Annotated in this window: 60 protein-coding genes and 1 pseudogene (2 of these 61 only partly in view); 34 read left to right on the top strand and 27 right to left on the bottom strand. The window is 60.9% G+C overall.

Annotated features, from left to right (window positions below):
* On the bottom strand, positions 1-915 hold the 5' portion of the coding sequence (locus THALAR_RS13165) for an MATE family efflux transporter (RefSeq protein ID WP_021102071.1). Its footprint begins 447 nt before the window's first position; only the first 915 of its 1362 coding nucleotides appear in the window; the start codon lies at positions 913-915; its stop codon lies off the left edge, out of view.
* 100 nt (positions 916-1015) lie between these two features.
* Between THALAR_RS13165 and gndA the strand changes: the two genes are divergently transcribed.
* Positions 1016-2422 carry an NADP-dependent phosphogluconate dehydrogenase gene (gene gndA, locus THALAR_RS13160; protein WP_021102070.1) on the top strand — a complete coding sequence of 469 codons (1407 nt, stop codon included), beginning with the start codon at positions 1016-1018 and terminating at the stop codon, positions 2420-2422.
* Here gndA and THALAR_RS13155 read toward each other — a convergent pair.
* The gene (locus tag THALAR_RS13155; RefSeq protein ID WP_021102069.1) at positions 2419-2991 is read right to left on the bottom strand and encodes a DNA-3-methyladenine glycosylase I; all 573 of its coding nucleotides are present in this window, start codon (positions 2989-2991) and stop codon (positions 2419-2421) included. The genes gndA and THALAR_RS13155 overlap by 4 nt on opposite strands.
* A 137-nt stretch (positions 2992-3128) precedes the next feature.
* Between THALAR_RS13155 and THALAR_RS13150 the strand changes: the two genes are divergently transcribed.
* The 4 genes from THALAR_RS13150 (at position 3129) to yddG (ending at position 7087) form a co-directional block, all read left to right on the top strand.
* Entirely contained in the window at positions 3129-3956 is an 828-nt protein-coding gene (locus THALAR_RS13150; protein ID WP_040818757.1) for an EAL domain-containing protein, read from the top strand.
* Between the two features lie 160 nt (positions 3957-4116).
* The gene (locus THALAR_RS13145) at positions 4117-5292 is read left to right on the top strand and encodes an acetyl-CoA C-acetyltransferase (RefSeq protein WP_021102067.1); all 1176 of its coding nucleotides are present in this window, start codon (positions 4117-4119) and stop codon (positions 5290-5292) included.
* Positions 5293-5379: 87 nt separating this feature from the next.
* Positions 5380-6105: an acetoacetyl-CoA reductase gene (phbB, locus tag THALAR_RS13140; RefSeq protein WP_021102066.1), complete on the top strand. Its 726-nt coding sequence runs from the start codon at positions 5380-5382 to the stop codon at positions 6103-6105.
* A 112-nt stretch (positions 6106-6217) separates the two neighbouring features.
* Positions 6218-7087 (top strand): aromatic amino acid exporter YddG, encoded by an 870-nt coding sequence (gene yddG / locus THALAR_RS13135; protein ID WP_040818753.1) that lies wholly within the window; start codon positions 6218-6220, stop codon positions 7085-7087.
* Here yddG and THALAR_RS18160 read toward each other — a convergent pair.
* The 3 genes from THALAR_RS18160 to THALAR_RS13125 form a co-directional block, all read right to left on the bottom strand.
* Entirely contained in the window at positions 7080-7244 is a 165-nt protein-coding gene (locus tag THALAR_RS18160) for a YdcH family protein (protein ID WP_021102064.1), read from the bottom strand. The two genes, yddG and THALAR_RS18160, sit on opposite strands and share 8 nt — an antisense overlap.
* A gap of 93 nt (positions 7245-7337) precedes the next feature.
* On the bottom strand, positions 7338-8087 hold the full coding sequence (locus tag THALAR_RS13130) for a tRNA1(Val) (adenine(37)-N6)-methyltransferase (RefSeq protein ID WP_021102063.1): 750 nt from the start codon (positions 8085-8087) through the stop codon (positions 7338-7340).
* 6 nt (positions 8088-8093) lie between these two features.
* Positions 8094-8309, bottom strand: coding sequence for a putative signal transducing protein (locus tag THALAR_RS13125; RefSeq protein WP_040818745.1), 216 nt, complete (start codon positions 8307-8309; stop codon positions 8094-8096).
* A 57-nt stretch (positions 8310-8366) separates the two neighbouring features.
* Here THALAR_RS13125 and THALAR_RS13120 point away from each other — a divergent pair, with 57 nt between their 5' ends.
* Positions 8367-9368, top strand: a complete 1002-nt coding sequence (locus tag THALAR_RS13120) for a polyprenyl synthetase family protein (RefSeq protein WP_021102061.1) — start codon at positions 8367-8369, stop codon at positions 9366-9368.
* Here THALAR_RS13120 and THALAR_RS13115 read toward each other — a convergent pair.
* From THALAR_RS13115 to THALAR_RS13100, 4 genes are all read right to left on the bottom strand, one after another.
* Positions 9361-10221: a 4-(cytidine 5'-diphospho)-2-C-methyl-D-erythritol kinase gene (locus tag THALAR_RS13115; protein WP_040818742.1), complete on the bottom strand. Its 861-nt coding sequence runs from the start codon at positions 10219-10221 to the stop codon at positions 9361-9363. The two genes, THALAR_RS13120 and THALAR_RS13115, sit on opposite strands and share 8 nt — an antisense overlap.
* Entirely contained in the window at positions 10221-11927 is a 1707-nt protein-coding gene (locus tag THALAR_RS13110) for a tetratricopeptide repeat protein (protein WP_021102059.1), read from the bottom strand. The genes THALAR_RS13115 and THALAR_RS13110 overlap by 1 nt, the downstream gene beginning before the upstream one ends.
* Positions 11928-12043: 116 nt before the next feature.
* Entirely contained in the window at positions 12044-13690 is a 1647-nt protein-coding gene (locus THALAR_RS13105; RefSeq protein WP_021102058.1) for an electron transfer flavoprotein-ubiquinone oxidoreductase, read from the bottom strand.
* 66 nt (positions 13691-13756) lie between these two features.
* Positions 13757-14725, bottom strand: coding sequence for a phosphatase PAP2 family protein (locus tag THALAR_RS13100; RefSeq protein ID WP_169788544.1), 969 nt, complete (start codon positions 14723-14725; stop codon positions 13757-13759).
* Between the two features lie 151 nt (positions 14726-14876).
* Here THALAR_RS13100 and THALAR_RS13095 point away from each other — a divergent pair, with 151 nt between their 5' ends.
* From THALAR_RS13095 to THALAR_RS13085, 3 genes are read left to right on the top strand one after another with little or no spacing between them, the layout of a single operon-like run.
* Positions 14877-15194, top strand: a complete 318-nt coding sequence (locus THALAR_RS13095) for a DUF2834 domain-containing protein (protein WP_021102056.1) — start codon at positions 14877-14879, stop codon at positions 15192-15194.
* Positions 15194-16459, top strand: a complete 1266-nt coding sequence (lysA, locus tag THALAR_RS13090; RefSeq protein WP_021102055.1) for a diaminopimelate decarboxylase — start codon at positions 15194-15196, stop codon at positions 16457-16459. Before THALAR_RS13095 ends, lysA begins: the two co-directional genes overlap by 1 nt.
* 33 nt (positions 16460-16492) lie before the next feature.
* Positions 16493-19078, top strand: a complete 2586-nt coding sequence (locus tag THALAR_RS13085) for a TIGR02302 family protein (protein ID WP_021102054.1) — start codon at positions 16493-16495, stop codon at positions 19076-19078.
* Here the strand turns inward: THALAR_RS13085 and THALAR_RS13080 are convergent.
* The gene (locus THALAR_RS13080; protein WP_021102053.1) at positions 19075-19911 is read right to left on the bottom strand and encodes a zinc-ribbon domain-containing protein; all 837 of its coding nucleotides are present in this window, start codon (positions 19909-19911) and stop codon (positions 19075-19077) included. The two genes, THALAR_RS13085 and THALAR_RS13080, sit on opposite strands and share 4 nt — an antisense overlap.
* Before the next feature lie 158 nt (positions 19912-20069).
* Between THALAR_RS13080 and THALAR_RS13075 the strand changes: the two genes are divergently transcribed.
* From THALAR_RS13075 to THALAR_RS13060, 4 genes and pseudogenes are all read left to right on the top strand, one after another.
* The gene (locus tag THALAR_RS13075) at positions 20070-20747 is read left to right on the top strand and encodes a cell division ATP-binding protein FtsE (RefSeq protein WP_040819240.1); all 678 of its coding nucleotides are present in this window, start codon (positions 20070-20072) and stop codon (positions 20745-20747) included.
* 35 nt (positions 20748-20782) lie between these two features.
* On the top strand, positions 20783-21667 hold the full coding sequence (locus THALAR_RS13070; RefSeq protein ID WP_040819238.1) for a cell division protein FtsX: 885 nt from the start codon (positions 20783-20785) through the stop codon (positions 21665-21667).
* Positions 21668-21669: 2 nt separating this feature from the next.
* Positions 21670-22407, top strand: a complete 738-nt coding sequence (locus tag THALAR_RS13065; RefSeq protein ID WP_021102050.1) for a lysophospholipid acyltransferase family protein — start codon at positions 21670-21672, stop codon at positions 22405-22407.
* Positions 22407-22571: pseudogene (locus tag THALAR_RS13060) on the top strand (pyridoxamine 5'-phosphate oxidase family protein); the annotation flags it as partial. The gene THALAR_RS13065 and the pseudogene THALAR_RS13060, both read left to right, overlap by 1 nt.
* 53 nt (positions 22572-22624) lie before the next feature.
* On the opposite strand, the gene THALAR_RS13055 reads toward THALAR_RS13060, so the two are convergent.
* Positions 22625-23587, bottom strand: coding sequence for an acetyl-CoA carboxylase carboxyltransferase subunit alpha (locus THALAR_RS13055; protein ID WP_021102048.1), 963 nt, complete (start codon positions 23585-23587; stop codon positions 22625-22627).
* 118 nt (positions 23588-23705) lie between these two features.
* On the opposite strand from THALAR_RS13055, the gene THALAR_RS13050 reads away from it, so the two are divergent.
* Positions 23706-24542 (top strand): AraC family transcriptional regulator, encoded by an 837-nt coding sequence (locus THALAR_RS13050; RefSeq protein WP_021102047.1) that lies wholly within the window; start codon positions 23706-23708, stop codon positions 24540-24542.
* A 40-nt stretch (positions 24543-24582) separates the two neighbouring features.
* Here the strand turns inward: THALAR_RS13050 and THALAR_RS13045 are convergent, their stop codons facing one another.
* Complete coding sequence (locus THALAR_RS13045) at positions 24583-25539, bottom strand: L-malyl-CoA/beta-methylmalyl-CoA lyase (protein ID WP_021102046.1); 957 nt, start codon at positions 25537-25539, stop codon at positions 24583-24585.
* A 147-nt stretch (positions 25540-25686) separates the two neighbouring features.
* On the bottom strand, positions 25687-26289 hold the full coding sequence (locus THALAR_RS13040) for an arylesterase (RefSeq protein ID WP_245622436.1): 603 nt from the start codon (positions 26287-26289) through the stop codon (positions 25687-25689).
* A gap of 79 nt (positions 26290-26368) precedes the next feature.
* On the opposite strand from THALAR_RS13040, the gene THALAR_RS13035 reads away from it, so the two are divergent.
* The 3 genes from THALAR_RS13035 to THALAR_RS13025 are packed head-to-tail and all read left to right on the top strand — an operon-like array spanning position 26369 to position 30514.
* Positions 26369-27064 carry an ABC transporter ATP-binding protein gene (locus THALAR_RS13035; RefSeq protein WP_021102044.1) on the top strand — a complete coding sequence of 232 codons (696 nt, stop codon included), beginning with the start codon at positions 26369-26371 and terminating at the stop codon, positions 27062-27064.
* Positions 27061-29568, top strand: coding sequence for an ABC transporter permease (locus tag THALAR_RS13030; protein WP_021102043.1), 2508 nt, complete (start codon positions 27061-27063; stop codon positions 29566-29568). The genes THALAR_RS13035 and THALAR_RS13030 overlap by 4 nt, the downstream gene beginning before the upstream one ends.
* 58 nt (positions 29569-29626) lie before the next feature.
* On the top strand, positions 29627-30514 hold the full coding sequence (locus THALAR_RS13025) for a sugar kinase (RefSeq protein ID WP_083483477.1): 888 nt from the start codon (positions 29627-29629) through the stop codon (positions 30512-30514).
* Here THALAR_RS13025 and fmt read toward each other — a convergent pair.
* Genes fmt through def (THALAR_RS13005) form a run of 4 tightly spaced genes read right to left on the bottom strand, consistent with a single transcriptional unit; the run spans position 30511 to position 32906 of the window.
* On the bottom strand, positions 30511-31419 hold the full coding sequence (gene fmt, locus THALAR_RS13020) for a methionyl-tRNA formyltransferase (protein ID WP_021102041.1): 909 nt from the start codon (positions 31417-31419) through the stop codon (positions 30511-30513). The two genes, THALAR_RS13025 and fmt, sit on opposite strands and share 4 nt — an antisense overlap.
* Before the next feature lie 22 nt (positions 31420-31441).
* Positions 31442-31936: a peptide deformylase gene (def, locus tag THALAR_RS13015; protein ID WP_021102040.1), complete on the bottom strand. Its 495-nt coding sequence runs from the start codon at positions 31934-31936 to the stop codon at positions 31442-31444.
* The gene (def, locus tag THALAR_RS13010; RefSeq protein WP_021102039.1) at positions 31933-32388 is read right to left on the bottom strand and encodes a peptide deformylase; all 456 of its coding nucleotides are present in this window, start codon (positions 32386-32388) and stop codon (positions 31933-31935) included. Before def (THALAR_RS13010) ends, def (THALAR_RS13015) begins: the two co-directional genes overlap by 4 nt.
* A complete protein-coding gene (gene def, locus THALAR_RS13005; RefSeq protein ID WP_021102038.1) occupies positions 32385-32906 on the bottom strand; it encodes a peptide deformylase in 522 nt (173 codons plus the stop codon). Before def (THALAR_RS13005) ends, def (THALAR_RS13010) begins: the two co-directional genes overlap by 4 nt.
* Before the next feature lie 176 nt (positions 32907-33082).
* Between def (THALAR_RS13005) and THALAR_RS13000 the strand changes: the two genes are divergently transcribed.
* The gene (locus THALAR_RS13000) at positions 33083-34252 is read left to right on the top strand and encodes a MalY/PatB family protein (RefSeq protein WP_021102036.1); all 1170 of its coding nucleotides are present in this window, start codon (positions 33083-33085) and stop codon (positions 34250-34252) included.
* Here the strand turns inward: THALAR_RS13000 and THALAR_RS12995 are convergent, their stop codons facing one another.
* The 7 genes from THALAR_RS12995 to ispH all read right to left on the bottom strand — a co-directional run bounded on the left by THALAR_RS12995 (position 34253) and on the right by ispH (position 39100).
* Positions 34253-34873: a trimeric intracellular cation channel family protein gene (locus tag THALAR_RS12995; RefSeq protein WP_021102035.1), complete on the bottom strand. Its 621-nt coding sequence runs from the start codon at positions 34871-34873 to the stop codon at positions 34253-34255.
* Complete coding sequence (rnhA, locus tag THALAR_RS12990) at positions 34870-35319, bottom strand: ribonuclease HI (protein WP_021102034.1); 450 nt, start codon at positions 35317-35319, stop codon at positions 34870-34872. Before rnhA ends, THALAR_RS12995 begins: the two co-directional genes overlap by 4 nt.
* On the bottom strand, positions 35312-35902 hold the full coding sequence (locus THALAR_RS12985; protein ID WP_021102033.1) for a class I SAM-dependent methyltransferase: 591 nt from the start codon (positions 35900-35902) through the stop codon (positions 35312-35314). The genes rnhA and THALAR_RS12985 overlap by 8 nt, the downstream gene beginning before the upstream one ends.
* Entirely contained in the window at positions 35899-36336 is a 438-nt protein-coding gene (locus THALAR_RS12980; protein ID WP_021102032.1) for a DUF3429 domain-containing protein, read from the bottom strand. Before THALAR_RS12980 ends, THALAR_RS12985 begins: the two co-directional genes overlap by 4 nt.
* Entirely contained in the window at positions 36333-36947 is a 615-nt protein-coding gene (locus THALAR_RS12975) for a LysE family translocator (protein WP_021102031.1), read from the bottom strand. Before THALAR_RS12975 ends, THALAR_RS12980 begins: the two co-directional genes overlap by 4 nt.
* 41 nt (positions 36948-36988) lie before the next feature.
* A complete protein-coding gene (locus tag THALAR_RS12970) occupies positions 36989-37837 on the bottom strand; it encodes a LysR family transcriptional regulator (RefSeq protein ID WP_021102030.1) in 849 nt (282 codons plus the stop codon).
* Positions 37838-38149: 312 nt separating this feature from the next.
* Positions 38150-39100, bottom strand: coding sequence for a 4-hydroxy-3-methylbut-2-enyl diphosphate reductase (gene ispH / locus THALAR_RS12965; RefSeq protein WP_021102029.1), 951 nt, complete (start codon positions 39098-39100; stop codon positions 38150-38152).
* A 146-nt stretch (positions 39101-39246) separates the two neighbouring features.
* Between ispH and THALAR_RS12960 the strand changes: the two genes are divergently transcribed.
* The 3 genes from THALAR_RS12960 to THALAR_RS12950 all read left to right on the top strand — a co-directional run bounded on the left by THALAR_RS12960 (position 39247) and on the right by THALAR_RS12950 (position 41324).
* On the top strand, positions 39247-39678 hold the full coding sequence (locus THALAR_RS12960) for a c-type cytochrome (protein WP_040818738.1): 432 nt from the start codon (positions 39247-39249) through the stop codon (positions 39676-39678).
* Between the two features lie 77 nt (positions 39679-39755).
* A complete protein-coding gene (locus THALAR_RS12955; protein WP_021102027.1) occupies positions 39756-40793 on the top strand; it encodes a glycosyltransferase in 1038 nt (345 codons plus the stop codon).
* A gap of 72 nt (positions 40794-40865) precedes the next feature.
* Positions 40866-41324 (top strand): GNAT family N-acetyltransferase, encoded by a 459-nt coding sequence (locus tag THALAR_RS12950; protein ID WP_021102026.1) that lies wholly within the window; start codon positions 40866-40868, stop codon positions 41322-41324.
* A 38-nt stretch (positions 41325-41362) separates the two neighbouring features.
* Here the strand turns inward: THALAR_RS12950 and THALAR_RS12945 are convergent, their stop codons facing one another.
* Positions 41363-41941, bottom strand: a complete 579-nt coding sequence (locus THALAR_RS12945; RefSeq protein ID WP_021102025.1) for a LabA-like NYN domain-containing protein — start codon at positions 41939-41941, stop codon at positions 41363-41365.
* A gap of 94 nt (positions 41942-42035) precedes the next feature.
* On the opposite strand from THALAR_RS12945, the gene folK reads away from it, so the two are divergent.
* The 12 genes from folK to recO all read left to right on the top strand — a co-directional run bounded on the left by folK (position 42036) and on the right by recO (position 51103).
* The gene (gene folK / locus THALAR_RS12940) at positions 42036-42623 is read left to right on the top strand and encodes a 2-amino-4-hydroxy-6-hydroxymethyldihydropteridine diphosphokinase (protein ID WP_051153760.1); all 588 of its coding nucleotides are present in this window, start codon (positions 42036-42038) and stop codon (positions 42621-42623) included.
* A gap of 91 nt (positions 42624-42714) precedes the next feature.
* Complete coding sequence (gene rpoZ / locus THALAR_RS12935) at positions 42715-43068, top strand: DNA-directed RNA polymerase subunit omega (RefSeq protein WP_021102023.1); 354 nt, start codon at positions 42715-42717, stop codon at positions 43066-43068.
* A 32-nt stretch (positions 43069-43100) separates the two neighbouring features.
* Complete coding sequence (locus tag THALAR_RS12930; protein WP_021102022.1) at positions 43101-45227, top strand: RelA/SpoT family protein; 2127 nt, start codon at positions 43101-43103, stop codon at positions 45225-45227.
* Between the two features lie 44 nt (positions 45228-45271).
* Positions 45272-45919, top strand: a complete 648-nt coding sequence (locus THALAR_RS12925; RefSeq protein WP_021102021.1) for a DUF2062 domain-containing protein — start codon at positions 45272-45274, stop codon at positions 45917-45919.
* Between the two features lie 66 nt (positions 45920-45985).
* On the top strand, positions 45986-46729 hold the full coding sequence (locus THALAR_RS12920) for a pyridoxine 5'-phosphate synthase (protein ID WP_021102020.1): 744 nt from the start codon (positions 45986-45988) through the stop codon (positions 46727-46729).
* 1 nt (position 46730) lies between these two features.
* Positions 46731-47174, top strand: a complete 444-nt coding sequence (locus THALAR_RS12915; RefSeq protein ID WP_021102019.1) for a hypothetical protein — start codon at positions 46731-46733, stop codon at positions 47172-47174.
* Entirely contained in the window at positions 47174-47587 is a 414-nt protein-coding gene (gene acpS, locus THALAR_RS12910; protein WP_021102018.1) for a holo-ACP synthase, read from the top strand. Before THALAR_RS12915 ends, acpS begins: the two co-directional genes overlap by 1 nt.
* Before the next feature lie 55 nt (positions 47588-47642).
* Positions 47643-48434 carry a signal peptidase I gene (lepB, locus tag THALAR_RS12905; RefSeq protein WP_021102017.1) on the top strand — a complete coding sequence of 264 codons (792 nt, stop codon included), beginning with the start codon at positions 47643-47645 and terminating at the stop codon, positions 48432-48434.
* A 7-nt stretch (positions 48435-48441) separates the two neighbouring features.
* Complete coding sequence (gene rnc / locus THALAR_RS12900; RefSeq protein WP_021102016.1) at positions 48442-49122, top strand: ribonuclease III; 681 nt, start codon at positions 48442-48444, stop codon at positions 49120-49122.
* A complete protein-coding gene (gene era / locus THALAR_RS12895; protein ID WP_021102015.1) occupies positions 49119-50033 on the top strand; it encodes a GTPase Era in 915 nt (304 codons plus the stop codon). Before rnc ends, era begins: the two co-directional genes overlap by 4 nt.
* Positions 50026-50358 (top strand): DUF1491 family protein, encoded by a 333-nt coding sequence (locus THALAR_RS12890; protein WP_021102014.1) that lies wholly within the window; start codon positions 50026-50028, stop codon positions 50356-50358. Before era ends, THALAR_RS12890 begins: the two co-directional genes overlap by 8 nt.
* Positions 50359-50371: 13 nt before the next feature.
* On the top strand, positions 50372-51103 hold the full coding sequence (gene recO / locus THALAR_RS12885) for a DNA repair protein RecO (RefSeq protein ID WP_021102013.1): 732 nt from the start codon (positions 50372-50374) through the stop codon (positions 51101-51103).
* On the opposite strand, the gene THALAR_RS12880 is transcribed toward recO, so the two are convergent.
* Together THALAR_RS12880 and THALAR_RS12875 are read right to left on the bottom strand one after the other, a co-directional pair.
* The gene (locus THALAR_RS12880; RefSeq protein ID WP_021102012.1) at positions 51087-51473 is read right to left on the bottom strand and encodes an META domain-containing protein; all 387 of its coding nucleotides are present in this window, start codon (positions 51471-51473) and stop codon (positions 51087-51089) included. The two genes, recO and THALAR_RS12880, sit on opposite strands and share 17 nt — an antisense overlap.
* Positions 51470-53161: an acyl-CoA dehydrogenase family protein gene (locus THALAR_RS12875; protein WP_021102011.1), complete on the bottom strand. Its 1692-nt coding sequence runs from the start codon at positions 53159-53161 to the stop codon at positions 51470-51472. Before THALAR_RS12875 ends, THALAR_RS12880 begins: the two co-directional genes overlap by 4 nt.
* A 148-nt stretch (positions 53162-53309) precedes the next feature.
* Here THALAR_RS12875 and THALAR_RS12870 point away from each other — a divergent pair, with 148 nt between their 5' ends.
* Positions 53310-53373, top strand: the 5' portion of a protein-coding gene (locus tag THALAR_RS12870; RefSeq protein ID WP_021102009.1) for a sulfite exporter TauE/SafE family protein. It continues 704 nt past the right edge of the window; the window shows 64 of its 768 coding nt (coding positions 1-64); it begins with the start codon at positions 53310-53312; the stop codon falls past the right edge of the window.

The following is a 53373-nucleotide window of genomic DNA, read 5'->3' as shown; positions in this document are numbered from 1 at the left end:
GTTTTGCGCAGCAATCGGCAGCAGCGCGCCGGTCATGCCAAGAACGGGCAGCAGCAGGATTTGCTCCACCCGCAGCGCCACGCCGTAAGCCGCAATCGCTTCGGGGCCGAAGCCTTTCAGGGCAAACTGAACTACAAATCCCGAGACGAACATCACCATCATCGCCGTTGTCGTCGGCAGCATCTGCGCAGTTATTTCTGCGTAGCTCGCCAAGTTGGGCTTGAGCCACGTCAGGTTGAAGTCCTCCATAATCCGTCGCCCCATGACCTGATAGAGTATCCAGACCATCACGCCCGTCTGGCTTATGATCGTCGCAAGGGCGATCCCATTCAGGCCCATGCCCGGAAGCAAGCCGGGGATGCCGTAGATCAGCAGCGGGTTCAGGCCAACGTTGGCGAGGAAGGCCACCATCATCGCCCGTTGCATCGACACAGTGTCACCATGCGCCTGCAATATGCCGTTCGCGCCGTAGGCCAGCAGGAACGCGGGCAGGGCAAAGATCAGCCAGTAAAAGTAGTTGGTGGCCGCGTCTCGATACGCGCCCGGCTCGGACACCAGCGCGATCAGGCTCGGCCCCGCAAACATCGCACCCGCCATCAGTAGAACCACAGCGGCAAGGCCAAAGCTGATCCCTTGGGATGCCAGTTTGCTGGCGGCTGCGTCATCCTTCTTTCCACGAGCGTTGCCTACAAGCGCGCTCATGGCTGCCCCGAGGCCGAAACCCACCGACATCATGATGAAGAACGCTTGAAAGCCGATGGCCAAGCCGGCCTGTGCCTGCGTCGAAATCTGACCGGCGAAGTAGACATCGACCACGTTGTAGAGTGTGCTGAATAACATCCCAAGCGCGGCTGGTACCGCTAGAGTTCTAAAATGACTCGAGATCAGACCTTCGGTCAGGTCGATGTCGCGCATGAAAGCTCCTTTCAAGCGCGACCCGGGCAAGACAGGCATGGGTTTGACGCGTTGGGCCGATAGCGATAACAGATGAAGCCAGAGCGGGGAGGACAATGCAATGTCGAAATCTGAAATCGGCCTGATCGGCCTTGGTACGATGGGGGCGATGCTGTCGCTCAACATCGCGGAGAAAGGATTTGCGATCTCGGTGTTCAACCGGACGTCCTCTCGCACGCAAAAGTTCCATGAAGAGGCCGGAGACCTCGCCGAACGCATAACGCCCTGCAAGACGCTGGAAGACCTCGTGGCGTCCATTGCGGAGCCTCGGGCGATCATCTTGATGGTGCCCGCAGGCGCACCTGTCGACGAGCAAATCGCGGCTTTGCGACCCCTGCTGGGCAAGGATGATCTTATCATCGACGCGGGCAACGCTAACTTTCGGGACACCGAAGCGCGCGCAGCGCAGGCCGAAGCCGACGGCGTGCCGTTCCTTGGCATCGGTGTGTCCGGTGGGGAGGAAGGCGCACGTCATGGCCCGTCTATCATGGGCGGCGGGCGCAAGGACGCATGGGACCGCGTCGCCCATATCCTGACCGCAATCGCCGCCGACTACGAGGGCACGCCTTGCGCGACATGGATGGGTGAAGGCGGGGCGGGCCATTTCGTCAAGGCGGTTCACAACGGCATCGAATATGCCGACATGCAGATGATTGCGGAAATCTATGGCATTATGCGCGACGGGCAGGGGGCATCGGCCAGTGATTGCGCGGCCGCTTTCGAGGCTTGGAATGACGGCCCGTTGCAGTCCTACCTGATCGAGATTTCAGGAAAGGTAGCGGCCGCGACTGACGATCAAACCGGCAAGCCGGTGCTGGACATCATTCAGGATCGTGCCGGTCAAAAAGGCACTGGGCGTTGGACGGTGATTGAGGCTCAGCACCTCGGGGCGCCGGTTCCAGTCATCGAGGCGGCAGTCGCTGCGCGAAATCTGTCCGCATTGAAGGCCGAGCGGGAGCGTGGCGAAGCACTGTTTGGGGCGTCCCCAGTCGCGTTACCGGATGGTGCACTCAGCCGAGACGATCTCGAACAGGCTCTGATCGCAGGCAAGATCATGTGCTATGCGCAGGGCTTCCAACTGCTCAACGCTGCAAGCGCAGAGTTTGGCTGGGGTCTGCCAATGCCGGAAATCGCGCGGGTCTGGCGCGAGGGCTGCATCATCAGGTCGACCATGCTCAATGACATGGCGGAGGCGCTGACCGCCGCGCCGCAGGACAATCTGATGTTCTCCCCGTTCTTCGCCGGACTAATCGAAGCCAACGCGCCTGCCTTGCGCAAGGTCGTGGCTACCGCTGTCTCTCACGGATTGCAGAGTCCGGCGCTGGCGGCGGGCTTGAGCTATTTCGACGCCATGCGCACAGGGCGATCCACCGCCAACATGATTCAAGCGCAGCGTGACTTCTTTGGCGCGCATAGTTTTCAGCGCGTTGACAAGGACGGTGCACATCACGGCCCTTGGGGCCTCTAGCGGGCCAGCTTTTTCACCTCCATATGGCGCGGGCACGTGACCAAGTGATCGTTAACCAACCCGCAGGCTTGAGCGAACGCGTAGACGATTGTAGGGCCGCAAAAGCGGAAGCCCTCCTTCTTCAAGTCTTTTGATATTTGCGTGCTAAGCGGAGTGAAGCCCGGCACTTCTTCCAGTGTACGGAATTCGTTTTGTAGCGGCGTGCCGTCGAAATACTTCCACAGGAACGTATCGAACCCTTCTCGCTGCTCTATTTTCTGCCACGCACGCGCATTCCCGATGGTCGCCTCTATCTTGCCGCGGTGGCGCACGATGCCTGCGTCTTTTAGTAATCGCGATATCTCGGGCTCGCCCCAACTGGCGATAACGTTTGGATCGAACCCTTCGAAAGCGTGCCGGAAGGCGTCGCGCTTTTTCAGGATGGTGATCCAGCTGAGCCCTGCCTGAAACCCGTCCAAGATCAGCTTTTCCCACAAGGCGCGGCTGTCATATTCCGGAACGCCCCACTCTGTGTCGTGATAATTGACGTAAATTTCTTCAGACCCGCACCAGCTACATCTGTCGTTCATCACATTTCCTCCTGAATTCAGCGGTTTAACCTATTGATACTTAATTTACTTCAATTGGAACAAAATTGGAGCATTAACCCGCGTTTAAGCGCGGAACCCCTAGTTATTGGATATCAAATCGCAAAGTAGAATAGCCAATGCCATCCCACTTGAACGCAGAAGATAGCCCGCTGAGCGCCGCAATATCCCAACGGGACCTGCACGTGCTGGACATGGTGCGCGCAGCGCTTCGTAACAAGCAGGTATTGCTTGCCTACCAGCCTGTGGTGCAATCTGGCCATACGACCCGCGTGGCGTTCTGCGAAGGGCTCATTCGCGTCCTGGATGAAACCGGCCGCGTTATTCCGGCGAAAGATTTTATCAGCACCATTGAGGCGCGGGACGAAGGGCGGGTTGTTGATTGTCTGGCGATCGAACTTGGTCTCGCCAGCTTGGCCAAAGAGCCGGGGCTGAGGCTGTCGATCAACATGTCACCGCGCTCGATTGGCCACCCGAATTGGGAAACAGCACTTGAACGGGGGCTGTTTCGGGACCCAACCATCGCGGAGCGGCTGATCATCGAGATCACCGAATCTTCGGCGCTGCTTATGCCGGATCTGGTCTCAGATTTCATGACACGCATGCAGCGACGCGGAATATCCTTCGCCTTGGACGATTTCGGCGCAGGCTATACGGCATTCAGGCATTTCAAGGACTTCTATTTCGACCTGGTCAAGATCGACACGAGCTTTGCCCGCAACATTCATGAAGACGCCGACAATCAGGTTTTGATGCAGGCCTTGGTCTCTATCGCTCGCCAATTTGATATGTTCACTGTGGCGGAAGGTGTCGAGCGCCCTCAGGAAGCGAGATACCTTGCCGAGAACGGTTTGGATTGCTTGCAGGGTTATTTGTTTGGTGTTCCGACTGTAGCGGCCCCGTGGCAAACCCAAGCGTGGGAACCGACGCGTTTTCAAGCTGGCTGAGGTCGTTCGGCGAAGCTAGGTCTTGTAGAAAATCGAAATGTGCGACACGCTATGCCTTTGTGTACCCTACGTAAGCCAGATATAGGCTTCACATACACGGCCGGAAATTGCCCGGTGACCTGGCAAACAGAGTTGCGCTGGCCGCAAGAAAGGAATGTCCATGACCAATGTCGTAATAGCATCCGCTGCCCGAACCGCAGTCGGAAGTTTTCTTGGCTCTTTTGCCAACACTCCCGCCCATGATCTTGGCACTGCCGTAATCGAAGCTGTGGTCGAACGCGCAGGCGTCGACAAAGCAGAGGTTTCCGAAACTATACTGGGTCAGGTGCTGACCGCCGGACAGGGCCAAAACCCCGCGCGGCAAGCTCACATCAATGCGGGTCTTCCGAAGGAAGCGTCTGCTTGGAGCATCAATCAGGTGTGCGGGTCCGGCCTTCGTGCCGTCGCATTGGGTGCCCAACACATCATGCTCGGAGACGCGTCTATCGTGATCGCGGGCGGTCAGGAAAACATGTCCATGAGCCCTCATGTCGCAAATTTGCGCCAAGGCCAGAAAATGGGCGACATGCAGTATATCGACAGCATGATCCGTGACGGTCTGTGGGATGCGTTCAACGGCTATCACATGGGCCAAACCGCAGAGAATGTTGCCGATCAGTGGCAGATCAGCCGGGAGATGCAGGACGAATTTGCCGTCGCCTCTCAGAACAAGGCGGAGGCCGCGCAAAAGGCGGGCAAGTTCGCTGATGAGATTGCCGCGTTCACGATCAAGACCCGCAAAGGCGACGTCACAGTGGACCAAGATGAATATATCCGTCATGGCGCGACCATGGAAGCGATGGCAAAACTGCGTCCGGCCTTCACCAAGGACGGCTCCGTCACCGCGGCCAACGCATCCGGTTTGAACGATGGCGCTGCGGCGACCCTGTTGATGAGCGCGGAAGACGCTGAGAAGCGCGGCATACAGCCTTTGGCACGGATCGTAAGCTATGCGACCGCAGGTCTTGACCCGTCGATCATGGGCGTCGGCCCGATCTACGCGTCGCGAAAAGCGCTGGAGAAGGCGGGCTGGAAAGCCTCCGATCTTGATCTTGTCGAGGCAAACGAAGCCTTCGCCGCGCAGGCATGCGCAGTGAACAAGGACATGGGCTGGGACCCCGAGATCGTGAACGTCAACGGCGGCGCTATTGCTATTGGTCATCCGATTGGCGCATCCGGCTGCCGCGTTCTGAACACGCTGCTTTTCGAGATGCAGCGACGTGACGCGAAGAAGGGCCTTGCCACACTTTGCATCGGCGGCGGGATGGGTGTCGCCGTCTGTGTCGAGCGCGACTAAACACTTCGAATATGGTTGCGCATGAAAATTGCGCAACCTATACATTTTTAGACAGAAAATTGCTTACTATTTCCAGGAGGAATCACTATGGCTCGTGTCGCACTAGTAACCGGAGGCTCCCGCGGAATCGGAGCGGCCATTTCCAAAGCGCTGAAAGCCGCAGGATACAGCGTCGCCGCGACCTATGCCGGCAATGACGAGAAGGCCGCTGCTTTCACGGACGAGACCGGCATTAAAACTTACAAGTGGGACGTCGCCGACTACGATGCGTGCGCATCCGGTATCGCTCAGGTTGAATCGGACCTCGGACCGGTCGAGGTGTTGGTGAACAATGCCGGTATCACCCGCGACGCGCCGTTCCACAAAATGACGCCGCAGCAATGGTCGGAAGTGATGAACACCAACCTGTCCGGCGTATTCAACATGACCCACCCGCTTTGGCCTGGTATGCGGGAGCGTAAGTTCGGTCGCGTCATTACGATTAGTTCGATCAACGGCCAGAAGGGCCAGTTTGCGCAGGCGAACTACGCCGCGGCAAAGGCGGGCGATATAGGGTTTACCAAAGCACTTGCACAAGAAGGCGCGCGCGCAGGTATCACCGTCAACGTGATCTGCCCGGGCTATATCAATACCGAAATGATGAGCACGATTCCCGAGAAGGTGATGAACGAGGTCATTCTGCCTCAGATCCCGGTTGGTCGCTTGGGCGAGCCTGAGGAAATCGCGCGTACAGTCGTATTCCTCGCCTCCGACGATGCGGGTTTCATTACTGGATCGACGGTTTCGGCAAATGGCGGTCAGTACATGGTATAAGCCAAGGACGTGTATAGCACAGGCCGGTTCCCCACGGGGAACCGGCCTTTTTTGTTTCCAACGCTGCTCGGCCAAAAAACACTCGGGCAGCCCGCCATTACTAGAGGCCTATATGACCAAGGGTGCTGCCACTGCGATCGGGTTCTGTGCAGTGTTACTGTGGTCTTTATTAGCTTTGCTGACCGTGGGAAGTGCACCGGTGCCTCCGTTCCAGCTCAGCGCGATGTCGTTCGCTATGGCCGGTGTGATCGGCTTGGTGTTTTCGGTGCGCCGAGGACGTCTCGGTGAAACGCTTGGTTCAATTAGCCTTCCGGCGTGGCTGATCGGTGTTGGCGGGTTGTTCGGCTATCATGCGCTGTATTTTGCGGCGTTGCGAAATGCCCCGGCGGCAGAGGCGGGTTTGATCGCATATCTCTGGCCCCTTCTTATTGTGCTGTTCTCTGGTCTGCTGCCCGGAGAGCGCCTGAGTGGTCTACATATTCTGGGAGCAATGGTAGCGTTTCTAGGTGCGGCGTTGATCGTCACACGGGGAGGGGGCGGCTTCGAATCGTCTCACGTTTTCGGATATCTTCTGGCCGCCGCCTGTGCGCTTACGTGGTCGGGGTATTCGGTACTGTCGCGCTTCTTTAGCCACGTTCCGACGGCGGCCGTCACGTTCTTTTGTCTGGCAAGCGCGGTCCTGTCCGCGGTGGCCCATCTGGCGTTTGAGCAGACGGTCATTCCAAGCAGCGGTATCGCGTGGGTTTCGATTGTCGGACTGGGGTTGGGACCCGTAGGCTTCGCCTTCTATCTATGGGATATAGGCGTCAAGAACGGCGACATTCAACTGCTTGGGACTGCATCATATGCAGCGCCATTGCTGTCGACATTTGTATTGATCTATGCGGGGTTTGCCCAAGCGACGGTCACGTTGCTGGTCGCGGCTGGTCTGATCGCCGCAGGCGCAGGTCTGGCCGCGCTTGGGTCAAGAAACTCTAGTTAGCGTATTTGGAGATCTCTTCCTTAAGGCGCAGCTTTTGTTTCTTCAACTCCACAACCTTTAAGTCGTCAGTGCCTGGGCTTCTCTGCGCCTCTTCCACTCGTTGGGACAATGCATCGTGTTTGCGTTTCAGCTCCGAAAGGTGAGAACTGATCGTCATGGCATACCTCCTGTTTGCGTGGTCTAGGACTTCATTGCAGCACATCTGAAGCCATGTGTCACGCAATTGCGATACTTAACACCGCAATCGTCTCTAAAATTCTAGTGAACTCCCGTGCCGCAAGATTCTGCGAGCGGCGTGCGAGTAATCGTCCCCATCGCAGCGGTGTTCGGGGCCATCGTGCAAGACCAGTGGGTTATACAAAATGCTGCGGCTTGCACGACCTTTCTGTGCTCTTATCACAACACGTTTTGCCGGCTTTCCCGCGCGGGCAGCGATGGGTTTGATTTCGATGAACCCAGCCCGAGGGTTGAGCATTTCAATCAAATCTCCAAGCCGTTCTGCCAAGTGAATCACGCTGACGCAGCCTTTCGGTTTTGCTCTGCGCAGCGCAATGTCGACCCAGTCGGCAAGGGGGGTCTGCTCACGCAGAGCTGTGTCACGGCCGATGTTGGGCGAAGACATACCCGGGCCATAATAGGGCGGGTTCATGATAACATGGTCGAAGGTACGGGAGCGAATATCTGGTGGCAGACTGGTCAAATCGCTGTCGAGGACTTCCATTTTCAGCCCCGCCTCCGCCGCATTTCGGCGCGCCAGTTCGGCATATGCGGGCTGAACTTCAACGCCGGTTATTTGCACATCAACGCGTGAGCGAAGACACAATGATGCGGTTCCGACGCCGCATCCCAGCTCCAGCACGGACTGGTCAGGGCGGGCGGAACAAGCCGCGGCAAGCAATACGGGATCTGTCGCAGCGCGATACCCGTTGCGAGGTTGCCAAAGCCGCAGCTTCCCACCCAGAAATGCATCATACGTAAGCTCATCGTCGGCGAAACGCATAGGCCGTCAGTCGCTGACCGGGATATCGTTGTCACGCAGAACGGCCCGCGCCATGAACAGGTCTTTTTCAAGGACCATCAGGCGACGTGGCAATATGCCGACCGACCCTTCCATAACACTCATGTGGACGTCCATTTCGAAGACGCCTATATCTTCTCCTGATAGCAGGGCTTTGGAGAAGGCAATGATGGTTGGGTCGTTGCTGCGCAAAAGTTCTTTCATGTGATTGAGTTAACGACAGCCCAACTGGTTTGTCGAGAGATGAGGCAGAGCGCGACAATGAGTTTGGACACCCCAGCGGTAAAGCCACATGATCGCCTTCAAGCGGCCCTTGCAGATGATCTGGCTGCTGTGGGTGAATTGATCCGCGCGCGCATGGCTTCAGAGCATGCGCCAAGAATTCCCGAGGTTACCGCCCATTTGGTCGAGGCGGGCGGCAAGCGCGTTCGGCCTATGCTCACATTGGCGGCAGCTCGGATCTGCGGCTACGACGGGCCGTATCATGTTCATCTGGCCGCCACTGTCGAGTTTATCCATACCGCGACCCTGCTGCACGACGATGTCGTTGACGGCAGCGAGCAACGTAGGGGACGCCCTGCGGCAAATCTGCTGTGGGACAACAAATCCTCGGTTCTGGTCGGGGACTATCTGTTTGCCCGCTCGTTCCAATTGATGACGGAAGCGGGCCGGTTGGATGTGCTCAAAGTCCTGTCCAATGCGTCTGCGGTGATCGCCGAAGGCGAGGTGTTGCAACTTACCGCCGCCCAAAACCTTGCCACGACGGAAGACGTGTATTTGCAGGTTGTGCGCGGCAAGACAGCGGCGCTGTTTTCAGCGGCGACCGAAGTGGGTGGTATGATTGCGGACGCTCCGGCGGAGGTTGTTAAAGCACTGTTTACCTATGGTGACGCCCTTGGCGTCAGCTTCCAGATCGCGGATGATATTCTGGATTTCTCCGGCGATAGTGCGAAGACCGGCAAGAACGTTGGCGACGATTTTCGCGAACGCAAGCTGACGCTGCCCCTGATCAAAGCGATTGCCGCAGGTGGTGCGCAGGATCGTGACTTCTGGGTCCGGACGATTGAAAAGGGGCGCCAAGAAGAAGGCGACCTCGACCATGTCTTGTCGCTACTTGAAAAACATGACGCGTTGCAACAGGCGCGAGAAGATGCGCTTGTTTGGTCTGCAAAGGCAAAGAAAGCGCTCGACACGGTTCCTAACGGCGAACTCACCGACATGCTGCACGATTTGGCCGACTACGTGGTATCTCGTCTCAATTAGCGGACTGATCGCCCAACGTGCAACTTCGGACCCACCATTCTGGACGGCTATTCAGAATATGCGCCTCAGCCGCCCACGCGGCTTCGCTGTCTGGAAACAGGCCGAAGCATGTTGCGCCAGAACCTGACATGCGGGCAAGCTGACAGGCGGGCGTTGCGTCAATGGCCGCCAAAACTTCAGAAATTACAGGCGCAATGGATATCGCGGCGCTCTGCATGTCGTTTCGTTGGTGCGAAATCCAGTCGATCAGTGATGATCCGTCGGGCAGGGACTTCGGCAGTACGTCCATCGGCGCGTTGTTCTTGTCAGTGACGGCGTTGAAGACCTGCGGGGTCTGCACCTCGACCCGGGGGTTGACGAGAACTGCGTGGAGTTCTGGCAAATGGGGAAGTAGCTCGATTTTCTCGCCAACGCCCGACATACGCGCGGCGCGGGAGAACAGGCAAACCGGAACGTCCGAGCCAAGCTGCGCCACGCGGGTGAACGTTTGCTCTGACGCGTCGGGTGCTGGAAGCGCCCAGAGCTTTGACAGCCCGCGATAAGCGGCGGCCGCATCGGCAGTCCCCCCGCCAATGCCAGCGGCGACGGGCAGGTTCTTCGTAAGCGTGATTTGGGCGGTCCCTTTAGGAGACAGAAGGTGCGCCGCAGCAAGCACAGAGTTGCTCTGTGTTGGAACGGCGGCCGCTTCCGGGCCATCTACTATTAAGGAGAGAGAGGGGGCTTCGCGAAAGCTCAACTTGTCGCCGACCGAGGCGAAAACCACCAAACTGTCCAGCTCATGATAGCCGTCTTCACATTGTCCTGTGACATGAAGAGCCAGATTCACCTTAGCCGGCGCGAACTCCCGCAACATCAGTCTTTGGCGGTTCGGGTGGTTTCCGCTTTGGCTTCGTCCGCCAGAACCGCGTCCAGACCGCGTGACAGTTTCGCGCGGATGCGTTCGGCCTCTTTTTCTTCCGGCTCGAAAGACAGGGCGCGTTTCCACTGGAACTCTGCTTCACGTTCGCGCCCGACCATCCAGTAGACGTCGCCCAAATGGTCGTTGACGATAGGGTCGACCGGCAACAACTCGACCGCACGCTCCATCGGGGCGACGGCTTCTTCAAATCGCCCGAGGCGATAGAAGATCCAGCCCAGACTGTCCGTGATATAGCCGCTATCGGGGCTTTCTTTCACGGCGGTCTGGATCATCTCCAACGCTTCATCAAGTTTGATGCGCTGCTCCACCAGCGAATATCCGAGGTAGTTGAGGATGTCCGGCTGGTTTGGCGAAAGCTCCAGCGCCTTGCGGAAATCGTCCTCCATGCCGGCGAAGTCGTCCATTCGCTCCTTGACGATCCCGCGTGCATAAAGAATGCGCCAGTTTGCGCGATGTCCTTCGCCATTGATCTCCAATGCGCGGCTGTATGCTTCGACGGCCCTTTCGTCTTTCTCGGTCCGGCTGAGCAGGTCACCATAGGTGGACTGAACCATGGCGATATCATCGTGGGTTCTCGACAAGGCTGACATGACCTCGACAGCGGCATCCTTGCGGTCCGCCGCAAACAAGGAGTTAGCCCGTCCGATTTCGGCCAGAATATAGGCCGGAGAGTTTGCGTCCAGCGTCGCATAGGCCCGCGTCGCCAGATCATACTGGCCCATATCTTCGAGAATTTGCGCGCTCATCAAAACCGCAGGGGCATGATCCGGGCGGATGTGCTGCGCCATGCGGACATAAAGAAGCACGTGCTCCGGCGCTGCACGACCATCCAGAATCGCGGACAGGTTGAAATATACTTCCGCGACACCTTCGCGGGCATTGGTGACGAAGTCGTAGCCCACGGGTTCGCCAGCGATCAGACGGTCCTTGAGGTCTTCCAATTCGGCGCTGAAGCCGTTTTCGGTTGTTGCTTCCAGCAATTCGATCGCGTCCTCGCGCCGCTCCAGCTGGGCAAGCACCTGTGCGTGCGCTTCGATTCCACGCGGGCTTAGGATCAGAGGGCCGTGGGTCTTGCCCGAGAGGATTTCGTCCGCACCCTCGAAATCGCCAACAGACGCCAGCGCCAAGGCGTTGTGATAATACGCGAAAGAGGCAAAATCCTCGATTTCTGCGACCGAATTGAACGCGGCGGTCGCGTCAGACATTTTCCCTTGGCCAAGCAGTGCCCACGCGTGGGTAAGACCGCCAAGCAGGGGCGCAAGCCCTGTCGTTTCTGGGCTTTCCTGTGCTGCCCTGTCAAAATCGCCTTGGGCAACCGCGACGGTATCCAGCACGAGGTCAACTATCTGATTGCGCCCGCCCGCCTTCTCGTGGTCTGAGGCGATGTCGGCCGCAGTCTCAATGTCGCCCTTGCCGATCAGCGCGATAATCGCGCTTTCCTTCAAGAGCAGATTGTCGGGTTCCGCCGCAATCGCGCGGAGGAAGTATTGCGACGCCTCGTCATAGTCGAAGGAAATTGTCGCTTGCCGCGCGGCCAGATATGGTCCCGCCAATCCGCTTTCCGCCGCCAGCACCGGCGCGGGAGCTGCTGCAAGCAGTATCAGCGCCACGGCGCGGCATCGAAATGAAGTCGTGATCATGTCAGTCGGGCCCAATTTTCCTGCATCTCGATTGGAAACTAGGGGGCCGACTATAGGTTGTCCATAAAGTGTCCATCACAATGGCGCGGGAAAAGCTTCACCGCGCCAATTCGGTGTCACATATTGGGGTAGTTCGGCCCGTCACCGCCTTGTGGTGTCGTCCAGACGATGTTTTGCGACGGGTCCTTGATGTCACACGTCTTGCAATGCACGCAGTTCTGGAAGTTAATCTGAAAGCGCGTGTCCTCGCCTTCGCCGACAAACTCGTAGACACCTGCCGGGCAGTAGCGTGCTGAAGGGCCGGCGTATTTCGGCAAATTGACATTGACTGGAATTGTCGGATCCTTGAGCCGCAAGTGCGACGGCTGGCTTTCCTCATGATTGGTGGCGGCGAATGCCACATTGGTCAGTCGGTCAAAGGATAGCTTTCCATCGGGCTTGGGGTATTCGATAGGCTTGAACTTCGAGGCCTCGCCCGTAGCCTCGGCGTCGGATTTTCCGTGGTGCAGGTTCAACGGGGAGGTTCCGATAATGTTGTTAATCCACATATCCGCCCCGCCGATGGTCAGCGATGCGGTCAGTCCGTATTTCGACCATAGGGGCTTCACGTTGCGCACGCGTTTCAGGTCCTTGCCAATCGCGCCGGAGCGGACTTCCTCGTCATAGGCATCCAGAACGTCGCCCGAACGGCCGGCGCCCATCGCCTCGAAAGCCGCCTCTGCCGCCGCCTTGCCCGATAGCATTGCGTTGTGGTTACCCTTGATGCGCGGCACGTTGACCATGCCGGCAGAGCAGCCCAGCAAAGCGCCGCCGGGGAATACGGTTTTCGGCAGCGACTGCCATCCGCCCTCGGTGATTGCGCGGGCGCCGTAAGCTACCCGTTTTCCGCCTTCCAACAGGTCCGCGACCATCGGATGATGCTTGAAGCGTTGGAATTCCATGTAGGGGAACAGGTACGGGTTCTCGTAGTTCAGGTGAACGACAAAGCCGACATAAACCTGATTGTTGTCGAGATGGTAGATGAACGACCCGCCGCCCGCGTTCTTGCCCAATGGCCAACCCATCGTATGCGTGACGGTGCCTTCCTTGTGCTTGGACGGGTCGATTTCCCAGATTTCCTTCATGCCGAGGCCGTATTTCTGCGGGTCACGACCTTCACCGAGGTTGTATTTCTCGATGACCTGCTTGGAGAGCGATCCACGCACACCCTCGCTGAGGAATACATACTTGCCAAGAAGCTCCATCCCGGGCTCGGTATTTTCACCGTAGGAGCCATCGGCCTCCAGCCCGAACACACCGGCGACCACGCCTTTGACTTCGTCGTTTTCGCCGAAAACCAGATCGGAACAGGCCATGCCCGGGAATACCTCGACGCCCATTTCTTCGGCTTTTTCGGCCATCCAGCGGCAGACATTGCCCATGGAGACGATATAGGTGCCGTGGTTGTTCATCAGGGGTGGCATCACGAAATTGGGGATACGAACTTGGCCCGCCTCGCCAAGCATGTAGAAGTTGTCGGACTTTACAGGCACGGTGATCGGAGCATTCATGTTTCGCCAATCGGGCAACAGTGCGTCAAGGCCCGATGGGTCCAGCACCGCGCCGGACAGGATATGCGCCCCGACTTCGGAGCCCTTCTCCAACACGACCACGTTCAAGTCCGCGTCCAGCTGTTTCAGGCGAATGGCGGCGCTCAGACCGGCGGGGCCGGCCCCTACGATCACCACGTCGTATTCCATGCTTTCGCGTTCAATCTCGGCCATGTCGTCATTCCTCTCGCAACGCCCCAGCGGGGCGGGTTCGCAACTTTCTTAGCTTTAAACCTTCAATCAAGCAGGAATGTAAGTGGCAATTGCGACGTTGCGTCGCCGTAGCACGGCCCATAACGCGATGACAGCGGCGAAGGAGACGTAGCCATCCACCGCATAGTGCCATCCGTGGTAGACAGAGGCGAACATGATCGCGCCCGCGAACGCTATGCCAACAGGTGCCAGCGCGCGCGAGCGTTCACACAGATATAGCATGGTGACTGCGGCCAGCCCTACATGGACCGACGGGAAGGCCGAGATGCCGGACCCCACACTTTGTCCGTTTTCGACATAGAGTTTCCAAAGGTTGTCTTGCACCTGCCCGAGCGCGGATGAGGCTATGCCGCTGTTTTCAAGGGCTGCAGCCAGATCGGCAAAGCGCGTGCCGCCGAGCAGCCGGTCATAATACACTGGCCCGACTGAACTACCGATCGCGGCCAGCACATTTCCAAGACCAACCCACGAGACGACATGCAGGATCATGAAGCGCTTGGAGCGGTCGGGGTCGGTGTCGGTCATCGCGATGAACACCGGCAGAAAGATTGCTGGCAGAAACCATGCCATGAAATAAAGGATTACAATGAGGGATGGCGATACGATTGCGGCCATCGCATGAGTGATGCGCCACGGGTCGACGCCAAAATGCAAAGCGGCGTCAAGATCCGCGAAGAAGGGATCCGCGTAAAACGGCTGCACGTAGGGAATCGAGGTCTTCACCAGCGAGAACGCTACTGAAAAGGCCAAGCATCCAAGCAACGCATAAACGGAAGGCACGATTCGCGCTCGTATCCCGTATTTGCGGGTGAAGTAGAGCGACACTGCGATGAACACGGCCAGATATGGCATCCATCCCGCAAAAGACATTAGCAGGTAGAGCGATTTTCGTGCCGCCCCGATTAGCAGCAATTCGGGCTGGTCGCGCAGCACCGAAACCAGCACTACGGCGCAGGCTAGGTATACTAAGGAAAACAGTAGGTAGTGTCGCATCATTACGGTCGGCCCCCTAAGCCATTCGGGGCGTTTTGCCCCGCAGATTAGGCGAAAATAAGGAAAATGCGCGGTTATGACGGGGCCGCGGGCCTTTCCGAGGGGTGGTTGTTGGGCTACATCGCCACGCAACCGACACAAGGGAGCTTCGACCATGTCCACGTTGCGAATGATATACCTCGCCCTTGCGATCTGGGGGGCGATCCATCCGATGTACTATTTCATGCAGTGGTTTTCAGAGTTTGGCTTCACGCTGACAGGCATGGTCGACGCCTGGCACGCGAATGCGGCGTCGTCGGGGCTGGTGTGGGATTTGACCATTGCCGCGATCACGCTGACGGTCTGGATCATCGCCGAGGTGGCCGTCCGGCGGAACTGGTCCGCGCTGGTTGCGATTCCGGCGACTTTCTGTATCGGTGTGTCCTGCGGCTTGCCGCTCTATTTGTTCCTGCGCACAAGGCCTCTCGACTGATGGACCACTTCCTGTATCGCGACGGCGTTCTGCACGCCGAAGACGTTGCCATTTCTGACATCGCCACCGAGGTTGGTGCGCCGTTCTACGTTTATTCCAGCGCCACGCTGACGCGCCATTTCCGCTTGTTTGATGACGCGCTGGACTGGACGGACCACTTGGTCTGCTACGCAATGAAGGCGAATTCCAACCAAGCGGTGCTGAAACTGCTCGGTGATTTGGGCGCAGGCATGGATGTCGTCTCGGGGGGTGAATACATGCGCGCCAAGGCGGCGGGCATTCCGGGCGAGCGGATCGTATTTTCAGGCGTCGGCAAAACCCGCGCCGAGATGCGGCTGGCATTGGAAGGTGGCATCCGGCAGTTCAACGTTGAGAGCGAGCCGGAAATGCATGCGCTGTCCGAAGTCGCCTCGTCCATGGGTGCTGTCGCCCCGATCACCATTCGCGTGAACCCCGACGTGGATGCTAAAACACACGAGAAGATCGCCACGGGCAAATCAGAGAACAAGTTCGGCATCCCGATTTCCCGCGCCAAAGAGGTTTATGCCGAGGCCGCCGCCCTGCCGGGGCTGGAGGTCATCGGGATCGACGTCCATATCGGCAGCCAGCTGACGCAGCTGGAGCCATTCGGTCAGGCCTTTGACAAGGTCGCGGAACTCACCGGAGTTCTGCGTGCGGAAGGCCATGACATCCGCCGTCTTGATCTGGGCGGGGGCTTGGGCATTCCCTACGAGCGGTCCAACGACGCGCCGCCGTTGCCGCAGGAATTCGGGCAATTGGTGCGCGAAAAAGTCGGCCATCTGGGTTGCGAAATAGAGATTGAGCCCGGTCGGCTGATAGCGGGGAATGCCGGCCTTCTGGTGTCAGAGGTCATCTACATCAAGCAAGGCGAGGACCGCCAGTTTATGATTATCGACGCAGCGATGAACGATCTCATCCGGCCAGCCATGTATGGCGCTTATCACGAAATTATTCCGGTGGTGGAGCCTGAGGCGGGCGCAGAGCAGGTCAAATACGATATCGTCGGTCCCGTCTGCGAAAGCGGCGACACGTTCGCCAAGCAACGCGTAATGCCGCCGGTCGAGGCTGGGGCGTTGGTGGCTTTCCGCTCAGCGGGCGCATATGGCGCGGTTATGGCGTCTGAATACAATTCCAGGCCGCTCATTCCCGAGGTTTTGGTCCATGAGGATCAATTCGCCGTCATCCGCGCGCGTCCGACCTTTGACGAGATGATAAATCGCGATACCATTCCCTCGTGGCTTTGATGCTGTGGTGCGTCGGCCCAATGGGATGACTTGATGAGCAAGCCTGACACCGACATTGACCTCTCTGCCTTGAAGTGGCCTACGCGGCTCACTCTGCTCGGCCTCTGGGCCGAGCGCATTACACATGCGTTCTGGCCGCTTTGGGCTGTCATGTTTGCGGCGATGGCGGCTTGGATTTTGATTGGATTGGCCAGCTTGCCCGTCGAAGTGATCTGGGCCGCGATCCTAGTCGCTTGTGGCGGATTGGTCGCGTCTCTGGTCTACGCATGGCGAAAGTTTCGCGTCCCGAGTTGGGAGGATGCGCTGAACCGCATTGACCGCACCATGCCGGGGCGTCCCGTTACGGCGGCGCTCGATACGCAAGCTCTGGGCGGTAGCGACGCCGCATCGCAGGCGGTCTGGCGGGTGCACAAGGAGCGTATGCAGGCGCGCTTGGCCGAGGCTGAAGCGGTCTCGCCCGACCTGCGCGTGTCGTCGCAAGACCCCTACGCGTTGCGATATGTGGCCGTGTTGTTGGTCGTCATGACCGTCGGTTTCGGCAGCCTCTGGCGCAGCGGGTCGCTCAATGATCTTGCGCCGGGCGGGATGGGCCAGGCCGTGGCGGCTGGACCCGCTTGGGAAATCTGGATCGAGCCGCCCGCCTATACGGGCAAGCCGAGCCTGTATCTGAACGCGGTGAAAGTCTCCGAATTGACCGTGCCGAAAGGCAGTGACCTGACCGTGCGGCTTTACGGGCAGGTGGGTAGTTTGACGCTTTCGGAGACCGTGTCCGGCACTGTCGAGCCCGAAGGTGACACGCCACAAACTGCTTTTAGCAGAGTGATCGAGCGAGACGGCACGATCCGTATCGAAGGTGATGACATCGCAGAATGGCAGATCACCGCGCAATCCGACACGCCGCCCGAAGTGAAAGTGAGTGCGGAGGTCTCGCGTCAGATCAATGGCGAGATGGAGTTGCCTTTCACCGCGTCGGACGATTACGGCGTTGAACGCGGGTTGGCCACACTTGCACTCGACTTGGCGTCGGTTGACCGTCGCTATGGTCTGACTGTCGCGCCGGAGCCGCGCGATGAAATCGTGTTGGATTTGCCAATGCCTATTTCTGGCGGGCGCGAACAGTTTACCGAAACGCTGATCGAGAACCTGTCGCAGCACCCTTGGGCCGGACTGCCGGTGACGATTGATTTATCCGTCGCGGATGCCTCCGATCAGACCAGCACGCCAGAGATCGTGCAGGCTGAACTGCCGGGGCGGCGTTTCTTCCAACCCATCGCCAAGGCTTTGGTGGAGCAGCGCCGCGATCTGTTGTGGTCGCGGGAGAACGCGCCACGGATAGTCCAGATCTTGCGCACGATTACTTATGATCCGGACGGGTATTTTCCAAGCGAACTGGCGTATCTTACGACCCGCATGGCGTTGACCCGGCTCGAATTGGCAATGCAATTCGGCATCTCCGACGAAAAGCAAGACGACATCGCGGATATGCTCTGGCGTGCTGCGACTCTTCTGGAAGACGGGCGCCTGTCCGATGCGTTGGAGCGGCTGCAACGGGCGCAGGACCGCCTCTCGGACGCCATGAAAGAAGGTGCGACCAGTGAGGAAATCGCCGAGCTGATGCAAGAGCTGAGCGAAGCCATGCAGGACTACATGGAACAGCTGGCGCAAGAAGGGCAGGATGGCGAACAGCAGCAGGCTCAGGGTGAGACGCAGGAAATAACCGGCGACCAGTTGCAGGAAATGCTCGATGAGATCCAGCGCCTGATGGAAGAGGGCAAGATGGCGGAAGCGCAGGCCTTGCTCGACCAGTTGATGGAAATGATGAAGAACATGCAAGTCGCGCAGGGTGAAGGCGGCCAAGGCCAGCAAAGCCCCGGCCAGCAAGCCATGGAAGGGCTGCAAGAAACGCTGCGGGACCAGCAAGGGCTGAGCGACGAGGCTTTCCGTGACCTTCAGGAGCAGTTCAATCCGGGCGCACAAGCGGGTGAGAGCGAAGGCAACGAAGGCCGCAACGGCGGCCAGGGCCGTGGACAAAGCCATGATGGGCAGGGCGGCCAGCAAGGTGAACAGGAAGGTCAGCAAGGGGAGGGCAACCAGCAGGCCGAAGGCCAGCGGGACGGCGGCTCCGAGCGGTCACTGGCAGATCGCCAGCAGGCACTGCGCGAGGAGTTGAACCGCCAGCAGCGCAACCTGCCGGGGCAGGGCACGCCCGAGGGCGATGCGGCCCGCGAGGCGCTGGATCGTGCGGGCGAGGCGATGGACCGCGCCGAGGAGGCGTTGCGAAACGACCAGACCGCCGATGCACTTGGCGCGCAGTCCGACGCAATGGAAGCCTTGCGCGAAGGCATGCGCAACTTGGGTGAAGCGATGGCCCAGCAACAGCGGGAAAACCAAGGCCAACAGGGGCAGAACCAAGGTCAGGCCTCCCGCCAAAATCGTGATCCGCTGGGCCGCGAGCAGGGTACGAATGGCATGATCGGTTCTGAAGACAATATGCTGCAAGGTGAAAACGCGCAGCGCCGCTCCCGTGAGTTGCTGGACGAAATCCGGCGTCGCTCCGGCGAACAGGATCGCCCCGAGATCGAGCGTGATTATCTGAAACGGTTGCTGGACCAGTTCTAGGACTGGCCGTCCAGCGTTACGCCAATTTTCTCGACAAGCCCCTGCGCGGCGGTGTCCAGCCCCACACGAATGCTATCGACTGTGGTGACATAGCTTTGCAGCGTGTCCGACAAAGCGGGGAAGCTGCGCGCAATCTGTGGCGCGTAGACATACACGAGCATCAGGGCGACGGCGAGCAACAGCATCAACCCGAAGCCCAGGCGGAAGCTGCTGCGCTCGGTTTGCTCGGTTTCGCCACCTTCCGCAGCCAGTCGCGCGGCCTCTGCCTCCGCTTCCGCAGCTTCTGGCGACAGTGTGGAGTTGATCTCTTCGATGTCGGGGAAAAGCTCTTTCTTGGCGCTTGTCTCTTCCCGTTTTGGCGCGGCGGCGAGTGCGGTATCATCGTCGTCCACCGATGCGGACTGAGCATCCAAGCCTCGCCGCCTTGCCACACGGTCGCGGGCGGCCGATGCGTGATCTTCGGATTCGGCGCCGTCCAGACCAAGATCCGGTTGGGTTTCCAGCCCGCCACGTTCGGCTTCGCGTGCGGCTGTCTCCCGCTCGACTTCCTCGTGGATGATTTCCATAGCTGCCGGGTCGACAGTCGGCTTGCGCGGCGGCATGGACCCAGCGGCGGGCGGGAGGATTGCCGCCTCTTCATCGTCGGAATCGTCCGCCGACTCCTCAACCTCAGGCGCGGCAGGAGCAGGAACGTCTTCATCTTCATCCGCCTCAGGGGCGGCTTGAAACCAAGTGGTCGTACAATTGGAACATTGGACGTCGCGCCCTTCGGCTGGAATAAGGTTGTCGTCAACCTCGTATTCCGCATCGCAGTTTGGGCAAATCAGCCGCATGACATCTCCGCTTTCGCGCCGTAAATCGTTGGCACGCCTCAAATCTGATCAAGTCTTAGCCTGTGGAAAAGCGTATTCCAAGCGTTGTTGTTTCCAATTGATTGCAACTGTTGCCGCCAATGGCGTAATTGGTGCGCAATCAGATTTGGAGCCGTCTCGTGATAGAACTGGAAAACGTAGCCTACAGCTATGGCGGTGGCGATCTGCTGACCGACATCTCGCTGAGACTGCAAGCGGGGTCATTTCATTTTCTGACCGGTCCTTCGGGTGCCGGAAAGTCTACCTTTCTCAAACTTTGCTATATGGAACTTGCCGCATCGAAAGGGCTGGTTCAGGTCTTCGGGCAGGATGTCGCGACCTTGGGCCGTGACCAGATCGCATTCGCCCGCCGCCGGATAGGTGTGGTTCATCAGGAGTGCCAGTTTCTCGATCATCTGTCCGTGGCAGAAAATATCGCCCTGCCCCTTACGGTGTCCGGCAAGGATGTTGCGGCGGAGAGGCAAAATCTTGCTGATCTGATTGGCTGGGTCGGGTTGACCAAGCAGCAGAACCAACTGCCGCCCGAGCTTTCAGGAGGCGAGCGGCAGCGTGCCGCGCTGGCAAGAGCCGTCATCATGGGGCCGGATGTGATCCTCGCGGACGAGCCGACCGGGAATGTCGACTGGGAGATGTCGCAACGGTTGATGTCGTTGCTGATCGAGTTGAACAAGATGGGCAAATCGGTGTTGGTGGCGACCCACGACCTTACCCTGATCCGTAACACCAAAGCGCAGGTGTCCGCGCGGGTGCTTCGGATCAAGGACCGCAAACTGCAGCTGGCGGGAGCGGACCTGTGAGCAAGTTACACAAACTGCGCAACGCCGCTGCCACCATGACCGAACTGGTTGCGGGCGACCGCGCGGCGGACCGCGTGGTGCCCCCAACGGGGTTCACTGCGACGCTGACCACATTCACTGCCGGTGCTATGGCGTTTCTGGCGGTGTTTGCCTTGGCGCTATCTCTGGCAACAGGGCGTTTGGCCGAGCGGTGGGCAAGCGAGTTGGCCCAGACCTCCACCGTGCGCATTTCCGCACCGCTGGAGGAGATAGAGGCGCAGACCCTTGCCGCGCAGGAGGTGCTGCGTACTACGCCCGGCGTGGTGCGCTCGCGGATCATGTCCGAAGAGGAACAGATGTTGCTGCTTGAGCCGTGGTTCGGCCCTGATTTGCCGCTGGAGGACTTGCCCATTCCCCGCCTGATCGAAGTTGTCGAAGACGAAGAAGGCTATGACGCCGCCGGTCTGCGTTTGCGGCTGGCGGGCGAAGCACCGGGCGCGTTTCTCGACGACCACACCCGCTGGCGCAGACCTCTGGTGGAGGCCGCGAACCGGCTTCGCAGTCTAGGCTGGATCGCGATTGCGCTCATTGGCCTGTCGACTGCCGCCATGATCACGCTGGCGGCCCGCGCCGCTTTGGCCGCGAACGCCCAGGTCATTCGCGTCACCCGATTGGTCGGTGCGCGTGACGTCTACATCGCCCGCGCCTTCGTACGCCGCTTTACCATTCGCGCCTTGTTGGGGGCAGCTGTTGGGACGATTGCGGGGTGCATCGCGGTAGCGTTGCTGCCCAGTGCAGCCGACGCTGGTGCGTTCCTGACCGGCCTTGGCTTCAGGGGCTGGCATTGGCTTTGGCCGTTGACCATTCCGCCGCTGGCCGCTTTGGTGGCGTTCTGGGCCACGCGCAGCGCCGCCCTGCGCACATTGAACGAGGTGACCTGACTATGAAATACGCGGTGCAATGGGTCCGGTCGCTGCTGTTCAACCTGTCGATGTACGTGGCGATGCCCATCTATGCCATCGTTTACCTGCCTTGGGCGATGTTCAGCCCCTACGGTGCCTTGGCTGCCTGCCACGCCTACGCGCGCTACGTGATCTGGACCGCAAACTGGATGGTCGGGATAAAGAGCGAGGTGCGCGGGACGCCCCCGACCGGGGAGGCCTTGGTTGCCGCCAAGCATCAATCGTTTCTGGATATTTTGATGATTTTTGATGCCATCCCACATGGCAAATTCATCATGAAGGCGATCCTGCTCTACGCGCCCATCTTGGGCCAATACGCCTACCGCATTGGCTGCATTCCGGTGAACCGCGGCAAGCGCGGTGCTGCAATTGCCAAGATGCTGGCGGATGTGGCCAAGGGCGACAAGCTGCCGGGGCAGTTGGTGATTTATTCCCAAGGCACACGTCTCGCGCCGGGGGTAAAGCGGCCCTATAAGGTGGGCACCGCGGTGCTTTACGAGCAGATGAACCAGACCTGTTATCCGGTGGCGACCAATGCAGGCGTGTTCTGGCCGCGTCGTGGGGTCTATCGCAAGCCGGGTGTGGCAGTCGTCGAATTTCTGGAGCCGATCCCGCCCGGTCTTTCGAGGGACGAGTTCCTTACCAGACTCGAGACAGAGGTCGAAACCGCGTCAGAGCGTCTGCTGGACGAAGCCGGGTTCGTGCGGTCAGCGGAGTGATGGAGTTCGTCACGGACATCTCCGAGCTGGAGGCGCTTTACGGCACACCGGGAGAGGCGTCCCTGGTCAAGGTAGCGGACCGGCTGACACCGACCTATCGCAAATGGATCATGGCCTCGCGGTTTTGTATTATCTCGACCGTCGGCCCCGAAGGTGTCGACGGAAAGACCTACGATGCCGAATGGGGCGCCCGGGCCAGGTCCACGATGTGGTGAGGCTAGGCCGCCAAGCCTTTGGACCCTAGATCCAGATATTTCTGACGGCGGTCCTTGATCAGGGCGGCTGCGTCCATTTTGGACAGCTCGTCAATCAACTCGCCAATCGCGACACCGACGCTTGCAATCGCCGCTTTCGCGTCGCGCTGCGCGCCGCCCACGGGTTCGGGAATGATACGGTCGCAGACGCCGAGGTTTTTCAGATCCTGCGCGGTCAGGCGCAACGCTTCCGCCGCTTCGCGCATTTTCTCCGCGTCCTTCCAAAGGATCGAGGCGCAGCCCTCAGGGCTGATAACGGAATAGATAGAGTGTTCCAGCATGGCCACACGGTTCGCGGTGGCAAACGCAACCGCGCCGCCCGAGCCGCCCTCGCCGATGATGACGGAAACCAGTGGGACGCCGATCTCCAGGCATTTCTGGGTGGATCGCGCTATGGCCTCGGACTGGCCGCGTTCCTCCGCGCCCTTGCCGGGATACGCGCCGGGGGTGTCCACGAGGGTCACGACCGGCAGGCCGAAGCGGTGGGCGAGGTCCATGAGGCGGATCGCCTTGCGGTAGCCTTCGGGGCGGGCCATGCCGAAATTGCGCTCGATACGGGTCTTGGTGTCGTTGCCCTTCTCGTGGCCGATCACGATGACGGAGCGGTCGCCAAGCCGACCCAGACCGCCCATGACGGCGTGATCGTCGGCGAAGTTCCGGTCACCGGCGAGCGGCGTGTATTCATCGAACAGCGCTTCGATATAATCCTTGCAATGCGGGCGGTTAGGGTGCCGTGCGACCAGACATTTGCGCCATGGCGTGAGGTCTTTGTAGAGGGTCTTGAGCAGGTCCGCAGCCTTCTTGTCCAGCGCAAGGGCTTCTTTCTCGACGTCCATTTCCTCGTTCTGACGCGCCATGGCGCGCAGTTCTTCGGCTTTGCCTTCGATCTCGGCCAGAGGCTTTTCGAACTCAAGGTAATTGGTCATTTGGGACTCCCGATTGCGTGGGGGGATATATGACCATGCTTCGCGGCAGATGCAACTCAGCAAGATTTGTGAAATGGGGCTAGGCTAGAACCAAAGGCGAGACGAGACGGAGCGATCTATGACAAATCCCTATGAGGCACGGCTGTTGCGTGTGAAGGAATATATCCACGACAACCCTGCGGGTGACCTGTCATTGGACGCGTTGGCGGAGGTGGCGGCGATGAGCCGGTTTCACTGGCATCGGGTGTTTCACGGGATGACCGGAGAGACCTGTGCCGCTGCGGTGCGCCGTATCCGGATGCATCGGGCGGCCTGCTGGCTGGTGCAGAAGGACTGGTCGATCGGGGAAGTTGCGGCGCGATGCGGCTATGACAACGTCGCCAGCTTTACCCGCATTTTCCGCGAGGCATTTGGTCTGACACCGGCGGCGTTTCGCAAGCGTGGGGCTCTGGCGTCTCCGAGTCCCGAAACCAATAGAGGAGAGTTTTCCATGTATCCTGTTGAAATCAAGGAACGATCCGGCGGACGTATGGCGGCTTTGGCCCATACGGGCCCCTATCTGGAGATCGGCAAGAAGTTCGAAGCCATCGCCGCAATGTTCACGTCGCGCGGGCTGTGGCCGTCTGCGCGGGGGATGGCGGGGGTCTATTATGACGATCCAAGCGCCGTGCCGGAGGCGGAGTTGCGGAGCCATGCGGGGATATTGGTCGGCGAGGAATTCGAGATGCCCGACGATATGGAGGACTTGAAAATCCCCGCAGGCAAGGTTGCTGTGTTGACCTATACCGGCCCGTATTCAGGGCTGAAAGCTGCATATGACTATCTGTATGGCGTCTGGTTGCCTGAAAGTGGCGAGGAGCCGGGGGATGCGCCAGCGATGGAGGTTTACCTGAATGACCCGACGGATACGGCACCCGAAGAGCTGGTGACGGAGATATACCTGCCTCTGAAATGAGGTGGCGCGCTGTCCCTAAGGTATTGGGGCAGGGCTGTTTTTAGCTGTTTATCATCTCGAATTGCTTGACGATAACCTCGGCCTGTTTGATCGAGGCGATGTCGACCAGACGGCCCTTGTAGACGGTGGCACCCTCGCCATTAGCCTTGGCGGTTTCCATCGCCTCAAGAATTTCGCGGGCCTCGGTGACCTGCTCCTCGGAGGGGGTAAACACCTCGTTTGCAAGGGCAATTTGCTTGGGGTGGATGGCCCATTTGCCTGCCATGCCGAGGACGGCGGAGCGGCGGGCTTGGGCGCGGAAGCCTTCGTCGTCGGAGAAATCACCGAACGGGCCGTCTACGGGTAGGACGCCATAAGTCCTTGCTGCTGCTACGATTTTGGCCTGTGCCCAGTGCCATGGATCGGACCAATACTGGTTGCCGCCTTGCAGCATGTAGTAGTTGTCCTGCGTCCCACCGATGCCGGTGGTTTGCATCCCCATCGACGCGGCGAAGTCGGCGGCGCCCAGCGACATGGCTTGCAGACGCGGTGAGGATGCGGCGATTTCTTCGGCGTGGGCGATGCCTGCGGCGCTTTCGATGATGACCTCGAAGCTGATCTTCTTGCTGCGGCCCTTGGCGGCCTCGATGGAGGTTACAAGCGCGTCGACGGCGTAGATATCGGCGGCGCAGCCGACTTTTGGGATCATGATCTGGTCAAGGCGCTCGGATGATTTCTCAAGCAAATCAACGACATCGCGATACCAGTAGGGGGTGTCCAAACCGTTGATCCGCACTGACAGATACTTGTTACCCCAGTCTACCTCATGCGTCGCCTTGATGACGTTTTCGCGGGCGGTGTCCTTGTCGGAGGGCGCGACAGAGTCTTCGAGATCAAGGTTGATGACGTCGGCGGCGGAGGCGGCCATTTTCTCGAAAAGCGCGGGGCGGGAGCCGGGGCCGAAGAGCTGGCAGCGGTTTGGACGGGCAGGGGTGGCGGGTTGCAGGCGGAAGCTCATGGGCATTTCTTTCGCGTAAGGATGTTTCGTGTTTGTTGCGGTCAGGGATAGGATATTGCGTGGCGCTCTGCAAGCGCTGCGCTGCGGCGAAGAGGGTTTTGTACACCATGTACGCCGCGTAGGCCGTTTCTGCCAGTTTGTACGAAATCAGGGCTTGGCGCGGGCGATGAGGTCCAGAACCACCGGGCCAATGGCTTCGACGATCAGCGCCACGCCGGAGGCGTCGGGGTGGATACCGTCGCTTTGCATGTGGTCGCGCATGACCATGGCGCGGTCTTCGATGCGGGTCAGACCTTCGAGGAAATTCGGGATCAGTAGTGCGTCGTGTTTGGCGGCGAGGTCGGTGTAGATCGCCTCGAACTCCCTCTCATAATCGGGGCCGTAATTGGACGGGGCGTCAATACCGGCCAGCAGCACGGGCAGGCCGCGCTCCTCGATCTTGGTCAGGATCGCGTCGAGGTTGGATTTCGCCTGTTCGGGAGGCAGGCCGCGCAGTACGTCATTGCCGCCCAAGGCGACGATCACGGAGTCAACCTCCGGCGTTAGGGTCCAGTCGATGCGTGACAACCCGCCTGCGGTGGTATCGCCCGAGACGCCTGCATTGACCAAGTTGACGTCCGCGCCTTGGGCGGTCAGCCACGCCTGAAGCTGCGGCACGAAGCCGTCTTCGGCAGGCAGGCCGTAGCCTTGGGTCAGGCTGTCACCGAGGGCAGCGATGGTCACCGGCTCTGCCAACGCGGGGGTTGCCAAAATGGATGCAAGTGCAAGGTTGCGAAGCGTGCGGAAGGGTCTATCTAGAAGGCCACGCCCCAAGCCCAAGGACCGAGTGATGACCGACCCCGTGATGCGCCTGAAAGATTTGACCCTGTCACTGGACGGCAATGCCGGGGTGGTCGAGATCCTGAAGGGCATCTCTATGGAGGTGAGCGCAGGGGAAACCTTGGGGCTTACGGGGGCGTCGGGCTCTGGCAAATCGTCTCTCCTGATGGTGATGGGCGGGCTGGAGCGCGCCACATCGGGGCTTGTATCAGTTTTGGGCCAAGACCTCACGCCGATGGGCGAGGACGGGCTGGCCCGCTTCCGTAGGGACCATATGGGGGTGGTTTTCCAATCCTTCCACCTGATTCCGACGATGACCGCTTTGGAGAACGTAGCACTGCCGTTGGAATTGGCAGGGGCCGAGGATGCGTTTGCGCGGGCAGAGGCTGAACTGGCTGCTGTCGGGCTGGCGTCGCGGGGCGGGCATTACCCGTCGCAGATGTCGGGCGGAGAGCAGCAGCGCGTGGCGCTGGCGCGGGCAGTTGTCGGGCGGCCGCAGATTTTGCTGGCGGACGAGCCTACGGGCAATCTGGACGCGGCGACGGGCGAAATGGTGATGGACCTACTGTTTGATCTGCGCGACCGCCATGGCGCGACGTTGATCCTTGTGACCCACGCGCCTGAATTGGCGGCGCGGTGTGACCGCGTGGTGCAGTTGCGCGACGGGCAGATCATTAGCGACAGCCTTGCGATGGCCGCACAATGAGCCTTGCGTGGCGGATCGCGCGCCGCGAGTTGCGCGGCGGCTTGCGCGGCTTCTGGGTGTTTCTGGCGTGCCTGACCTTGGGCGTGGCCGCGATTGCCGCAATTGGCACCGTGCGCGGCGCGATCGAGGCGGGGCTGACCGAGCAAGGCGCGGTGATCCTTGGTGGCGACGCGAAGGTGCGGCTGACCTACCGCTATGCCGAGCCGGAAGAACGGGCACTATTCGAGAGCATGGGCGAGGTGTCGGAAGCGGTTGATTTCCGTTCCATGCTGGTAACGGGCGACGAGCGGGCGCTGACGCAGGTGAAAGCAGTCGACGACCTTTACCCGCTTTACGGCGAGGTGCAGCTGAAGCCTGCCATGGCGCTGGACGCGGTCTTCGCGGGGCGCGACGGGCTGGCCGGTGTGGCCGTGGACCCTGTGCTGTTGGCGCGGCTGGGATTGTCCGTGGGCGACACTGTCAAGCTGGGCGCGCGCGAGTTCGCGGTGATGGCGGAATTGTTGCGGATGCCTGACAGCGCGGGGGGCAACTTCTCGCTGGGGCCGCCGACCTTGGTGGCAAGCGAGGCGCTGGACGGCTCCGGGCTGTTGGCGCCGGGGTCGTTATTCGAGGCGGATTATATGATCGCGATGCCGGAGGGCGTGGATCTGGAGGCGGCTAAAGCGCGGGTGGAGACAGCATTGGAAGGCTCCGGCTTTCGGTGGCGGGACCGGCGCAACGGTGCGCCGGGTATCTCGCGGTTCGTGGAGCGGTTGTCGGCGTTTCTGGTGCTGGTTGGGCTGACGGGGCTGGCCGTGGGCGGCGTCGGCGTGTCGGCGGCGGTCAGGGCCTATCTGGCGGGCAAGACGGAAGTGATTGCCACCTTGCGCAGTCTTGGCGCGTCGGGGGGCTTGGTGTTTCGGGTCTACCTGTTGCAGGTGGGCGTCCTGGCGGCGCTGGGCATCGCCATGGGGCTGGTGCTGGGCGGCGCGTTGCCGCTGATCTTCGGCCCGCTGATCGAAGCGCGTTTGCCGGTGCCGGTGGATTTCGCGGTGCGTATGCGACCCTTGGCGGAAGCGGCGCTCTATGGGGCCTTGGCTGCGGCGCTGTTTACGCTGTGGCCGCTGGGACAGGCGGAACATATCCGCGCGGCGGCGTTGTTCCGGGATGCGCAAAGCGGCGTGAAGGGCTGGCCAAGGCCGGTCTGGATCGTGGTTTGTGCGGTTGTCCTGGCTGCGCTGGTGGGGTCGGCGGCTTTGCTCTCGGGGCTGGCGATGCTGACCCTGTGGGCGGCGGGCGGTATCATGGCGGCATTCGTGCTGCTGGTGCTGGCGGCGCTGGGCGTGCGGGTGCTGGCGCGTTGGTTGGCGCGGCGGATGCGCGGGTTCAAGACGCTGCGGTTTGCGCTGGGCGCGATTGGCGGGCCGGGGCGCGAGGCGCAGGCGGTGGTGGTGTCGCTGGGGCTTGGACTGTCGGTGTTGGCGGCTGTGGGGCAGATCGACTCGAACCTGCGGAACGCGATTTCGGGGGATTTGCCGGAGGTCGCGCCGAGCTATTTCATCGTGGATATCCAGCCGGAGCAGTTGGAGCCTTTGACGGGCGCGCTTCTGGCGCGGGACAGTGTCTCGAAGCTTGAAAGCGCACCGATGCTGCGCGGCGTGATTACGCAGATCAACCGCCAGCCCGCGCTGGAGGTTGCACCGGATCACTGGGTCGTGCGTGGCGACCGTGGCGTGACCTATGCGGACGCGCTGCCGGAGGGAACGACCATCACCGAAGGGCAATGGTGGGGCGAAGGATATGCAGGCGCGCCGCAGATCAGCTTTGCCGCCGAGGAGGCGGCGGAGATCGGGTTGAAACTGGGGGATACCCTGACGGTGAACGTGCTGGGGCGCGACATTACGGCGACGATTACCAGCTTCAGGGAGGTCGATTTTTCGACTGGTGGCTTGGGGTTCGTGTTGTCGATGAACAAGGCCGCGCTGGAAGGCGCGCCGCATACGCATATCGCCACAATCTATGCCGAGGAATCCGACGAGGCGGCGATTTTGCGGGACATGGCGATGGCCTATCCCAACATCACCGCAATCCGTGTGCGCGATGCGATCAACCGTGTCAGCGAGGTGTTGCAGGGGATCGCGGCGGCGATCACCTATGGCGCTTTGGCGACGTTGGTGACGGGGGGCATCGTGTTGATCGGCACGGCAGCGGCGGGAGAAAAGGCGCGGGTCTATGAAGGCGCGGTTTTGAAAACGCTCGGCGCGTCGCGGGCGGCCGTGCTTGGCAACTTCGCGCTACGCTCGGCCTTGCTGGGGCTGACGGCGGGCGGGATTGCGTTGCTCACGGGGATCGCCGCCGGATGGGCGGTGTCGGTCTTCGTGATGGAGACGGACTTCACTGTGGCGATAGGCTCGGCTCTGGCGATTATCGCGGGGGGCGTGTTGGCGACGCTGCTGACCGGTCTGATGTTTGCGTGGCGGCCACTGGCGACGCGACCGGCGCAGGTATTGCGCGCGCGGGAGTAGCTTTTTGCGACGGGTGGGCGTATTCCGTCGGCGTTGAGCACTTCGAGGGAGAGCAGGCGTGACAAACCGTTTTGTAGCAATCGGCGAATGTATGGTGGAAATGGCCCCCGCAGAGAACGGGCTGTATTCCATGGGGTTCGCGGGCGACACGTTCAACACTTGCTGGTATCTGCGCCGACAGCGGCCCGATTGGGCGGTGGATTATGTCACGGCTGTGGGCCGCGACGCGGTGTCGGACCGGATGGTGTCCATGCTCGCGGATGCAGGGCTTGGCACGGAGCATGTGCAGCGGCGCGATGACCGGACCGTGGGCCTCTACATGATCGAGCTGCAAGACGGGGAGCGGTCGTTTTCCTACTGGCGCGGACAGGCGGCGGCGCGGTTGCTGGCCGAGGATGCCGCGCCATTGGCGCGGGCGTTTGAGGGCGCAGGGATCGTCTACTTTTCGGGTATCACGCTGGGCGTGTTGGAGGGGCAGGGCCGGAAGGTTCTGCTGGAGCAGGTCGCGCAGGCGCGGGCTGCGGGGTGCAAGGTCGCGTTCGATTCCAACCTGCGGCCACGGCTGTGGGACAGTGAGACGCAGATGTGTGACGCGGTGATGGAGGCGGCCTCGGTTGCCGATATTGTGCTTCCGTCCTATGACGACGAGGCCGCGTATTTCGGTGATGACGGGCCGCAGGGCACGATGCAGCGTTATCTGGACGCGGGCGTGTCATGCGTGGTGGTGAAGAACGGCGGCGGGCCGGTCGAGTATATCGACAACGGCACGCGCGGGCAGTTCACGCCGCAAGCGGCAGCGCGGGTGGTTGACAGCACTGCGGCGGGGGACAGCTTCAACGCGGGGTTCTTCGCGGCGCTGGATCACGGCGTCGCAGCGGGTGTCGAGGCAGGATCGGCGCTTGCAGGCAAGGTCATTCAGGGGCGCGGAGCGCTGGTCGACGTTTAGGAAAAGCGGTCAGGCGGGGTCCAGCCCTGCGTGACGGTTTTCGCATCCGCCGCCTTTTTGCCAGCGCGTTGCAAGGTCAGGATAGAGACGGCGCCATCGCCGGTGCCGACCAGCAAGGCGTCCTGCGTGTGTTGGACCTGACCGGGTGTCAGGTCGACGTTCGCGGGTTCGGCGCGGAGCAGCTTTAGCCGCTCGCCCGCCGCCTCACACCATGCGCCGGGGAAGGGGGACAGGCCGTTGATCTGGCGTGTGATCTCTGACGCTGGGCGGGTCCAGTCGATGCGAGCTTCCGCCTTGTCGATCTTGGTGGCGTAGGTGACGCCGTCGTCGGGCTGTGGCTCTGGCGTCAGGGTCGGCAGGCGGTCGAGTGCGTCGACGATCATGCGTGCGCCCATGGTGCTGAGGCGATCGTGCAATTCGCCTGTGGTTTCCGCCTTGCCGATGGGCGTGGCCTCGCGCAGCAGGACGGGGCCTGTGTCCAGCCCGGCCTCCATCTGCATGATGCAGATGCCGGTTTCCGCGTCGCCTGCCATGATCGCGCGGTGGATCGGGGCGGCCCCGCGCCAGCGTGGCAGCAGGGAGGCGTGGATGTTCAGACAGCCGTGTTTGGGCGCATCAAGGATGGCTTGCGGCAAGATCAGGCCGTAGGCGACGACCACGGCGATGTCGGCGTTCAAGGCGGCGAATGCGGCCTGTTCTTCGGCGCCTTTGAGCGAGACGGGGTGGCGGACGGGCAGGCCCAACGCCTCGGCCCGCGCATGAACGGGCGACGGGCGGTCCTTCTTGCCGCGACCGGCGGGGCGCGGGGGTTGGGAGTAGACGGCGGCGATCTCGTGGCCCGCCTCGACCAGCGCGTCGAGGACGGGGACGGAGAAATCGGGCGTTCCCATGAAAACGACTTTCATTTGTTCGGCCCCGGGAAAAATTTCATCGTCTCAGCTTCCCTGCCTTTTTGACCAGCATTTCGCGCTTGGTGCGGCTCAGGTGGTCAAAATACATCTTGCCGCGCAAATGGTCTATCTGGTGCTGCACAGAAGTGGCCCAGAGGCCGACGAAATCGCGCTCCTCGGTCTCTCTGTTAGCATTGAGGAAGCGCACGGTTACCGCACGCGGGCGCTGGATCACCGCCGAGACGCCGGGCAGGTTGGGGGAGGCCTCTTCGTGCTCACGCATCTGGGCGCTGGCGTGAAGCACCTCCGGGTTGGCCATGAGGACCGCCTGACCGCGCGCATCAGAGGCGTCTACGACCGCGAGGCGCTGCATCACCCTGATCTGGACCGCAGCGAGGCCGACGCCGGGCATGGCGTCCATGGTCTCCACCATATCGGCCCAGATGGCGCGGATGTCGTCGGTGATCGCGGGCACATCATCCGCCACGCTGCGCAGGCGCTTGTCGGGCCACATGACGAAGGGGCGTTTCATGCAGGCACCTCGTAATCCAGGATCAGAACTCCGTCGAGATGATCGATTTCGTGCAGCACACAGGCGGCCTCGATGCCGTCGAAGGCACCGCGGCGTTGGGTGCCTTGCGCGTCGGTCCAAGTCATCTCGATACGTTCGGGGCGCTCCACCTCAACGGGGTGATCCGGGATGGAGAGACAGCCTTCCTCGTTGCGTTGCTGCCCGCGGGAGCGGGACAGGATTTCGGGGTTGATCATGGCTAGCGGCGTCCGCTCGCCCTCTTTCCATGTGCAATCCATGACGAATACCCGCTCGGAGCGGCCGACTTGCGGCGCGGCGAGGCCGCGGCCCTGTGCGTCATACATCGTGTCGAACATATCCACGATCAGCCCGCCAAGGCCCGCCACATCGAAGACCGGCTGGCAAAGCTGGCGCAGCACAGGATCGGGATGCTGCACGATGGGCAGGATCATCCGGCGCGGGCCAGTTCGCGTTTGAGCTTCACCATTTTGCGGGTGATCATCTGACGCTTGAGCGGGCGCAGGTAGTCGATGAACAGCTTGCCGTTCAGGTGGTCGATTTCATGCTGCACGCAGGTGGCCCAGAGGCCGTCGAAGGTTTCTTCCTGCGCGGCCCCGTCGCGGTCCATCCAGCGCACGGTGACATCGGCGGGGCGGGTCACGTCGGCATATTGCTCGGGGATGGACAGGCAGCCTTCCTCGTAGGTGTTCAACTCGTCTGATGCGGCGACGATCTCGGGGTTGAACATGACCAATGGGCGGGGCGTCTCGCCCTCCTTCTTGATGCAGTCCAGCACGATCAGGCGGTCCATCACCCCGACCTGAGGTGCCGCCAGACCGATGCCCGGCGCATCATACATGGTTTCCAGCATGTCGTCGGCCAGTTCGCGCAGCGCGTCGGAGACGTCGGCCACGGGGGCGGCCAGCTTTTTCAGGCGCGGGTCGGGGTGGATCAGGATCGAGCGTTTCATGCCGCTCAGATAAACGTTACTTCCTTTCGGAACAAGGGCTGTGGTGTGTCAGAGTCCCGAGCGGCATGGAGCGCCTTTGCCGCGCGAAACCGGTGCTTTCGGCGGACGGGATTTTCGCCCTTGCAGCCCCAGAGGATTCCCGCGACGTTGCCTTTGATAACAAGGAGAGCTGATCCATGAGTTTCGACACCCCGATTGACCGCCGCGGCACCCATTGCTCCAAATGGGACAAGATGGAGTCGATTTACGGCGTCTCGCCCGATGACGGGATTGCGATGTGGGTGGCGGACATGGATTTCCGTCCGCCGCAATGCGTACAGGACGCGGTCAAGGCGATGTATGACCACGGGGTCTATGGATATTACGGCGATGATGCGGACTACAAGGCAGCAATCGCCTGGTGGATGGAAACCCGCCATGACTGGCTGCTGAACCCCGACCACATTTTCACCACCCACGGGCTGGTCAACGGCACCGCCATGTGCGTCGATGCCTTTACCGCGCCGGGCGATGGGGTCGTCTTGTTCACGCCCGTCTACCACGCCTTCGCGCGGGTCATCAAAGCGGCGGAGCGCGAGGTGGTCGAATGCCCGTTGGTGAACACTGATGGCCGCTACGAGATGGATTTCGACGCCTATGACGCGCAGATGACGGGCAACGAGACGATGGTGATCCTGTGCTCGCCGCATAATCCCGGCGGGCGTGTCTGGACCAAGGGGGAATTGCAGGCTGTCGCGGCGTTTGCCAAGCGGCATGACCTTCTTCTGGTATCGGACGAAATCCACCACGATCTGGTGTTCCCCGGCCACACGCATACGCCGATGGCCAACATCAAGGGGATCGAGGACCGGCTGGTGATGATGACGGCCACGACCAAGACGTTCAACATTGCCGGATCGCATGTGGGCAACGTGATTATAGCGGACCCCGACCTGCGGGCGCGGTTTGCGGGGCGGATGGCGGCGATGGGCTCCAGCCCCAACAGTTTTGGCTTGTTCATGGCGACCGCCGCCTATTCGCCCGAGGGGGCCGCTTGGGTGGACGATTTGGTGGCGTATCTGGACGGCAACCGCAAGATTTTCGACGAGGGGATCAACGCCATTCCGGGGCTGGCGTCGATGCCGCTGGAGTCGACCTATCTGGCATGGGTGGACTTTTCGGGCACGGGGATGAGCCGCGAGGAATTCACCTCCCGCACGGAAGATGTGGCGAAGATCGCGGCGAACCACGGGCCGACATTCGGATCGGGCGGGGAGGAATTCCTGCGCTTCAACATTGCCGCGCCACGGGCAGTGATCGAGGACGCGGTGGGGCGGATGCAAAAGGCGTTCGCGGACCTTCAGTAGCTAAACGCGGGGCGGGCGGCCTTTATAGACGGGCAGCTTCCAGCCGAAGGCGAGGGAGCCCGTGCGCAGAGCCAGCGTCACAACGGCGCAGCCGAGCAGCGCGATTGACAGGGGCTGGCCCAAGGCCAGCAAAATCACCGCGGCACCAGCCCCTGTGAAGGCGCATGTGACGTAAAGCTCACCCTGTTTGAGGACCAGCGGCACCTCGTTGCAGACCACGTCTCGCATCAGGCCGCCGAAGCAGCCGGTCGAGACGCCCATGATCAGCACGATGGGCCATGTGGCTTGCATGGAAACCGCTGCCGCGACGCCAGCAGGCACCGCGACTGCAAGCGCGAAGGCGTCGATCCACAAGATCCAGCGGTAGCGGGATTTCATCAGGTGTGAGGTGAAGAACACCTCGAACGCGGCGATGGAGGCGACCAGAATGTAGGTCGGCTCTTCCATCCAGAAGACGGGGCGGGCCAGCAGCACGTCGCGCACCGTGCCGCCGCCCACGGCGGTCAGGCAGGCAACGAAGATGAAGCCCACGATATCAAGCTGGGCGCGGCTGGCGACCAGCGCGCCGGTCAGCGCGAAGACGAAGACCGACGCGTAATCGAGATATGCCAGCCATGTCATGGCTTGAACGGGGCCATTCCGGCGCGGGCCAACTCGTCGGCGCGCTCGTTTTCGGGGTGGCCTGCATGGCCCTTGACCCATTCCCATGTGACGTCATGGCGGGACTGGGCCTCGTCAAGGCGCTTCCAGAGGTCGAGGTTCTTGATCTCGCCGCCCTTCTTTTTCCAGCCCTTGGCCTTCCAGCCGTGAATCCATTTGGTGATGCCATCTTTGACGTAGGAGCTGTCGGTCACGATGGTCAGCTTGGAGGCGCGGCTGAGGGTTTCCAGCACGTTGATCGCGGCCAGCATTTCCATGCGGTTGTTGGTGGTGTTGGCCTCGCCGCCTTTCAACTCGCGCTCCTTGACGACTGTGTCGCCTTCGCGCGCGATGAGGATCGCGCCCCAGCCGCCGGGACCGGGATTGCCGGAACATGCGCCGTCCGTGTAGGCGAACAGCTCAGCCATCGGACAGCACGATGATGAAAGGGGCCACGGTGCCGTCAAGCCCCGGCTCCGCGCCGAGGCGGGTGCTGCGCGGGGTGAAGCCTGCGTTTGTGAGGAGGTGTTTCAACTCGTCTTCCTGATAGTAGCTGTAGAGCCGCCCGATCTTGTCGCGGTTGGCGTTGTCCCCGATCTTGAGACCGATATGGAATATGCCGCCGGGTTTCAACGCCTTGCGTATGGCGGACAGGTGGCGGGGCATACAGGCTTTCGGCGCGTGGAGCAGCGAGAAATTGGCCCAGATGCCGTCATAGAGGTCGGACCCTGCGATGTCATCGAAGGTGGCAAGTTGGGCGTCGACCTTGTGCTGCTCGCGGGCGATGCGGATCATCTCGGGGGAGGCGTCGGTGGCCTCGACCGTAAAGCCCGCCGCCTGCATCATCGCAGCCGAATTGCCGGGGCCGCAGCCGAGATCGAGTATGTGCCCGTTTGGCGTGACTGCGTCCATGAGAGCCAGCAGGTCGGCGTCGGGCTTGGTGCGCGCGAAGGTGTCCGCATAGGCGGCGGCGCGGGCGTTGTAGGCGTCGATGGTTTCCTTGTCGCTCATACAAGGATGCCGACCAGCAGGCAGGCGCAAACGATGACCGTCAACAAGGCGCGGAGTTTGAGCCACCACGGCGGTGTGAGCTTCCAGCGGGTGAATTGTACGTCGCAGGCGAAGACCAGCAGGAAGCCGATCAGCACGGCGGTGGTAGCGCGCGTGCCACCGCCACCGATAGTGAAGAACGCCCAAAGGGCGGGTAGTGTGCTCAGCGCGTAGGCTATGGCGGCGTTGGTTTTGGTGGCGAAGCCCCAAAGCACACCGGACATGAAGCACAGGATCACGGTGCCGTAGAAGATCAGGATATAGGATGCGCCGAACCGCTGGCCGAGAAGTGCGGTGGTCTGGTCGTCGATGGCGGGGACCAGCACGCCGAGCGCCCCCCACAAGAACGGCAGCAGCCCCGCGAGGCCAAGGGTAAGGGCGGGGCGGGGGATCATGCGCGTTCCAGCGCCAGTTTTCCGGCAAGGCCTGCGAAGATTGCCGCGAAGGAGCGGTTGAGCCATTTTAGCACCCGCTCGGAGCCGAGGATCGCATCGCGGGCGCGGGCTGCGAAGAGGCCGTAGAGGATGAAAACGGCGAAGGTCAGCGCCATGAAGACCGTGCCGAGCAGGGTCATCTCAATCGTGACTGTTGCGGGGTTACCGGACAGGAAGGGCGGCAGCAGGGCCAAAAAGAAGACCGAAAGCTTCGGATTCAGAATGTTGATCAATGCGCCGCGACGGGCGGTGCGCCAGCCGTTTTGCGCTGTTTGCGTGCCGTTGACCGACAGGGTGCCGCCGGATTTGAGCATCTGCCACGCAAGGTAAAGCAGGTAGGCGACGCCCGCGAATTTGACGATCTGGAACAGCAGGGCGGAGGTGTGCAGCACGGCGGCAAGTCCCAGCGTGGCGGCGGCGAGGTGGGGGACGATGCCGAAGGTGCACCCCAACGCGGCCCAAAGTGCCGCGCGGCGGCCTTGGCCGAGGCCCATCGCCAGCGTGTAGATAACGCCGGTGCCGGGGGCGAGGACGACGACGAGGGCCGTCAGCAGGAATTGGGTGGTGATCATGGGGCGCGGTCCTTTGAAACTACACATCAAGTCGTAACATTTCAGACGGCGGAGTCACGCTTAACATGATGATATTGCCCTGCCAGCACATCCGCGAGCCTGTCGAGCGTGCGGCGGACGTGTGGCAGGTGTCGATCGTCCTGATGGGTCACCAGCCACTGGTCATGGGTTAGTTCGGGGATGGTTGCCCCAGCCCGTTCCAACTCTGGCTGAGCATCGCCGATAAAGGTCGGAAGCAGCGCCAAACCCCTGCCTGCCAATGCCAGATCAAGGCAATTGCGGGGAGATGTGACCTCGCAAACCGCGTCCTTGCCGATGGTTTTGTCCAGCCATCGCGCCGACGGGGTATCTGCCAGAACCTTGATCCATTTTCGCGGGGCGTCTGCCCGCGCGTAAGGTGCGAACTCAACACGGGATAGTTTGCGCCCTGCAAGCCGTTCATCACTGGGGCGGCGATTGCGAAATCCTATGACCACCTCGCGGCGGGAGATGTCGAGGACCTCCTCTGCCGAAACAAAACGCAGCCTGATGTCGGCGGGGGTGCCCGTCAGTGTATCAAGCGAATTCAGCAGCAATAGCGCGGTCCATGTTCCGGCGGATATCTTGACCAGCGGGCGCGTGGCGTCGTCTGTCTTTGCGGTTAGTCTGACAATGCGGGCCTCGACATCGGTCAATTCGGACAGGAGCGTTCGGCCCTCAGTCGTGAGTTCGTACCCACGGTCATGACGGATGAACAATTCGCGTCCCATGTCATGTTCCAACGTGCGCATGCGCCGGCCCAGTGTGGCAGGACTGCTGCCCGTCGCGCGGGCGGCTGGGGACAGGCCACCGCTTCGCGCGACCGCGAGGAAAAACTGCAAGTCATCCCATTTGATGTTCGTGCCATTCATGAAAAGACCTGTTCAAATTGTTTCATTTTAATACCCCAGAGAGCCGGTAAATTCGGTTCAGGTCAAGTGCGGACCTACGACCGTGTCCCAGCTAGTCAGGAGAAGAAATCATGCGTAAGAAATTCTCTAACTTGGGGGGCGGCAGTGCCCCTTTTCCGAGCGCGAAGCCGACGCAAGCCCTTCGCGCGGAGGACGAATTCATGAAAGAACACGGGAGGCGGGGCAACCGGTTGGTATACTTGCTCGTCGCTACGTTGAGTGAAGGTATCTGGCTGTCGTGGCGTGACGATGCCGTTCGCGACGAACCTGCGCCTAGGCGGGCTGGCGCAGCACGCGGGGGACTTTGAATTCCACGTTCTCGACGGCGGTCTCCACGATTTCCTCGGTCACATCGTAGCGGGCCTTGAAGGCGTCGATGACTTCGTTGATCAATACCTCCGGCGCAGACGCTCCCGCCGTGATGCCAATGCTGTCGATGCCGTCCAGCGCGCGCCAGTCGATATCGGTGGCGCGTTGAACCAGTTGCGCGTAGGTGCAGCCCGTTTTGGCCCCGACCTCCACCAGCCGTCTGGAGTTGGACGAGTTCGGCGCGCCGATCACCAGCATGGCGCTGGTCTTGGTGGCCATGGCTTTCACCGCCTCTTGGCGGTTGGTGGTCGCGTAGCAGATGTCTTCCTTATGCGGCCCGATGATCGCGGGAAAGCGGGCTTGCAGGGCCGCGACCACGTCTGCGGTATCATCGACCGATAGGGTGGTCTGGGTGATGAACGCCAGCTTTTCGGGGTCGCGTGGGGTGATGGTGGCGACGTCTTCGGGGGTCTCGACCAGGATCACCTCGCCCTCGGGCAACTGGCCCATGGTGCCGACGGTTTCGGGGTGGCCGGCATGGCCGATCATCACCATTTGCAAGCCGTTAGAATGGTGACGCTCCGCCTCGATATGGACCTTGGAGACCAGCGGGCAGGTGGCGTCGACATAGACCATCTCGCGTCTGGCCGCGGCAGCGGGGACGGCTTTGGGGACGCCATGGGCAGAGAAGATCACGGGGCGGTCGTCGGGGCATTCGTCAAGTTCCTCGACGAACACCGCGCCTTGGTCGCGCAGGGCGTCGACCACGTATTTGTTGTGCACGATCTCGTGGCGGACATAGACGGGGGCGCCCCATTTTTCCAAAGCCATCTCCACGATCTTGATCGCGCGGTCCACGCCCGCACAGAATCCGCGCGGGGCGGCAAGGTAGAGGGTGAGGGGGGGCTTGGTCATGATGTGGCGCTCCTGCTTGGTGCATGAGTTAAGGGCTTGAGTGGGCGGGGTCCAGTGGGGCCTCGCGGAAATGTGTGATTTGGGCGCTTGACCCTCCACCTGCTGGAAGCTCGATAAGGGCGGCTCAATCGAGGAGATTTTACCGGATGAAACGACGGATTATAGTAGGTGCTGTGCTGGCTTTAATGGGCGGCGTCCCCGTGGCGCAGGCGCAGCGGATAGACGCCTACAAGGACCCCGCGACCGTGGCCGAGGGCAAGCTGATCTACGACGGAGCCTGCGCTTCATGCCACGGGACCAATCTGGAGGGGCAGCCAAACTGGCGGCAACCGGGGCCGGACGGCAAACTGCCCGCCCCGCCGCATGACGTGACGGGCCATACATGGCACCATTCGGACGAGCATCTGTTTGCGATCACCAAACACGGGACGGCAGCACTGGTTGGCGGCGACTACCAAACCGACATGCGCGGGTTTGATGACGAGTTGACGGACGCGCAGATCAAGGCGGTGTTGGCCTATATCAAAAGTACTTGGCCTGCCGAGGTTCAGGAGCGGCACAGCGCGATGAGCCGCTGAGGGCTGGTCTTTTTCGAAAGGCATTGCGTAGAATACCTGAACGCTCATGAATGCGCCCCGTTATGATGGAATCTGGGATGGCTCGAAAGTTGAAGTGGCATCACCGGTTGCGGATCGAGCGGCTTGCGCAGGCGCGACAGTTCGAAACTTTGGATGGTGTTCTGCATAAGCTGGCCAGTAAAGGGTTCGACGTGGCGGGTGTGCCGTTTCAGTTGCTTGACATGGCGTTGTCCGAAGGCGGTGCCTCAGACCATCGCGAGATGCTGCCCCTAGCGCGGCACACCGTCGGCGGACAACCGCAATTGTTGAGCGCGGCTTTGCAGGACTTGCACGCGGGTCGTCCGGAACTGCTGTCGCAACTTGCGTCAGACCGAGACGTGCATCCGATGACCCGTTTCGAGGCCGCGGGGTGGGCCTGCTACGTCGCGCACCGAGACGTTTTGCCTGCTAGCGGGCGACAGGTGACAGATGTGTTCCAGTTCTGGGACAGCGACACACCGCCCGACGAGGTGATTGCTGGGCGCGCTGACTGGCGCAGGGTGTCAGGCTCTCATCAATGGTTCAGCGAAGCTGATGCGGAAGGCTATATCCGCGACGGGTTCGGTGCCGACGCGGCACGCGGGTTTGCGCGGCTTTGGCATCCGGCGGTGAAGTCCGACCTTTTTCGTCTGTACCGGCTGGCGCAGGATGGAGGACTGTATTGCGATGCGGACAGTAAACCTCGCCCGGAGATCGCGGCTTTTCTGGCCGCAGGTGGCGGGCGGGTCTGGGCATCGTCGATGACCAATGTGCCGAATTGCGTGGTGAACAACTGGTTCGTTGCGGCCCCGCCGAAAAGCCCCTTCATCGAGGCGTTGTTGACGGAGGTTTTGGCCAATCTTGCAAATCCGGGCGAGCGAGGAATTTTCTGGCTGACGGGGCCGGGTGCCTACACCGGCTTTCTGCACGGCAATATCGGGGCATATGACGTGGGGTTGCTGCCTAGCGGGTTGTTAAAGGGCCGTTATTTCAAGCAATTGGACGCGGATTATAAGCTCACCAGTCAGAACTGGCGCGTGTATGAGCATGCGCTTGGTATAGATAACGATGAGGGGCTGGCGCGCGCGTTGGGCTGAAACGCGGATCGCTGAGGGGGTGGTGTTCCGCCTTTGGTCTCGCATAGGGTCGCGGGCAAAGGAGACTTTATCGTGACAGTGAATATACGTGCCACAGAGGCTGGTGATCGCAACGCCTGGGGCGGGCTATACAAGAGCTACGCCGCATTCTACGGGGTGGCGCAGACCGAAGACATGCGGGATCGCGTGTGGGAATGGCTGATGGACCCTGCCCATGAAGTGGACGGTCTCGTCGCAGAGGTGGATGGCGTGCTTGTGGGGTTGGCGCATTTCCGACCATTCGCGCGCCCGCTCGCGGCAGGCGTCGGGGGGTATCTGGACGATCTGTTTGTAAACCCCGATGCCCGTGGGGCGAAGGTCGGCGAGGCGTTGATTTCTGGGGTTCAAGACGAAGGGCGTAAGCGCGGCTGGGGCGTAGTGCGCTGGATCACCGCTGACGACAACTACCGCGCGCGTGGGCTATATGACCAAGTGGCCACGCGCACCGGATGGGTGACCTACGATCTGAACGTGGACGACGCGCTGGGCTGAAACGAAAACCGCCGGAGCAGGGCCCCGGCGGTTTTGATTTAGTCGGTCGTTTCGCGTTCGCGGTCCCGGGTGAAGGACATATCGCCCTCGCGCGGCGGTCGGCCTATGACTTCGCGCAACTCGTCGAGCTCGATGAAGTTGTCGGCCTGACGGCGCAACTCGTCGGAGATCATCGGCGGGTTGGAGCGGATGGTCGACACCACCGACACCCGCACGCCTTTGCGCTGGATGGCTTCGATCAGGGGGCGGAAATCACCGTCACCGGAGAAGATCACGATGTGATCGACATGCGGGGCCAGTTCCATTGCGTCAACGGCCAGTTCGATATCCATGTTGCCTTTGACCTTACGCCGGCCTTCGCGGTCGGTGTATTCCTTGGCCGGTTTCGTGACCATGGTGAACCCGTTGTAGTGCAGCCAGTCGACCAAGGGGCGAATGGGCGAATAGTCGTCGTTTTCCAACAGGGCGGTGTAGTAGAATGCGCGCAGCATCTTCCCGCGTCGCATGAATTCGTGCCTCAGGAGCTTGTAGTCGATGTCAAACCCCAAAGACTTGGCAGCGGCATATAGGTTCGACCCGTCTATAAACAGTGCCAGCCGTTCGTCTTTGTAAAACATAAAATGTCCTTCCGATAATCGCTCAGCCCCAATAATAGTCCCCGAGTGAAGGGCGCGGGCTCACGCGCTTCAGCAAACATAAGGAATAATGCTTATGCCGCAACCCACGGGGGGTCACAAACGGCTGATAATAACCCACATTGCGCTGGGTAGTAACGCGACGTCAAGCTCTGGATCGCCGGAATTCACCCTCAGGGAGGTCAGGCAGGCTATTTCGAGCGACTCTGTCAAGGTGTTGGCGGAAAGCCGGTTATTTCGCAGCCCGGCATTTCCCGCAGGGAGCGGGCCGGATTACGTCAATGCCGCCATGACGCTGGCGACGAGCCTTTCGGCCGAGGCGCTGCTGGCGCATCTGCATCAAGTCGAGGCGGATTTTGGCCGGGAGCGGAAGGCACGCTGGGCGGCGCGCACGCTGGATCTGGATTTGCTGGACTATGGCGGGGTGATTGCGCCGGATCGGGCGACCTTTCAGCACTGGGTAAATCTGCCGCTGGAGCGCCAGATGAAGGAAGCGCCGGAGCAGTTGATCCTGCCCCATCCACGCATACAAGACCGCGCTTTCGTGTTGATTCCCTTGGCTGACATTGCACCGGATTGGGTGCATCCTGTGAGCGGTCAAAGCCTTGATAGCCTGCTGGCGGCCCTGCCGGAGGCGGAAAAAGGCGCAGTTTGCGCGCTTTAACGGCCAAAATGGCGGGTTTTGTGGTTGTATTCAGCCCGCAACGGTCCTAATTGTGCCGCCTGACATCCCCTGTGAATGACTGGAGTCCCCCATGGCCCGCGTGACGGTTGAAGACTGCGTAGACAAGGTTCCTAACCGCTTTGAGCTGGTGATGCTGGCATCCCATCGCGCCCGCGAAATCGCGGCAGGTGCGGCGCTGACGGTGGATCGCGATAACGACAAGAACCCTGTCGTGTCACTGCGCGAGATCGCTGAAGAGACCCAGACCGCCGACGAGCTGCGCGAGCGCATGATCGAGAGCAACCAGACACAGATCGAAGTCGACGAGCCGGAAGAAGACGCGATGGCGCTGTTGATGGGTGTCGAGCAGGACAAGCCTGCCGATGACGACATGTCCGAAGAGAAGCTGCTGCGGGCCTTGATGGAAGCACAAGGGCCAAAGTAAGGCCCTACAAGCATGGCGGCGGACCGAACGGAATGATATCTGACAGCGAGTTGATCGCACTGGTCCGCGCCTACAATCCCAACACGAACGAAGCCCTGATCCGCGACGCCTATGCCTATGGCGCGAAAATGCACGAGGGGCAGACCCGCCATTCCGGCGAGCCATATTTCAGCCATCCTGTCGCGGTCGCGGCACTGCTGACCGAGCGATGGCTTGATGACGCGACTATCGTGACGGCGCTATTGCATGACACGATCGAAGACACCGGCTCGACTTACAGCGAGGTAAAGCGTCGCTTTGGTGAAGAGGTGGCGGAGCTGGTGGATGGCGTCACCAAGCTGACCAAATTGCAGCTGAACTCCACCGAGACCAAGCAGGCGGAAAATTTTCGCAAGCTATTCATGGCCATGTCCAAGGACATGCGGGTGATCTTGGTGAAGCTGGCCGACCGGTTGCACAACATGCGCACGATCAAGCATATGCGGCCCGACAAGCAAATCCAGAAATCACGCGAAACGATGGATATCTACGCACCCTTGGCGGGGCGTATGGGTATGCACTGGATGCGCGAAGAACTGGAGGATCTGGCGTTCCGCGTGCTGAACCCCGAAGCCCGCGCCTCCATCATCCGGCGCTTTATCACGTTGCAAAAGGAAACCGGCGATGTCGTTCCGAAAATCACCGAGGACATTCGCACCGAACTGACCCGCGCGGGAATAGAGGGCAAGGTGTATGGCCGGGCCAAGAAGCCCTATTCGATCTGGCGCAAGATGGAGGAGAAGAAGCAGAGCTTCTCCCGCCTGTCGGACATTTACGGCTTTCGGGTGATCACGGACACAGAGGACAACTGCTACCGCGCGTTGGGGGTGTTGCACCGTCGCTGGCGCTCGGTCCCCGGGCGGTTCAAGGATTACATCAGCCAGCCCAAGTCCAACGGCTACCGCTCGATCCATACGACCGTGTCGGGACGGGATGGCAAACGGGTGGAAATCCAGATTCGGACGCGCGAAATGCATGACGTGGCCGAGGCTGGCGTCGCCGCGCACTGGGCCTACCGCGACGGGGAGCGGGTGGAAAACCGCTTTGCCGTGGACCCGTCCACATGGGTGTCGTCGATGACGGAGCGGTTCGAGAATACCGAGGACGATTACGGCGACTTCTTGGAACACGTGAAGCTGGAGATGTATTCCGATCAGGTGTTCTGCTTTACGCCCAAGGGCGAGGTCATCAAACTGCCGCGCGGTGCGACCCCGCTGGACTACGCCTATGCCATCCATACGCGGATCGGGCATAGCTGCGTCGGCGCAAAGGTCGATGGGCTGCGTGTGCCACTGTGGACCCGGCTGCGCAACGGGCAATCGGTCGAGATCATCACCGCCGAAGGGCAGAAACCGCAGCCGACATGGATCGACATTGCGGTGACGGGGCGGGCCAAATCCGCTATCCGCAAGTCTCTGCGCGAGGAGCATCGCGACCGCTATATCAAGCTGGGCCGCGAGCTTACCCGCGTGGCGTTCGAGCATGTGGGCAAGAAAGTCACCGACAAGGCGCTCGAGACGGCTGCCAAGGAGTTGAGCCTGACGGACGCGTCGCAACTGCTGGAATATGTCGGCTCCACCGAGATGTCGGCGCGCGAGGTGATCACCGCGCTCTATCCGGAACTGGTGAAAAAGGGCGACGTCGCAACGGTCGACTCCAAGCGCCCCGTCGTGGGCCTGCCCGAGGGGGCTCAGGTCAAGCGTGCGGCCTGTTGTCAAGCGGTGCCGGGCGAACGCATCGTGGGGATAAAGCACAAGGGTGACGGCATTTTTCTCCACGCGATTGCCTGTGACGCGCTGGTGGAATTCGAGGATCAACCCGAACGCTGGGTGGATATTCGCTGGCATTCCGGCAGGCACGCTGCAACCAATACCGTCACGCTTGCGTTGACCATAGGAAACAGCTTCGGCGTGTTGGGACGTATTTGCACATTGATCGGGGAGCAGAAGGCGAATATCTCGGATATGCATTTCATCGACCGCAAACCGGACTATTTCCAGCTGCTGGTCGACGTGGATGTGCGGGATGCAGAGCATTTGCACGGTGTCATGACGGCCTTGGAGGCCGATAGCGACGTGGCCGCGATGGAGCGGTTCAGGGATTTGAGCCGCAAACCGTAATGAGTTGGCCCCGATCATGCGGGGCGGAGAGGTAGCAGACAGCCGTGTTCAAACGCCGAACGCCAAAGAGCTGGGCCCTATGGCTTTGGCATCTGATCTGGCCGCAAGGCGGCTGGGGCAGGGCTTTCGGATACGTCAAACACCGGGTCCGCCGTCTGCCTGACGACCCCCACAGGATTGCGCGCGGCGTTTTTGCGGGTGTGTTTACGACGTTTACCCCCTTCTACGGATTTCACTTCTTCATTGCCGCTGGCCTCGGCAAAGTGATGCGTGGCAATATTCTGGCCGCGTTGATGGCGACGTTTTTCGGCAATCCGCTGACCTATCTGCCTATCGGGGTGGTGTCGCTCAAGACCGGGCACTTCCTGTTGGGGACCGAGTTCGAGGAAAATATGAACATCGCGCGGCGTTTTGCCGGGGCATGGCGCGACCTGAAGGATAACTTCTGGGCGATGTTTACCGACGATGTGGCGCATTGGGACCGGCTGGCCGGTTTCTATGACGAGGTGTTTTTTCCCTACATGATCGGTGGCCTGATCCCCGGCGTGATCGCCGGGACGATAGCCTACTACGTCAGTGCGCCGCTCATTGCTGCCTACCAGAACCGCCGCAAGGGGCGGATCAAGGCCAAGCTGGAAGAAATCCGTCAGCGCAAGGCCGCAAAGAATGCCGAGGACGGGCGCGCGCAATAAGCGTTGTTGAGGTTGCCGCGCGTTGTCCTATGATCCGGTGATACGGCCAACCAAAGGAGCGTTCCCATGTCCAGCAAGCTGCGCCTTGGCGTCAATATCGACCACGTAGCGACGGTGCGGAATGCCCGTGGCGGTGACAACCCCGATCCGGTCCGCGCGGCGCTGTTGGCGCAGGAAGCCGGGGCGGACGGGATCACCGCGCATCTGCGTGAGGACCGCCGCCACATCCGAGACGCAGACATGGCCGCGATCAAGGAGGCGATTTCCATCCCCTTGAATTTCGAGATGGCCGCCACCGACGAGATGCAGGCAATTGCTCTCGCCACCAAGCCAAATGCAGTCTGCTTGGTGCCGGAACGCCGCGAAGAGCGCACCACCGAGGGCGGGCTGGAGGTCGCGGGCGACGACAATCGTCTGTCCGCCTACATTGCGCCGTTCAAGGACGCGGGCATTCGTGTGTCCTTGTTCATCGGTGCGGACGAGCGGCAGGTCCGCGCGGCGGCGCACGTAGGTGCCGACATTATCGAGCTTCATGCAGGCAGCTATTGCGACGCCCATGCCGAAGGGCGTCTGGGCGACCGCGATGCGGAGTTTGAGAAACTTCGGGACATGGCGACACTCGCCCACTCGCTGGGGTTAGAGGTCCATGCGGGCCACGGCTTCACCTATGATAGCGTCAAGCCTGTTGCGGCGGTGCCGGAAGTGGTGGAGCTGAACATCGGGCACTTCATCATCGGCGAAGCGATATTCACGGGGCTGGTGCCCGCGATCCAGGAAATGCGCCGCCTGATGGACGAGGCGCGGGGCTGATATGAAACAGTTTTTGGCAGTAACGATCTTTGCAGCATTCGCCCTCCCCGCAACAGCCCAAGAGGTGAGGCCTTGTGACGAGCTGGCCCGCGTGGACGCCGTGGCGGAGCCTTGGGCGGACAGTACGCAGACCTTCGCGGGCAATCGCGTCCGTCTGGTGGTGATCGACACGCTGGAGCCTGCGGCGGCGGCGTTTCATCTGGTGATCCTGTCGCCCCCCTTTGACGAGGTCGGCGGTCGGCAATGCATGATGGTGGGCAGCGGCAACAGTCTGGGCTTCGGCGGCATGACGCTTGTGGGGATGACCAGCAGCTACGATCCCGCGACGGGTCTGACATGGGGCGTGCCGGTCAAAAGCTACAACGCAAACACGGGTGGGTTCGACGACCGCGTGCTGAAGGTGACGCTAAACCAGTCCTCGGGTGCTGTCACGGCGGGGTTCTGATGATCCTCGGGATCGGCACGGATCTGGCCAATATCGAGCGGATCGAAGGAACACTGGCGCGGTTCGGCGACCGCTTTCGCAACCGCGTCTTTACCGAGGTCGAGCAACGCAAGGCGGAACGACGTCGTGATGTGGCCGGAACCTATGCCAAGCGGTGGGCGGCGAAAGAGGCGTGCTCCAAAGCGCTTGGCACGGGGCTACGCATGGGTATCGCGTGGAAGGACATGGCGGTGAGTAACCTCGCGACAGGCCAGCCGGTGATGGAGGTCACGGGCTGGGCGGCGGAACGTTTGCGCGAGATGACCCCTGACGGACACGAGGCCGTGATCCACGTCACGCTGACCGACGATCACCCTTGGGCACAAGCCTTTGTGGTGATCGAGGCGCGCCCTGTGGCGGGCTCTGCCGCTTGACTCCGACCCCACCTGCCCGCATGTAGCGGACAACCCAGATAACAAGAGAATATTGATGGCACGCAGCAGCGAAAAGAAGCCCGAAGGCATCATGGAAACCGTCAAAACGGTTGTGTATGCGCTGGCGATAGCCGCCGTGTTCCGCAGCCTGTTTTTCCAGCCGTTCTGGATCCCGTCGGGCTCTATGAAGGACACGCTGCTGGTGGGCGATTTCCTGTTCGTCAACAAGATGGCCTACGGCTATTCCAAGTACAGCTGCCCCTTCGGTCTGTGCCCCATCCCCGACCGCCTGTTCGGCAGCGAGCCGGAGCGCGGCGACGTTGTGGTCTTCCGCCACCCCGTCAGCGGTCAGGACTATATCAAGCGGTTGATCGGCTTGCCGGGGGATAAGGTTCAAGTGAAAAACGGTGTGCTGTTCCTGAACGGGAAGCCGCAGAAGCAGGAGCCGACCGCTCCATTCATCGAGACCTATGAGGCGCAGGGGTCTGTCGGCGGCTTCCCCGCGTGCAGCAATGGCGCTGTGGGTATCGGTGGTGCCTGCGAAAAGGAACGGGCCATCGAGACGCTGGAAGGCGGGGTGAGCCATGCCATCCTCAATATCCGTGACGGTTTGGGTGCGGACAACACGCCGGTGTTCAATGTCCCCGAAGGGCATTTCTTCTTTATGGGGGACAACCGCGACAACTCCATCGACTCGCGTTTTGCGCAGGCTGGCGGTGGCGTCGGCATGGTGCCGTTTGCCAATCTGTTGGGCCGCGCGGATCGGGTGATCTTCTCGTCTGCCGGCGGGCGGATGCTGTATTTCTGGACCTGGCGCGGCGACCGGTTCTTCAAGAAGATAGATTAGGGTAGCAATGAAACTGTCAGGTGAGTTGTCGGAGTTCTGCGACCGGATCGGCTACCGGTTCCAAACGCCGGAACTGCTGGTGCGTGCGCTCACCCATGGCTCGATTTCCTCAACCACGCGACCCGACAACCAGCGGCTGGAGTTTCTGGGCGACCGCGTATTGGGCCTTGTGATGGCCGAGGCAATTCTGGACGCGGACCCCACGGCGACCGAAGGGATACTAGCGCCGCGCTACAACGCGTTAGTACGCAAGGAGACCTGCGCGGCAGTGGCGCGGGAGATTGAATTGGGCGCGGTGCTGAAGCTCGGCAAGTCGGAAATGGTATCAGGCGGCCGCCGCAAAGAGGCGCTGCTGGGCGACGGTATGGAAGCGCTGATCGCTGCGGTGTATCGTGACGGCGGCTTTGCCGCTGCGCGTGATTTGATCCTGCGGCTCTGGGGTAGCCGCGTGCACGAAGTTGAAGAAGACGCCCGTGACCCGAAAACGGCCTTGCAGGAATTCGTACAGGCCCGCGGCGAGCCGACGCCGCAATACGAGATCATCAAGCGCGAAGGCCCCGACCACGCGCCGGAATTCACCATCGCGGTGACGCTTGCCTCGGGCGAGCGTGCGGAAGCGAAGGCAGGGGCCAAGAGACAAGCGGAACAGGCTGCGGCCAAGGCGCTTTTGGAAAGGCTGGACACATGACCGAGGCAACCCGCGCGGGCTTCATCGCGCTGATCGGAGAGCCGAACGCCGGCAAATCGACGCTTCTCAACCGGATGGTAGGCGCGAAAGTGTCGATCGTCACGCATAAGGTGCAAACCACGCGCGCGCGTATTCGCGGCGTGGCGATGGAGGGGCAGGCGCAACTGGTGTTCGTGGACACGCCGGGCTTGTTCCGGCCCCGCCGCCGTCTGGACCGCGCCATGGTCGCTGCCGCTTGGTCCGGCGCGTCGGACGCGGATATTGTCGTGCTGCTGGTCGAGGCGCATCGCGGGATTACCGAGGGCGTCGGCGCCATTCTGGACGGGCTGGCCGAACGCACCGGCGGCGCGCCTGTGGTGCTGGCGATCAACAAGATTGACCGCGTGAAGTCGGACGTGTTGCTGGGCCTGACCAAGGACTTGAACGACCGTTTCGCGTTTGAAGAGACGTTTATGATTTCCGCCGAGAAAGGCCATGGCGTCGATGCGTTGCGGCAATGGCTTGCGGGTAAAGTGCCTGAAGGGCCTTGGTTATATCCCGAAGACCAGTTGGCCGATGCGCCGATGCGCCAGATCGCGGCGGAAATTACACGGGAGAAACTGACCCTGCGGCTGCATCAGGAATTGCCCTATCAGATGACCGTGGAGACCGAGAACTGGGAAGAGCAAAAGGACGGCTCTGCCCGCATCGAACAGTTGATCTACGTGATCCGCGACGGTCACAAGGGCATTGTTCTGGGAGCCAAAGGCGAGACGATCAAGGCTGTGGGTAAAGCTGCCCGTGAAGAACTGGCCGAGTTTCTGGGCCGCAAGGTTCACCTGTTCCTACAGGTGAAAGTGCGACCCGGCTGGCTGGAGGACAGCGAGCGCTACTCGGAGATGGGTCTCGATTTCAAAGACGGTAATGAGTGATCGTCTGACGACAGATTTCTGGGTCTCGGCCTATTTGAACCGCTTGCGGCTGGCGAGTATTCCGGTTTTCGTGACCGCCAAGGGTGACCCGACTGCGGGCGTTGTCATGGTCAAGCTGAACACGCTGGACGGGCAGGCGGTGGCCTACCAACGCTCCTACGATCTGATGAGAGGCGAGCGGGCATGGGTTGTCCTGAGCGAAGGGGACGAGCGGCAGGTCGACGAGGCCATTGCCAAGCAACGCAGCTTCGATCCCGACCTTTGGGTGATAGAGGTCGAGGACAAAGCAGGGCGGCACCTTCTGGACCAAGAGGGCCTGACCTGACGAGGAGAGAGTGATGGACTGGCGTAGCCAAGGGGTTCTGCTATCCGCGCGCCGCCACGGCGAAAACGCGGCCATCATTGACGTGTTTACCCCCGACTATGGCCGCCATGCAGGCGTGGTGCGCGGCGGGGCGGGGCGCAAGATGGCGCCTTTGTTGCAACCCGGCGCGCAGTTGGACGTGTCATGGCGTGCGCGGCTGGAGGGGCATCTGGGCGCGTTCACGGTAGAGCCGGTCAAATCCCGCGCGGCGGCTGTCATGGGCGATCGCAAAGCGCTGGCAGGGTTGAATGCTTTGTGTGGCTTGCTGCAATTCGCGCTCGCCGAGCGTGACCCACATCCCGAGCTCTATGACCGTACATTGTTGGTCTTTGACCTTCTGGGCGAAAGCGATGCGTGGCCGCTGGCCTATGTTCAGTGGGAACTGGCATTGTTGGAAGAGTTGGGGTTCGGTCTGGATCTGTCGTCCTGTGCCGTAACCGGTTCGATGCAGGAACTGATCTACGTCTCCCCCCGCACAGGCCGCGCGGTATCGCGGCAGGGGGCGGGTGAGTGGGCGTCGCGCCTGCTGGCCTTGCCGGATTGCCTGCGCGGGGTGGGTGACGGCAGGCTGGATGACGTGCCGGAGGCGTTGGCGACGACCGGGCATTTCCTGACGACTTGGATGGCCCCGCAACTGGGCAACAAGCCGGTGCCAACCTCAAGGGAGCGGTTGCTGGAGGCGCTTGGGGCTATTTCATCGCCTTGAACACCATCTCGTCACCTGCGTCATTGCTGAGGATCAGGGTGGTTCCCGCAGCTTCGGACAAGGTCATTTCGCCAAGCGTTGCAAAAAAATCGTTCTCCGCTTTCAAATCAGGGCAAGCGCGTTTCGTGCTGCCGAGGGCGTCGACCGCAAACCACGGGTAAGGCGCGGTTTGCTGGCCAAAATAGCTGTTGCACGGGGCTTGGCCCGCGATCTTGCCCTCCTCCGGAAAGGTGAGCGTCGCGCGGGCGGTGAAGGGCTTGCCATTCAGCGTTTCCAACTGCCAAACGGCCCCGTCAGCGGCGTAGCCGGAGATTGTTTCATCCGTGCAAGAGGCCAGCAAGGCCACGGCTAATAGCGCCGCGCGGATCAATCGAGCAGACGCCGCGCGATGACCTGCGCCTGAATTTCCGCGGCGCCCTCGAAGATGTTGAGGATACGCGCGTCGCACAGGATGCGGCTGATCTTGTATTCCAGCGCGAAGCCGTTGCCGCCGTGGATTTGCAGCGCGTTGTCCGCTGACGCCCAAGCGACACGTGCGCCCAGCAGCTTGGCCATGCCTGCCTCCAGGTCACAGCGTCGGTCGTGATCCTTCTCGTCCGCCGAGAAGTAGGTCAGCTGCCGCGCGATCATCGTTTCCACTGCCATCATCGCGATTTTTCCAGAGACGCGCGGGAACTCGATCAGCGACTTGCCGAATTGCTTGCGGTCTTCGGCATATTGCATCGCGACATCAAGCGCGGCCTGTGCGACGCCAATCGCTCGGGCGGCGGTCTGGATGCGGGCGGATTCGAATGTCTGCATCAATTGTTTGAAGCCCTGACCTTCCGCGCCGCCCAGCAGGTTCTCACCTTTGACGTGGAAGTTGTCGAAGGCCAGCTCGTATTCCTTCATGCCGCGATAGCCCAGCACCTCGATCTCGCCGCCGGTCATGCCGTCGGTCGGGAACGGGTTTTCGTCGGTGCCGGGGGTCTTTTCGGCAATGAACATGGACAGGCCTTTGTAGTCGGTCGTCGCCGGATCGGTCCGTGCCAACAGGGTCATGAAATGTGTGCGGGCGGCGTGGGTGATCCACGTCTTGTTGCCGGTTACCTTGTAGTCGTCCCCGTCCTTCACGGCCCGCGTGCGCAACGCGCCAAGGTCGGAGCCGGTGTTGGGTTCGGTGAATACCGCCGTTGGCAGGGTCTCGCCGGAGGCCAGCTTGGGTAGCCATTTTTCTTTCTGTGCGTCGGTCCCGCCGCACAGGATCAGTTCAGCCGCGATTTCGGAGCGCGTTCCAAGGGAGCCCACGCCGATATAGCCGCGTGACAGTTCCTCCGAGACGACAACCATGGAGGCCTTGGATAGACCGAATCCGCCGAACTCCTCTGGGATGGTGAGGCCGAAGACGCCCATCTCGGCAAGCTCTTCGATGATTTCCATCGGGATCAACTCGTCTTTAAGGTGCCAGTCATGAGCGTGCGGCTCCACCTTTTCGATGGAGAAGCGGCGGAATTGCTCGCGGATCATTTCCAGTTCTTCATCCAGACCGGACGCGCCGGTGATAATCTCGGCGGAGCGCTCCTGCATCAGCTCCACCAGCCGCGTGCGAGCGGCTTGGGTGTTGCCGCTTTGTGAAAGCGTCATGATCTCGGAGGTCATCAATCCGCGCTGGTCGTCCTGGCTCAGGCCGATATCTTGCAAGCGCAGAATTTCGCTCTGCGACATCGGGATGCCGCCGTAAATCTGCCAGAGATATTCGCCGAATGCGATCTGGTGAATGAGTTGTTCGACCTCGGAAAACTTGCCCGCTTCGGTCAGTTTTTCGGCCCAGTGCTGCATCTGGGTGAGGGACTGAATATAGGTCGCCAGCCATGCCAGCCCGTGGGCGGCGGTCTGGTTCTGCTCGATCAACTTAGCGGAAACGCGCCCGTTTTCAGTGACTTGAGCGCGAACCGCGTCTTTTGCCCGGTCCAGAAGATCACTTAGAGGTGGTAGAGCAGCTGATGTAAGTTTCAGCAGGTCCGGCAGGACAATCTGGGTTGGCGTCGAAAGGGTCATATCTTGTCCGTCATGGGCCATGGCTCGAATCCTTTATACAGCTTTGCACCGGAATAATCCTTTTGCAGGTGCAGCGCAACTTTGATGCGTGAAAACATAGAGCGGCGAATAATAATGTCGCGAATATTTATTTGCTGCGCCCGCAATCAAGGCGAGATACCAAAGCTGCATGGAGTTGTTTTCAGCTATTATATCGCCGGAGTTTCTGGCTCTGGCCTTCCTTGTGGCGGTGG

Source organism: Litoreibacter arenae DSM 19593 (assembly GCF_000442275.2).
GTDB lineage: Bacteria > Pseudomonadota > Alphaproteobacteria > Rhodobacterales > Rhodobacteraceae > Litoreibacter > Litoreibacter arenae.
This window is presented reverse-complemented; position numbering and strand designations above follow the sequence as displayed.

What these genes read in the sequence shown, in the direction of transcription:
- gndA (WP_021102070.1), top strand. Translation starts at nt 1,016, where the DNA reads ATGTCGAAATCTGAAATCGGCCTGATCGGCCTTGGTACGATGGGGGCG.
- THALAR_RS13155 (WP_021102069.1), bottom strand. Translation starts at nt 2,991, where the DNA reads ATGAACGACAGATGTAGCTGGTGCGGGTCTGAAGAAATTTACGTCAAT.
- THALAR_RS13150 (WP_040818757.1), top strand. Translation starts at nt 3,129, where the DNA reads ATGCCATCCCACTTGAACGCAGAAGATAGCCCGCTGAGCGCCGCAATA.
- THALAR_RS13145 (WP_021102067.1), top strand. Translation starts at nt 4,117, where the DNA reads ATGACCAATGTCGTAATAGCATCCGCTGCCCGAACCGCAGTCGGAAGT.
- phbB (WP_021102066.1), top strand. Translation starts at nt 5,380, where the DNA reads ATGGCTCGTGTCGCACTAGTAACCGGAGGCTCCCGCGGAATCGGAGCG.
- yddG (WP_040818753.1), top strand. Translation starts at nt 6,218, where the DNA reads ATGACCAAGGGTGCTGCCACTGCGATCGGGTTCTGTGCAGTGTTACTG.
- THALAR_RS18160 (WP_021102064.1), bottom strand. Translation starts at nt 7,244, where the DNA reads ATGACGATCAGTTCTCACCTTTCGGAGCTGAAACGCAAACACGATGCA.
- THALAR_RS13130 (WP_021102063.1), bottom strand. Translation starts at nt 8,087, where the DNA reads ATGCGTTTCGCCGACGATGAGCTTACGTATGATGCATTTCTGGGTGGG.
- THALAR_RS13125 (WP_040818745.1), bottom strand. Translation starts at nt 8,309, where the DNA reads ATGAAAGAACTTTTGCGCAGCAACGACCCAACCATCATTGCCTTCTCC.
- THALAR_RS13120 (WP_021102061.1), top strand. Translation starts at nt 8,367, where the DNA reads ATGAGTTTGGACACCCCAGCGGTAAAGCCACATGATCGCCTTCAAGCG.
- THALAR_RS13115 (WP_040818742.1), bottom strand. Translation starts at nt 10,221, where the DNA reads ATGTTGCGGGAGTTCGCGCCGGCTAAGGTGAATCTGGCTCTTCATGTC.
- THALAR_RS13110 (WP_021102059.1), bottom strand. Translation starts at nt 11,927, where the DNA reads ATGATCACGACTTCATTTCGATGCCGCGCCGTGGCGCTGATACTGCTT.
- THALAR_RS13105 (WP_021102058.1), bottom strand. Translation starts at nt 13,690, where the DNA reads ATGGCCGAGATTGAACGCGAAAGCATGGAATACGACGTGGTGATCGTA.
- THALAR_RS13100 (WP_169788544.1), bottom strand. Translation starts at nt 14,725, where the DNA reads ATGATGCGACACTACCTACTGTTTTCCTTAGTATACCTAGCCTGCGCC.
- THALAR_RS13095 (WP_021102056.1), top strand. Translation starts at nt 14,877, where the DNA reads ATGTCCACGTTGCGAATGATATACCTCGCCCTTGCGATCTGGGGGGCG.
- lysA (WP_021102055.1), top strand. Translation starts at nt 15,194, where the DNA reads ATGGACCACTTCCTGTATCGCGACGGCGTTCTGCACGCCGAAGACGTT.
- THALAR_RS13085 (WP_021102054.1), top strand. Translation starts at nt 16,493, where the DNA reads ATGAGCAAGCCTGACACCGACATTGACCTCTCTGCCTTGAAGTGGCCT.
- THALAR_RS13080 (WP_021102053.1), bottom strand. Translation starts at nt 19,911, where the DNA reads ATGCGGCTGATTTGCCCAAACTGCGATGCGGAATACGAGGTTGACGAC.
- THALAR_RS13070 (WP_040819238.1), top strand. Translation starts at nt 20,783, where the DNA reads ATGACCGAACTGGTTGCGGGCGACCGCGCGGCGGACCGCGTGGTGCCC.
- THALAR_RS13065 (WP_021102050.1), top strand. Translation starts at nt 21,670, where the DNA reads ATGAAATACGCGGTGCAATGGGTCCGGTCGCTGCTGTTCAACCTGTCG.
- THALAR_RS13055 (WP_021102048.1), bottom strand. Translation starts at nt 23,587, where the DNA reads ATGACCAATTACCTTGAGTTCGAAAAGCCTCTGGCCGAGATCGAAGGC.
- THALAR_RS13050 (WP_021102047.1), top strand. Translation starts at nt 23,706, where the DNA reads ATGACAAATCCCTATGAGGCACGGCTGTTGCGTGTGAAGGAATATATC.
- THALAR_RS13045 (WP_021102046.1), bottom strand. Translation starts at nt 25,539, where the DNA reads ATGAGCTTCCGCCTGCAACCCGCCACCCCTGCCCGTCCAAACCGCTGC.
- THALAR_RS13035 (WP_021102044.1), top strand. Translation starts at nt 26,369, where the DNA reads ATGACCGACCCCGTGATGCGCCTGAAAGATTTGACCCTGTCACTGGAC.
- THALAR_RS13030 (WP_021102043.1), top strand. Translation starts at nt 27,061, where the DNA reads ATGAGCCTTGCGTGGCGGATCGCGCGCCGCGAGTTGCGCGGCGGCTTG.
- fmt (WP_021102041.1), bottom strand. Translation starts at nt 31,419, where the DNA reads ATGAAAGTCGTTTTCATGGGAACGCCCGATTTCTCCGTCCCCGTCCTC.
- def (WP_021102040.1), bottom strand. Translation starts at nt 31,936, where the DNA reads ATGAAACGCCCCTTCGTCATGTGGCCCGACAAGCGCCTGCGCAGCGTG.
- def (WP_021102039.1), bottom strand. Translation starts at nt 32,388, where the DNA reads ATGATCCTGCCCATCGTGCAGCATCCCGATCCTGTGCTGCGCCAGCTT.
- def (WP_021102038.1), bottom strand. Translation starts at nt 32,906, where the DNA reads ATGAAACGCTCGATCCTGATCCACCCCGACCCGCGCCTGAAAAAGCTG.
- THALAR_RS13000 (WP_021102036.1), top strand. Translation starts at nt 33,083, where the DNA reads ATGAGTTTCGACACCCCGATTGACCGCCGCGGCACCCATTGCTCCAAA.
- THALAR_RS12995 (WP_021102035.1), bottom strand. Translation starts at nt 34,873, where the DNA reads ATGACATGGCTGGCATATCTCGATTACGCGTCGGTCTTCGTCTTCGCG.
- rnhA (WP_021102034.1), bottom strand. Translation starts at nt 35,319, where the DNA reads ATGGCTGAGCTGTTCGCCTACACGGACGGCGCATGTTCCGGCAATCCC.
- THALAR_RS12985 (WP_021102033.1), bottom strand. Translation starts at nt 35,902, where the DNA reads ATGAGCGACAAGGAAACCATCGACGCCTACAACGCCCGCGCCGCCGCC.
- THALAR_RS12980 (WP_021102032.1), bottom strand. Translation starts at nt 36,336, where the DNA reads ATGATCCCCCGCCCCGCCCTTACCCTTGGCCTCGCGGGGCTGCTGCCG.
- THALAR_RS12975 (WP_021102031.1), bottom strand. Translation starts at nt 36,947, where the DNA reads ATGATCACCACCCAATTCCTGCTGACGGCCCTCGTCGTCGTCCTCGCC.
- THALAR_RS12970 (WP_021102030.1), bottom strand. Translation starts at nt 37,837, where the DNA reads ATGAATGGCACGAACATCAAATGGGATGACTTGCAGTTTTTCCTCGCG.
- ispH (WP_021102029.1), bottom strand. Translation starts at nt 39,100, where the DNA reads ATGACCAAGCCCCCCCTCACCCTCTACCTTGCCGCCCCGCGCGGATTC.
- THALAR_RS12960 (WP_040818738.1), top strand. Translation starts at nt 39,247, where the DNA reads ATGAAACGACGGATTATAGTAGGTGCTGTGCTGGCTTTAATGGGCGGC.
- THALAR_RS12955 (WP_021102027.1), top strand. Translation starts at nt 39,756, where the DNA reads ATGGCTCGAAAGTTGAAGTGGCATCACCGGTTGCGGATCGAGCGGCTT.
- THALAR_RS12945 (WP_021102025.1), bottom strand. Translation starts at nt 41,941, where the DNA reads ATGTTTTACAAAGACGAACGGCTGGCACTGTTTATAGACGGGTCGAAC.
- folK (WP_051153760.1), top strand. Translation starts at nt 42,036, where the DNA reads ATGCCGCAACCCACGGGGGGTCACAAACGGCTGATAATAACCCACATT.
- rpoZ (WP_021102023.1), top strand. Translation starts at nt 42,715, where the DNA reads ATGGCCCGCGTGACGGTTGAAGACTGCGTAGACAAGGTTCCTAACCGC.
- THALAR_RS12930 (WP_021102022.1), top strand. Translation starts at nt 43,101, where the DNA reads ATGATATCTGACAGCGAGTTGATCGCACTGGTCCGCGCCTACAATCCC.
- THALAR_RS12920 (WP_021102020.1), top strand. Translation starts at nt 45,986, where the DNA reads ATGTCCAGCAAGCTGCGCCTTGGCGTCAATATCGACCACGTAGCGACG.
- THALAR_RS12915 (WP_021102019.1), top strand. Translation starts at nt 46,731, where the DNA reads ATGAAACAGTTTTTGGCAGTAACGATCTTTGCAGCATTCGCCCTCCCC.
- acpS (WP_021102018.1), top strand. Translation starts at nt 47,174, where the DNA reads ATGATCCTCGGGATCGGCACGGATCTGGCCAATATCGAGCGGATCGAA.
- lepB (WP_021102017.1), top strand. Translation starts at nt 47,643, where the DNA reads ATGGCACGCAGCAGCGAAAAGAAGCCCGAAGGCATCATGGAAACCGTC.
- rnc (WP_021102016.1), top strand. Translation starts at nt 48,442, where the DNA reads ATGAAACTGTCAGGTGAGTTGTCGGAGTTCTGCGACCGGATCGGCTAC.
- era (WP_021102015.1), top strand. Translation starts at nt 49,119, where the DNA reads ATGACCGAGGCAACCCGCGCGGGCTTCATCGCGCTGATCGGAGAGCCG.
- THALAR_RS12890 (WP_021102014.1), top strand. Translation starts at nt 50,026, where the DNA reads ATGAGTGATCGTCTGACGACAGATTTCTGGGTCTCGGCCTATTTGAAC.
- recO (WP_021102013.1), top strand. Translation starts at nt 50,372, where the DNA reads ATGGACTGGCGTAGCCAAGGGGTTCTGCTATCCGCGCGCCGCCACGGC.
- THALAR_RS12875 (WP_021102011.1), bottom strand. Translation starts at nt 53,161, where the DNA reads ATGGCCCATGACGGACAAGATATGACCCTTTCGACGCCAACCCAGATT.